Consider the following 55,829-nt stretch of genomic DNA (forward strand, 5'->3'; position numbering starts at 1 on the left):
GGTGGTGCAGGGCGCGGTGAACCCGGACGAATTTTACGTCCATAAACCGACCCTGGCGGCTAATCGTCCGGCTATCGTGCGCCGTACCATGGGGTCGAAAAAAATCCGTATGGTTTACGCGCCGACTCAGGAACACGGCAAGCAGGTGCGCATCGAAGATGTGCCGCAGGCGCAGCGCGATGTTTTCTCGTTAACCAACGAGGAAGTGGAAGAGCTGGCGAAGCAGGCGGTGCAGATCGAGAAGCACTACGGTCGCCCGATGGATATCGAGTGGGCGAAAGATGGCCATACCGGTAAGCTGTTTATCGTCCAGGCGCGCCCGGAAACGGTCCGTTCGCGCGGTCAGGTGATGGAGCGTTATACGCTGCATGCCCAGGGGCAGATCATCGCCGAAGGTCGAGCTATCGGCCACCGTATCGGCGCCGGCCCGGTCAAGGTTATCCACGATATCAGTGAGATGAACCGCATCGAGCCTGGCGACGTGCTGGTCACCGACATGACTGACCCGGATTGGGAACCGATCATGAAGAAAGCCTCGGCAATCGTCACCAACCGCGGCGGGCGTACCTGCCACGCGGCGATTATCGCCCGTGAGCTGGGCATCCCGGCGGTGGTCGGCTGCGGCGATGCGACCGATCGCATCCAGGAAAACCAGAACGTCACCGTTTCCTGCGCTGAAGGCGACACCGGCTATGTCTACGCGGAGCTACTGGACTTCAGCGTGAAGAGCTCCAGTGTCGGCGAGATGCCGAATCTGCCGCTGAAAGTGATGATGAACGTCGGCAACCCGGATCGCGCCTTTGACTTCGCCTGCCTGCCGAATGAAGGCGTGGGCCTGGCGCGTCTGGAATTCATCATCAACCGCATGATTGGCGTTCACCCGCGCGCGCTGCTGGAGTTTGACGACCAGGAGCCGGGCCTGCAGAACGAAATCCGCGAGCTGATGAAAGGCTACGACTCACCGAGAGAGTTTTACGTTGGCCGCCTGACCGAAGGGATCGCTACCCTTGGTGCCGCCTTCTACCCGAAACGGGTGATCGTGCGTTTGTCCGACTTCAAATCTAACGAGTACGCCAACCTGGTGGGCGGCGAGCGTTACGAGCCGGAAGAAGAGAACCCGATGCTCGGATTCCGCGGCGCCGGACGCTACGTTTCAGAAAGCTTCCGCGATTGCTTCGCGCTGGAGTGTGAAGCCATGAAACGCGTGCGTAACGACATGGGCCTGACCAACGTGGAAGTGATGGTGCCATTCGTACGTACCGTGGCGCAGGCGAAAGCAGTGGTCGAAGAGCTGGAACGTCAGGGACTGAAGCGCGGCGAGAACGGGTTGAAGATCATCATGATGTGTGAAATCCCGTCGAACGCGCTGCTGGCGGAGCAGTTCCTCGAGTACTTCGATGGCTTCTCGATTGGCTCGAACGACATGACGCAGCTGGCGCTGGGCCTCGATCGCGACTCCGGCGTCGTGTCTGAGCTGTTTGATGAACGCAACGACGCGGTGAAAGCGCTGCTGTCGATGGCCATCCGCGCGGCGAAAAAACAGGGCAAATACGTGGGCATCTGCGGCCAGGGTCCGTCCGACCACGAAGACTTTGCCGCCTGGCTGATGGAAGAGGGGATCGATAGCCTGTCCCTGAACCCGGATACCGTGGTGCAAACCTGGTTAGGTCTGGCTGAACTGAATAAATAAGTTCAACGCGGATAGCCCAATCCCTGGCAGAGATGCCGGGGATTTTTTTGCCTTCAGCAACGTTTCGCGATGGTTGGTTTTGACGTAAAAAAAAAGCCCATCGTGGGAGATGGGCAAAGACTACACACAGCAATTCGTTGTTTCACTCAGGGGATTTCCATGCTTATAAATCAATATCTTGATCTATAACCGTGGGCTAATAGTAGGCATCAGGGCTGTTGGCGTCGATCGGATTCTTCTCAATAGTTAAATCAGTGTGAAGAATATGAGAGGTAAATATCGAGCTGGAACATGAATATGCCGGAAGTGGCGGGGGATTGATAAATTTAGCTTAAGTTTAAGGCGGGTTTCCCCGCCTTTCGGTTACTTTTCGCTTTTGTTATGGCTGGCATTAAGCTCGGCGAGCTCCGCCAGAACCAGATCCGGGTCTAGCGGCGGTGGCGGCACTTCCTGTACCCAGGCGTCGTAAAGACGCCAGGAGACGGCCAGCAGCACCGGACCGATAAACAGGCCAATCATCCCGAAGGCGATCAGGCCGCCGATAACGCCGGAGAGGATCAGAATCATCGGCAGGTCGGCGCCCATGCGAATCAATACCGGGCGAATCACGTTATCCATCGTACCCACCACGCAGCTCCAAACCAGCAGCACCGTGCCCCAGGTCGTATCGCCGGTCCAGTATAGCCAGATAATTGAAGGGACCAGCACGATAAGCGGCCCCAGCTGTACCAGACAGGTGAAAATCATCACCACGGTCAACAGCGCGGCGTAAGGCACGCCGCTTATCGCCAGCCCGATACCGCCGAGCACCGCCTGAGCCAGCGCGGTGACAACCACGCCCAGCGCTACGGCGCGTACCGCCTGTCCGGCGAGGACCACCGCAGCATCGCCACGCTTTGAGGCCAGACGGGTCGCGAAGTAGCGGAAACCATAGGCGACGCGCTCGCCGCGCCAGTAAAGCAGGGCGCTGAACAACAGCATCAGTCCGCAGTAAACCAGAAGTTTACCAATGTGCGCCGCCTGGCCGACAAACCAGGTGGTGGTGGCGCCAATATAAGGGCGAACCTTAGCCATAATCGCCGCGCCGCCCATCTCCAGCAGGCTATGCCAGGCGGAATAGAGTTTATCGCCGATCAGCGGAATCGAGTTCAGCCAGGCGAAATCCGGCAGCGTTACCTGGCCGGTGCTGACGATTTTGATCAGCGGGGCGCTATTATCGACCAGGCTATTCACCAATAAGGCGATAGGAATAACGAACAGCAAAAACAGCAGCAGCGTCATCACCAGCACCGCCAGCGAGCGCTTGCCAAACAGCAGCTTTTGCAGACGCAGCAGCACCGGCCAGGTGGCGATGACCACGGTACCGGCCCAGGCAAAAGAGAGAATAAATGGTTGCACAACCCACAGGCAGGAAATAATTATCAGGGACAAAAACAGCACCGACAGCAGAATTTGCGGTATGTCCCGGGGCTGATGTTGGTTAATCATAGAGAAAATTTACCTTTCCAGTCGCGTCTCAATGCTGACGCAGCGTAATTCCATGTACAGATAATAATATCAATAATTTCGCGCGCCTGATTTTGCCCGTAAATCTCGTGGGCGGATATGAAAAAAATGTGATAAAAAGTTGAGTGCGCCACGCAAACGTTTAATTGCGCATTATTACATCTTCTAAACACAACATATTCAGGCAGGGTCAAGCGTCATGATCCCACAGATTTCTCAAGCGCCGGGCGTCGTTCAGCTGGTGCTGAATTTTTTGCAGGTACTGGAGCAACAAGGTTTCACCGGCGATACCGCCACCAGCTATGCCGACCGGCTCACCATGGCGACCGATAACAGCGTCTATCAGCTGTTGCCGGACGCCATTCTGTTTCCCCGTTCCACCGCAGACGTCGCTTTACTGGCGCGACTGGCGGCGGAGCCACGCTTTAAATCGCTGATTTTTACCCCACGCGGCGGTGGTACCGGCACCAATGGTCAAGCGCTGAACGCGGGGATTATCGTCGATATGTCGCGCTATATGAACCGTATTATCGAAATCAACCCCGAAGAGGGATGGGTGCGGGTAGAAGCCGGGGTAATCAAAGACCAGCTTAACCAGTTTCTTAAGCCCTACGGCTATTTCTTTGCCCCTGAACTGTCGACCAGTAACCGCGCGACGCTCGGCGGTATGATCAATACCGATGCCTCCGGACAGGGGTCATTGGTCTACGGTAAAACCTCCGATCATGTGCTTGGGGTGCGATCGGTTCTCATGGGCGGCGATATCCTTGATACCTTACCCATTCCCGCCGCGCTGGCGGAAACGCTGGGGCGCGAGCAGTCAGCGATTGGCCGCATCTACCGTACCGTCTATCAGCGCTGCAAAGCGCAGCGTCAGCTGATCATCGATAAATTCCCAAAACTGAACCGCTTCCTGACCGGCTACGATCTGCGTCACGTGTTCAATGATGAGATGAGCGAGTTCGACCTGACGCGCATTCTGACCGGCTCCGAAGGCACGCTGGCATTTATCACCGAAGCGCGGCTCGATATTACGCGTCTGCCGAAGGTACGCCGGTTGGTCAACGTCAAGTATGACTCTTTTGATTCGGCGCTGCGTAACGCCCCCTTCATGGTTGAAGCAAAGGCGCTGTCGGTGGAGACCGTCGATTCGAAGGTCCTTAATCTGGCGCGCGAAGATATCGTCTGGCACTCGGTGAGCGAACTGATCGCCGATGTGCCGGAAAAAGAGATGCTGGGGCTCAATATTGTTGAGTTTGCCGGTGATGATGCTGAATTAATAGACGGCCAGGTAACCACCCTGTGTCAGCGTCTTGATGAGCTGATGGCGCAGGGCGCCGCCGGGGTGATTGGCTGGCAGGTCTGTCATGAACTCGATGGCGTCGAGCGCATCTATGCCATGCGTAAAAAGGCGGTAGGTCTATTGGGCAATGCTAAAGGCGCTGCGAAACCGATTCCTTTTGCAGAAGATACTTGCGTACCGCCGGAGCATCTGGCGGATTACATCACCGAGTTTCGTGCTTTACTCGACGGACATGGTCTGAGCTACGGCATGTTTGGACACGTCGACGCCGGCGTGCTGCACGTTCGTCCGGCGTTGGACATGTGCGATCCGCAACAGGAGGTGCTGATGAAGCAGATCTCCGACGAGGTGGTGGCGTTGACGGCAAAATATGGCGGTCTGCTGTGGGGCGAACACGGTAAAGGTTTCCGCGCCGAGTACAGTCCGGCCTTCTTTGGCGAGGAGTTATATAGCGAACTGCGTAAAGTGAAAGCCGCTTTTGATCCGGATAACCGATTGAATCCGGGGAAAATTTGCCCGCCTGAAGGCGTTGACGCTCCGATGATGAAAGTCGATGCGGTGAAACGCGGCACCTACGATCGCCAAATTCCCATCGCCGTGCGTAGCGCCTGGCGCGGCGCGATGGAGTGTAACGGCAACGGTCTGTGCTTTAACTTCGATGTAAAAAGCCCGATGTGTCCGTCAATGAAGGTCAGCAATCAGCGCATCCATTCGCCGAAAGGCCGCGCGACGCTGGTGCGCGAATGGTTACGCCTGCTGGCCGACCGCGGGATAGACCCGAACAAACTGGAGCAAGAACTCCCGGAGAAAGGTGTAAGCCTGCGCGCCCTGATCGAGCGTACCCGCAACAGCTGGCATGCGCGTAAAGGCGAATATGATTTCTCACATGAAGTGAAAGAGGCCATGTCCGGCTGTCTGGCCTGTAAGGCCTGTTCAACCCAGTGTCCGATTAAGATTGACGTGCCGGAATTCCGCTCCCGCTTCCTGCAGCTTTATCACAGCCGCTACCTGCGTCCGGTACGCGACCATCTGGTCGCGACGGTCGAGTCCTACGCGCCGCTGATGGCCCAGGCGCCGAAAACATTCAACTTCTTTATCAATCAGCCGTGGATGCGCAAGCTGTCGGAAAAACATATCGGCATGGTCGATCTACCGTTGCTCTCCGTGCCGTCGCTCAAGCAGCAGCTGGCAGGCCATCGTTCCGCCAATACCACGCTTGAGGATCTGGAAGCGATGAGCGTCGAACAGCGTGCGAAGAAGGTGCTGGTGGTACAGGATCCGTTTACCAGCTATTACGAAGCGCAGGTGGTGGCTGACTTTGTCCGCCTGATTGAAAAAGTTGGCTATCAGCCGGTGCTGTTGCCGTTCTCGCCGAACGGTAAAGCGCAGCATATCAAGGGGTTCCTGACGCGCTTTGCGCGTACCGCGCAGAAAACCGCTGATTTTCTCAACCGCGTAGCGCGGCTGGATATACCGATGGTTGGCGTCGACCCCGCGCTGGTGCTCTGCTATCGCGATGAATATAACCAGACGCTGGGCGAGAAACGCGGCGATTTTCGCGTGATGCTGGCGCATGAGTGGCTGACCCAGGCGATAGCGCCATCGGCCGGCCAGGACAATAGCGGCGAACCCTGGTATCTGTTTGGCCACTGTACGGAAGTGACGGCGCTACCGGCCGCGCCCAAACAGTGGGCGGAAATATTTGCCCGTTTTGGGGCGAAAATGGAGTACATCAGTACGGGTTGCTGCGGTATGGCCGGTACCTATGGTCATGAAGTGAAAAACCATGCCAACTCGCTGGCGATTTACGCGCTTTCCTGGCAGCAGGCGATGGCGCGTTTACCGCGCAGCCGCTGTCTGGCTACCGGTTATTCCTGCCGCAGTCAGGTGAAGCGTATCGAAGGCAGCGGAGTGCGTCACCCGCTGCAGGCTCTGCTGGAGATTATCGGATGATTTGGAAACGTCAGGCTTCGCTAGCGCAGCTTAACGCGATGGGCGAGGGGAACATGGTTGGCCTGCTGGATATTCACTTTGTGGCCATCAGCGATAACGCCATTGAAGCGACGATGCCGGTGGATCACCGTACACATCAGCCATTTGGCCTGCTCCACGGCGGCGCATCGGTGGTTCTTGCTGAAACGCTGGGTTCGGTCGCGGGCTATCTGTGTACCGAAGGGGAACAGAAAGTGGTTGGCCTGGAAGTGAATGCCAACCATATTCGTTCGGTACGCAGCGGGCGGGTGCGTGGGGTTTGTACCGCGCTACATGTGGGGTCGCGCCATCAGGTGTGGCAAATCGATATCTCCGATGAGCAGGGGCGTTTGTGCTGCTCATCACGACTGACCACCGCCGTGGTGTAACGGTCGGCAGAATAATTTAAGGGGATGCACTTGCATCCCCTTCTTGTTTATTGAGTATCGTCCTTAATGACCTCGCTGGCACCGTTTCTCTGCACCGAGGCGATGCCCTTTTTGGCCGCATCTTTCGATGAATACATCTCACTGGTGGCGATGGTCTCATGGTTGTCCGCCTTCAGCAGAAAATACCACGGCTGTGGGACGCTCTTATCAGACTTTTTCAGTACGTAATACCCCATTCTTCACCCCTTTCGTTATTAACGAACACTGAATAATCTGTAGACCAGGGCTAGCGAAACGGCAAGCAATCATCTAATAAATATATATTTGTTAAATCATTCGCTGTAATTATGCTACTATTTTAATTACGAAATACTTTCACGGTAACAAAGAGGATGGAGTTAACCATGGGTATCATTTCCTGGATCATTTTTGGTCTGATCGCTGGTATTTTGGCTAAGTGGATTATGCCGGGCAAAGACGGCGGTGGGTTTATTGTCACCGTGATCCTCGGTATTATCGGTGCGGTAGTCGGTGGCTGGATCAGTACGTTATTCGGCTTTGGCAAGGTTGACGGTTTTAACTTCGGCAGCTTTGTTGTGGCGGTGATTGGCGCAATCGTTGTGCTGTTTATCTACCGTAAAGTGAAGAGTTAATACGCCGAGCGCATATTCACTCTGAAACTGTAAACCGCCGTTCACCACGGCGGTTTTTTTATGCCCGCGACAGACGCTCGTAAACAAAAAAAAGCCCGCTGGATACCCGCGGGCGAACCCATTTTGGCAAATTTTTTCGGCTGCCTCCTGACAAAGGGCGTAAACTCCGTTTTGCAGGATGGTAAGGCGCAGCCTGACTGCTTCCCGGCTGGAGAAGCAGCGAGGTAATTTTATGTTTAATTCCGGGGTTACATAAGCTGACAAAAACAGTAGGGGGAGGGTTACTCCAGCAACACGCTCATCACCAGCAGCACTACCATGCACATCGACATAATACTGATATCAATCATCCTGTACGACACTCGCTCCCGTAAACCATAATCCGACTTTGCATCGGTAAACATTTACAAACGACGCGAATTGTACATGAGTAAACGCTGCCTAAACCAACCCTGTTTTTAAGAATTAACCGATCACATCACAAAATTGAATCGTTCTATTAGTCGCCAGCTGCGCCGATTGGCGCTTTGGCGAAAATCTGTAGCCGGGCTTCGGAATTGTAAAATGGAATCAGCAGAAAAGCTAAACCCGCGCCACCGGTTGCATACTGCACTGCCAGATCGGCGCTGTGGGTGATAAATATTTGATGTCCCCCCCAACTACAACCCACGCTCATATCCGGAGTACAGTTTTTCCATTTGCTAAGTAACTCGCCACTTTTCGTCAGATATAAATACTTCGTGTCCGAACCCGATGGCGGCGTCGCGGATTCGGCTAACAAGGCGAACGTTTGAGTACTTACTACTTTCCCTTGCTCGTCTAACGATGAAGCCTGCAGCGTGGCGGTGGGGAAATTGAAACGTAATTCAATGGCTGCGGCATTTTTATCACTGACGTAAAAAACCTGCGTTAAATTATCCGCACCCCAATATTTTCCGCCGCTGGGTTGCAGCGGTTTGATCTTAAATCGATATACGTTCTGCGTGCGTATATCCTGGCGCTGGGAGTACTCGGCATTGTATTGCGCGCTTTGCGGCGCGTTAACCGAGCAGCCGGTAAGTAATCCCATTAATAGTAGTGCTGTAAATTTGCGCATCCTTTTTCTCGGCGATCGTTCATCTACTGGTGCCGGTTGATTATGCCCGTTATGACAAACGATAAAAAACACAGAACGCTACCAAAGCAGGTAGGTTTTTGCGCTCTGCACAATCTGCCACACCGCTAAAATAAGCTGTGCCATGCTTGTTATCGGATGCTGGAATAGAGAGAAAGAGATGACGATTACGCTATGCAAAGCTTGTGGTACCTCATATGAATTTAGCGAAAACCCTCCGCAACATTGCCCGATATGCGAAGACGAGCGGCAATTTATTCCGGTGGGCGGCCAGCAGTGGATTGCATTAAATAAGCTCACCGCATCGCACAGCAATAAGTGGCAACAGCATAACAGCGCGCTTTTTAGCATTCGCACTATTCCTGGCTTTGCCATTAATCAGCGGGCATTTCTGCTGCGTACGCCGCAGGGTAATATTCTATGGGACTGCATCGCCAACCTTGATGAGGCGACAAAAACGCTGGTTTCCGCGCTGGGTGGGCTGAAAGCCATCGCTATCTCACATCCGCATTACTACAGTTGTATGCAGGATTGGGCGGCGGAGTTCAAGGCGCCAATCTATTTGCATGGGGATGACCGCCAGTGGGTCATGCGCGACAGCCCGTGGATTACCTTTTGGGAGGGCGATAGCCTGCAACTGACGGCCGATGCCAGTCTGATTCGCCTGGGTGGGCATTTTGCTGGTGGCTGCGTCCTGCACTGGGCGCAGGGCGACGGCCTGCTATTATCCGGCGATATTGTCCAGGTGGCGCCCGGAGCAAACGCCGTTTCTTTCATGTGGAGCTATCCCAATATGCTACCGCTGCCGTCATCAACGGTTACGGATATCATTCATCGCCTTGCTGGCGTGAAATTCAGCCAAATCTACGGCGCGTTCGAGGGGCGGGAGATTCTGAATAACGCCGGGGAGATCGTCCGTCGCAGCGGGGAAAAGTATGTTGCTTGTTTGACTAAGTGAATATAACTCTCTGTTTGCGCATATCGTCTTCATGGCTGCTTTCTTGCCTTTCTGTACTCATCTTAGGCGTTTTCACCCTGACGAAAAGTGCCATTTCCGGTCTCTATCGCATAAATCGGTATTTTCGATACATCTTTTCCATTGCCGCTTCGCCTGCGCTCTTATTCTAAATAACTTATTATTTATCAATCTATTAAATATAAGAATTGCTTCCTGATAACCCCTTCACCAGGGTCTATGCTTATAGAAAAGCGCAGAAACGGGCGAAATGGCCGAATACCCCTGCTCCGGCAGGGTTGAAGTGATAATCATTATCACTAACATGAGGGTATGGCCCGATGGCGGCACTCGATGAGGTAGAGCGATGGAACTACAAACAAACACCTTTAATCCTGACGATTTCAACTGGCAGGGGCTAACGATGACCCCCGCTGCGGCGGCCCATATTCGGGATCTGATGCGCAAACAGCCGGACAAACAGGGACTGCGCCTGGGGATTAAAACCAGCGGCTGCGCCGGTTTTGGCTACGTGCTGGAAATGATTGCCGAGCCGGCGGACGACGATCTGCTGTTTGAACGCGACGGTGCGAAGCTGTTTGCGCCGCTGCAGGCGATGCCGTTCATTGACGGTACCGAACTGGATTATGTTCGCGAAGGCTTAAATGAAATATTCAAGTTTCATAACCCGAAAGCGCAGCACGAATGCGGCTGCGGCGAAAGCTTCGGGGTTCAGGCGGAGTAACTATGTCTCGAAATACTGAAGCAACTGACGATGTCAAAAGCTGGACCGGCGGCCCGCTCAACTATAAAGAAGGCTTTTTTACCCAGCTACAAACCGATGAGCTGGCCAAAGGCATTAATGAAGAGGTGGTACGCGCGATTTCCGCTCGCCGTAATGAACCGGAGTGGATGCTCGAATTTCGTCTCAACGCCTTTAAGGCCTGGCAGGAGATGGAGGAGCCGCACTGGCTGAAAGCGCATTACGATAAGCTTAATTATCAGGATTACAGCTACTACTCGGCGCCATCCTGCGGCAACTGCGACGAGACCTGCGCCTCGGAGCCCGGCGCGGTGCAACAGACCGGGGCAAACACCTTCCTGACAAATGAAGTCGAGGAAGCTTTTAACCTGCTCGGGGTACCGGTACGCGAAGGCAAAGAAGTCGCGGTGGACGCCATTTTCGACTCGGTATCGGTAGCAACCACCTATCGCGAGAAGCTGGCGGAGCAGGGGATCATCTTCTGCTCCTTTGGCGAAGCGATTCACGATCATCCGGAACTGGTGAAAAAGTATCTCGGTACCGTAGTGCCGGGCAACGACAACTTCTTCGCTGCGCTGAACGCCGCGGTTGCTTCCGATGGCACCTTTATCTACGTGCCGAAAGGCGTGCGCTGTCCGATGGAGCTGTCGACCTATTTCCGCATCAACGCCGAGAAAACCGGCCAGTTTGAACGTACGATTCTGGTCGCCGACGAGGGTAGCTACGTGAGCTATATCGAAGGCTGCTCGGCGCCGGTCCGCGACAGCTATCAGCTGCATGCGGCGGTGGTTGAAGTCATCATTCATAAAGATGCGGAAGTGAAGTACTCCACCGTGCAGAACTGGTTCCCCGGCGACAACAATACCGGCGGCATCCTTAACTTCGTCACCAAGCGCGCGCTGTGCGAAGGCGAAAACAGCAAGATGTCGTGGACCCAGTCGGAAACCGGTTCGGCTATAACATGGAAATACCCGAGCTGCATTCTGCGCGGCGATAACTCGATCGGCGAATTCTTCTCGGTGGCGTTGACCAGCGGCCATCAGCAGGCGGATACCGGGACCAAAATGATCCATATCGGCAAGAACACCCGTTCGACCATCATCTCGAAAGGGATCTCCGCCGGACACAGCCAGAATAGCTATCGCGGACTGGTCAAAATTATGCCGACCGCGACGAACGCCCGGAACTTCACCCAGTGCGATTCGATGCTGATCGGCCCGGACTGCGGGGCGCATACCTTCCCGTATGTCGAATGCCGCAATAACAGCGCCCAGCTGGAACACGAAGCCACCACCTCGCGGATTGGTGAAGACCAGCTGTTTTACTGCCTGCAGCGGGGTATTAGCGAAGATGATGCGATCTCAATGATCGTCAATGGATTCTGTAAAGACGTGTTCTCAGAATTGCCGCTGGAGTTCGCCGTCGAAGCGCAAAAATTGCTGGCTATTAGCCTTGAACATAGCGTCGGCTGATAATTAAGGAAAAAAGATGTTAAGTATTAAAGATTTGCAAGTCGCCGTAGAAGACAAAGAGATCCTGCGCGGGCTGAACCTTGAGGTGCGCCCCGGCGAAGTCCACGCGATCATGGGCCCTAACGGCTCAGGGAAAAGTACGCTCTCGGCTACCCTCGCCGGACGGGAGGATTACGAAGTCACCGGCGGCAGCGTCGAGTTTAAGGGCAAAGACCTGCTCGAACTCGCCCCGGAGGATCGCGCCGGGGAGGGCATTTTTATGGCTTTTCAGTATCCGGTGGAAATCCCAGGCGTCAGTAATCAGTTTTTCCTGCAAACCGCGCTCAACGCCGTACGCGCCTATCGCGGCCTGGAGGCGCTGGATCGTTTCGATTTCCAGGATTTAATGGAAGAGAAGATCAAACTGCTGAAGATGCCGGAAGATCTGCTAACTCGTTCGGTGAACGTCGGTTTCTCCGGCGGCGAGAAAAAACGCAACGATATTCTGCAAATGGCGGTGCTTGAGCCTGAGCTGTGTATCCTCGATGAATCGGATTCCGGGCTGGATATTGATGCCCTGAAGATTGTCTCGGAGGGGGTTAACTCACTGCGTGACGGCAAACGCGCCTTTATTATCGTCACCCACTATCAGCGTATCCTTGATTACATCAAACCGGATTATGTCCACGTGCTGTATCAGGGGCGAATCGTCAAGTCGGGCGATTTCACTCTGGTTAAACAACTGGAGGAGCAGGGCTATGGCTGGCTTACCGAACAGCAGTAACGCGCTGCAGCAGTGGCATCATCTGTTTGAAGCACAGGGCGAAGAACGCACGCCGCAGGCCAATCAGCATTTGCAACAGCTGTTGCGCCTGGGGTTGCCGACGCGCAAACATGAAAACTGGAAATACACACCGCTGGACGCGCTGCTTAGCGGCACGTTTGTTGCGACTCCGGCTACACTCAGCGTGGCGCAGCGCGACGCGCTGGCGCTCAACCTCGACGCCTGGCGGATGGTGTTTATTGATGGCCGCTTCAGCCCGGCGCTCAGCGACGATCTCACCGCTAGCGGTTTTGACGTCAGCGTTGATAACCAGCGCCAGCATCTGCCGGACGCGGTACAGCCGGAAGTGTTTCTTCATCTCACCGAAAGTCTGGCGCAGACGGTGACCCGCATCGATGTGAAGCGCAATCAGCGCCCGGAGAAACCGCTGCTGCTGATGCATATTACCAGCGGACTGGCAGGCGACGAGCTTAATACCGCTCACTATCGCCATCATCTGGCGCTGGAGAGCGGGGCGCAGGCGACCATCATCGAACACTATATTAGCCTTGATGAGCAGCGGCATTTCACCGGCGGACGCCTGACGATGTCTGTCGCCGACAACGCCCATCTGCAGCATATCAAGCTGGCGTTTGAAAATGGGCAAAGCTACCACTTCGCCCATAACGATCTGCTGCTTGGCCGCGATGCTTCGGCATTCAGCAGCAGCTTCCTGCTGGGCGGCGCGGTGTTACGACACCATACCAGTACCCGTCTGGCCGGTGAAAACAACAATCTGCGCATTAACTCGCTGGCGATGCCGGTGAAAAACGAGGTCTGCGACAGCCGTACCTGGCTCGATCACCGCGTTGGCTACTGCAACAGCCGTCAACTACACAAAACCATCGTCAGCGATAAGGGGCGGGCGGTATTTAATGGCCTGATTAACGTCGCGAAACACGCGCTGAAAACCGATGGTCAGATGACCAATAACAATCTGTTGTTGGGAAGGCTGGCGGAAGTCGATACCAAACCGCAGCTGGAAATTTACGCGGACGACGTCAAATGCAGCCACGGCGCCACCGTCGGTCGTATCGATGACGAACAGCTGTTCTATCTGCGCTCGCGCGGCATCGAACAACAGGCGGCGCAGCAGATGATCCTTTACGCCTTCGCCGCCGAACTTACTGAAGCCATTAGCGATGACGCGCTGAAACAACAGGTGTTGGCGCGCATTGGCAAGCGCCTGCCGGGAGGGGATGCATGACATTTTCAGTAGAACGACTGCGCGCCGATTTCCCGGTGTTGAGCCGAGAGGTTAACGGCCAACCATTGGTTTATCTCGATAGCGCCGCCAGCGCGCAGAAACCGGAAGCGGTGATTAACGCCGAAGCCGAGTTTTATCGCCATGGTTACGCTGCCGTCCATCGTGGTATCCATACCCTGAGCGCCGAAGCGACGGCGCGGATGGAGCAGGTACGCCAGCAGGCGGCCGCTTTTCTTAATGCCCGCTCGCCGGAAGAGCTGGTGTTCGTACGAGGTACCACCGAAGGCATCAATCTGGTAGCCAATAGCTGGGGCGGGGCTAACGTCGGGGCCGGCGATAATATTATCGTCAGCGAAATGGAACACCACGCCAATATCGTGCCGTGGCAGATGCTCTGTGCCCGCGTCGGCGCCGAGCTAAGAGTGATCCCGCTCAACCAGGACGGTACTTTACAACTCGATGTTATTCCCGGTCTATTTGACGACCGCACCCGGCTGCTGGCGATAACCCAGGTGTCGAACGTACTAGGGACAGAAAACCCGCTATCGGCGCTGATCCCGCTGGCGCATCAGCATGGCGCGAAGGTGCTGGTGGATGGCGCGCAGGCGGTGATGCATCACCCGGTGGATGTGCAGGCGCTGGATTGCGATTTTTACGTCTTCTCGGCGCATAAGCTGTACGGGCCGACCGGTATCGGCGTGCTGTACGCCAAAGAATCGTTGTTACAGGAGATGCCGCCGTGGGAAGGCGGTGGGTCGATGATTGCCACCGTCAGCCTGAGGGAGGGCACCACCTGGGCGAAAGCGCCGTGGCGCTTTGAAGCTGGCACGCCGAATACCGGTGGAATTATTGGCCTCGGCGCCGCGTTGGACTACGTCAGCGAGATTGGGCTTGAGCAGATCGGCGAATATGAGCAGACGCTGATGCGCTATGCCTTGCAGGAGCTGAAAAAGGTGCCGGATTTGACGCTTTACGGCCCGCAACATCGTTTGGGCGTCATCGCTTTTAACCTCGGGAAACATCATGCCTACGATGTCGGCAGTTTTCTCGATAACTACGGTATCGCGGTGCGTACCGGACACCATTGCGCGATGCCGCTGATGGCGTTCTATCAGGTTCCGGCGATGTGCCGGGCATCGCTGGCGATGTACAATACGATGGAAGAGGTGGATCGGCTGGTGGCCGGGCTGCAGCGGATCCACAAATTACTGGGTTAAAGGACGCGACTATGGCGGCATTACCAGACAAAGACAAATTGCTGCGCAACTTTTCTCGCTGCGCTAACTGGGAAGAGAAGTATCTCTACATCATTGAACTCGGCCAACGCCTGGCGCCGCTCAGCGCGGAAGAACACATCGCGCAGAATATTATTCAGGGCTGCCAAAGCCAGGTGTGGATCGTGATGGAGCAGGAGCCATCCGGCGTGATTACCCTACGCGGCGATAGCGATGCGGCCATCGTCAAAGGGCTGATTGCGGTAGTATTCATCCTTTATGACCGCATGACCGCGCAGGATATTAGCGAATTCGATGTACGCCCGTGGTTTGAAAAAATGGCGTTGACCCAACATCTTACCCCCTCCCGCTCGCAGGGCCTTGAAGCGATGATCCGCGCAATTCGCGCGAAAGCCACAAATCTTAGCTAGAATAAACAGGTAGATTTCATTCTGTTACGTGCGACGAAGGCGAACGCTTTCGTCGCCGCGCAGATCCTGGCGTTTTATCAGCGAAAGAAGGAATCTCAGTATGAAACGCGCGTCTCTCATCGCAATGTCCCTTCTCGCAGCTCTGAGCGCGCAGCACGGCGCCTGGGCTGTCGATTATCCGCTTCCCCCAGCCAACAGCCGTTTGATTGGCCAAAACCAATACTGGACGGTACAGGAAGGGGATCGCAACCTGCAGGCTATCGCCCGCCATTTCGACACGGCGGCGATGCTGATTCTTGAAGCCAACGATACGATTGCGCCGGTGCAGCCGAAGCCGGGCACACGGGTCTTAATCCCATCGCAGATGCTGCTGCCGGATGTCCCGCGTGAAGGCATTGTCGTCAACCTGGCCGAGCTGCGGCTGTACTATTTCCCGCCGGGGCAAAATCAGGTGCAGGTTTATCCGCTCGGCATTGGCCAGTTGGGGCTGGAAACGCCGGAGATGACCACCCGTGTCGGGCAGAAAATCCCTAACCCGACCTGGACGCCGACTGCCGGTATTCGCGCGCGCTCGCTGGAGAAGGGCATTAAGCTGCCGCCGGTGATCCCCGCCGGGCCCAATAACCCATTAGGCCGCTACGCGCTGCGACTGGCCTACGGTAACGGCGAGTATCTGATCCACGGCACTAATGCGCCTGATAGCGTCGGGCTACGGGTGAGTTCCGGCTGTATGCGAATGAACGCTGACGACATCAAGGCGCTGTTCAGCCAGGTGCGCGCCGGCACGCCGGTACGGATTATCAATCAGCCGGTGAAGTTCGCGGTAGAACCCGATGGTAAACGCTATGTAGAGGTCCACAGGCCGCTTTCGCAAACTGAAGGGGAAAATACCCGGACAATCTCTTACACGCTTCCTGCCGCGTTTCACGCCTTTTCTGACGATAAAGCGGTGGATGACCTGCAACTGAAAAAAGCGCTGTCGCGAAGAGCGGGCTATCCGGTGGTGGTTTCTGAAGGGGCGGGCAGCGCGACGACCGAGCTGTCGGCGCAGAATAGCCAGCAGAATGACACTAAACTGACGCAGTAGGGTAAAACAACAGGCAAAAAAAATGGCGCACAATGTGCGCCATTTTTATTACCAGAACTCTTACTTACGGTAAGAGTGAGCCTGGTTGTCCAGACGCTGGTTAGCGCGAGCTGCGTCGTCTTTAGCAGCCTGAACGTCAGAACGCATTGCGTTCACGTCGTTGCTCAGCTGGTCAACTTTAGCGTTCAGAGTCTGAACGTCAGAAGACAGCTGATCGATTTTAGCATTGCTGGAGCAACCAGCCAGCAGAGTAGAACCCAGGATTACCGCGCCCAGTACCAGTTTAGTACGATTCATTATTAATACCCTCTAGATTGAGTTAATCTCCATGTAGCGTTACAAGTATTACACAAACTTTTTTGGGATGAGAATATTTTTTTTACCCGAATGCACTTATTTTTGATCGTTCGCTCAAAGAAGCATCGAATTCGTAGATCTAGTTTAAAAAGCGCTGTGAAAACAGAAGGCTTCCATCGGATTCATCTTAGATAATCTCTTATTAAATAGTAAAATCCGATTTGCATTTTTATTAAGAACAGCTAGTGAATGAATAAAAAAAAGCGCCCCGACTGGAGCGCTTTAAAAAAAGATAAAATAACCTGTAAATTATTACAGCACGTGCACGGAGGCTGTGTTAGTGGTGCCGCTTGGAACCAGCGCGCCGGAAACCATCACAACCACGTCGCCTTTACGCGCCAGGCCGCTCTGCAGCGCCAGCTCTTTACCCAGGTGGTAGAAATCATCAGTAGAGGCGATCTCTTTCACCAGCTGCGGTACTACGCCTTTGCTCAGGACTAACTGACGGGCGGTGGTTTCGTTGGTGGTCAACGCAAGGATAGTGGCGTCCGGGAAGTATTTACGCACGGCGCGTGCGGATTTACCGCCCTGGGTGGCGACGACAATCAGCGGCGCTTCCAGTTTCTCAGCGGTTTCAACTGCGCCGCGGCAAACCGCTTCGGTGATGCGCAGTTTACGGTTGTCGTTGTTGTAATCCAGACGGCTGGTCATCACGCGGTCGGTACGCTCGCAGATGGTCGCCATAATGGTAACGGCTTCCAGCGGGTATTTACCTTTCGCGGATTCGCCGGACAGCATAACGGCATCGGTGCCGTCGAGGATGGCGTTAGCGACGTCGCCTGCTTCAGCGCGGGTCGGACGCGGGTTTTTGATCATGGAATCCAGCATCTGGGTCGCGGTGATAACGACTTTGCGCGCGCGGATACATTTTTCGATGATCATCTTCTGCGCGAAGATAACTTCTTCTACCGGGATTTCAACGCCCATATCACCACGCGCAACCATGATGCCGTCGGATGCTTCGAGGATTTCGTCGAAGTTGTTCAGGCCTTCCTGGTTTTCAATTTTAGAGATGATCTGGATGTTTTCGCCGCCGTGCGCCTTCAGGTGCTCGCGGATTTCAACCACGTCAGAACGCTTACGGATAAAGGAAGCGGCTACGAAATCAACGCCTTGCTCACAACCGAAGATCAGGTCCTGCTTGTCTTTTTCAGCCAGCGCCGGCAGAGCGATAGAAACGCCCGGCAGGTTAACGCCTTTGTTCTCGCCGAGGTCGCCGTTGTTCAGCACTTTACAGATAACTTTGTTACCTTCGATCGCGGTCACTTCCATGCCGATCAGACCATCGTCGACCAGTACGGTGTTGCCGACGCTCAGGTCGGTGGTGAAGCCTTCGTAGGTCACCGCAACGATTTCATTGTTGCCGACCACGGACTTGTCAGTGGTAAAGGTAAAGGTCTGGCCCGCTTTCAGGGAGACGTCGTTACCGCCTTCCAGCTTGATGGTGCGGATTTCCGGCCCTTTGGTGTCCAGCAGGATTGCGGCTTTCTTACCGGTTTTGTTCATCACATTGCGCAGGTTCTGGATGCGCTGACCGTGTTCCGCATAGTCGCCGTGAGAGAAGTTCAGACGCATGACGTTCATGCCCGCGTCCAGCATTTTGGTCAACATCTCTTCGGATTCGGTTTTCGGACCGATGGTGCAAACAATTTTGGTCTTTTTCATGACAGTCTTAGTCTTTAAGTTGTGAAGGATATGGAAATCTCGCTCCGGGGGCGCACTGCCGCGGAGTCAAACCTGTGTTACGAAAGTTGCAATGCCACGCTCTAAGGATAGGTGACAACAAAAGAGCGTGCAGAAGAATGTGTGCTGGCGGTTCAGCCCATGAAAAGTGGCAATGTTTTGTACGTTTTTTTGTGCAGTCCAATGCGCTGAAACCATTCAAGAAAGAATCGAGGCGCATTATACGCTGCCGAAACGAAAAAGGAAAATAAAAACGGCGTTTCATTTTTAGTGTGATTAATGTAACAAAATTCACACGATTCGCTCGCGAAGCTGCAACACACTTTTGCCGCAGCGGATCAGATTAAACGGCGTTTTATGATATTTACAAACCTATTAAAGGCAGTAAAACGCTTCATTGAGTGGAAAAAAATAGCGCAGTTTGCTTTATTATAAAATCGTATCAATAATGAATTGATTGATAATGATAATTTACGAGTCTTAATAATGGGAAATAAAGCGAAAGACGACGAACTCTATCAGGAAATGTGCCGCGTAGTGGGTAAGGTGGTATTGGAAATGCGCGATCTTGGTCAGGAGCCGAAACATATTGTTATTGCCGGTGTCGTACGCACCGCGCTGGCAAATAGCAAAATTGAACGTTCAGCGCTCACCCGCGAGGCGATGGAAAGGGTGATTCACGCGTTGTCGGGGCACTAAACCCCGCGCCCCGACATAAGTAATGCTTAAGAGATAACGAACCGAATCACCGCTTTTACCGCAATCTCGCAGTGGTGTGAAACCATTGCTTCGTCGTCGATTTCAGGCAGCGGATCGTCGAGATACAGGCTGCTAAAAGTATAAAAATTCGATACCTGATAGAAGCTAAAACTACTGATCAGCCGATGCACGTCGCGCGCCTGCAGACCGGCCTGGAAAATCCCCTGTTGCTGGCCGCGTTGCAGAATATCCTCGATAATCGACAGCGCGGTACGGTTCAGCGGTTTCAGCTCCCCGGAACCCTTCAACCACTTGCCGCGCTGCATGTTTTCCATACAGATAACTCGCATGTAGTCGGCGTGAGTGGCGTGATAGCGCACGCTCCATTTCACCAATTGCACCAGCGCCTCGACCGGCGGCAGGTGCTCCAGCCCCAGCTGTTGTTCCGTTTCACGGATCCGCGCATACACATGTTGCAGTACCGCCTGGTACAGCTGCTCTTTGCTCTTGAAGTAGTAGACCACCATGCGCTTGGTGGTTTGCGCCTCGATGGCGATCTGCTCCATACGCGCGCCGGGGAGGCCATATTCGGCAAACACGGTGATGGCGGCGGCAAAGATGCGCTCTTTCAGGGATTGTGCTTCATCATGAGCAACGAGGGACATAACGACTCCTTTTTCTATGGAGACAAAAAATACACATAATGATCACAATTTAGCAACCAAATCTGGCGCCTGTGAACCAAATGATACATAGTCAGTGCTCATGTCGAATGATGACCCGAGGACTCTTATGTTGCGTTCCATCGCTACCGTCTCGATATCCGGAACTTTACCCGAAAAGCTGCACGCTATCGCCGCGGCCGGTTATCAGGGCGTTGAAATCTTTGAAAACGATCTGCTCTATTATACGGGCACGCCGCGCGATATTCGCAACCTTGCCGCTGAATTAGGGCTAAAAATCACCCTTTTTCAACCCTTTCGCGATTTTGAGGGCGCCAGCCGCGCGCAGTTTGCCGCTAACCTGCAGCGGGCGAAGCGGAAATTCGCCCTGATGCATGAACTGGGTTGCGACACCATGCTGCTCTGTAGCAACGTCCAGCCGGACTGTTCGGCCGATATCGAACTGCAGGTCGCCGACCTGCGCGCGCTGGCCGATCTCGCCGAGCAGGAGGGGGTTGTCATTGGCTACGAAGCGCTGGCGTGGGGTACTCACGTTAACCGCTGGCGTCAGGCATGGGAACGGGTGCAGCGGGTTAACAGCCCGGCGATGGGCATCGTTCTTGATAGTTTCCATATTCTGTCGCTCGGTGATGATCTACAAGGCCTTGCCGAGGTGCCGGTTGAGAAAATCACCTTCCTGCAGCTGGCCGACGCGCCGTTGATGAAGATGGATGTCCTCGAATGGAGCCGTCATTTCCGCTGCTTCCCGGGCCAGGGGCAACTGCCGCTGGTGGATTTCGCCTGTGAACTGACGCGCTGCGGCTATCGCGGACCCTGGTCGCTGGAGATTTTCAATGACGGCTTTCGCGCCTCGCCCACGGGTGCCACGGCGAAAGATGGCTATCGTTCGTTGCTGTGGCTCGAAGAGCAGACCCGTCGGCAGCTTGCGGATAGCGATGCGGAGTTATTTTCGCCACCTGCGCTACCGCACTATGACGGCCTGGAGTTTATTGAATTCGCCGCCAGTCCGGCGGAGTCTGTCGCGCTTGGCCAGCGCCTGGCGCAGTTGGGTTTTAAGCTCCAGGGCAAGCATCGTTCCAAGCAGGTTGCGCTCTGGCGTAATGGCGAGGCGCGGGTGATTGTTAACGCGCAGCCGCACAGCTGGGCCGACCATTTTCATCAGCGCCACGGCATCTCGTTGTGCGCAATGGCGCTGCGGGTGAGCCACAGCGCACCGGTTGTGGAGCGCGCCCGCGCCTACGGTTATGCCACCTGGCAGGGGGATGCCGGTCCTAATGAGAGTTCGATCCCGGCGGTTTGCGCCCCGGATGGCAGCCTGATCTACCTGGTTGAAACCGGTGACGACATCTACGCCCGCGATTTTCATTTGCAGGCAGACGCGCCGCGCGACGACTACTGCGGTATTGACCATCTGGCGTTAGGCATGGAGGCCGATAGCCGCGACAACTGGATTATCTTTTTCCGTACGGTTTTCGGCTTCAGTCTCGAACACGAACAGACGTTGCCCGACCCCTACGGCCTGGTGCGCAGCCTGGCGGTTCATAGCCCGCAGGGCGATATCCGTCTGGCGCTGAATATTTCGCAAAGTCGAGCCACGCAGATAGCGCGTTCGGTCGCCTGTTATCAGGGCGCCGGGCTACAGCACGCCGCTTTTGCCTGCCGCGATTTACCCGCAACGCTCGAAAATCTGCCGCAGGCCGCGCTGAACGCGCTACCGATCCCGGCGAATTACTATGAGGATCTGCTGGCGCGCTTCGGTGGAGAGCCGCAGGTAGAGACGCTGCAACGCCTGCAAATTCTCTACGACCGTGATACCCGCGGCGGCGAATTCCTCCACCTTTATACCCGTCCATTCGCGGCGGGGCGTTTCTTCTTCGAATTGACCGAACGGCGCGGCGGTTACGCCCAGTACGGCGCGGTGAATGCCGCCGTCCGCCTTTCGGCGATGCAGTACAGTTAAACGTAGCAAATGGTTCACAACACAACATCGCAAACACAATAACAACATTCATCTGTACTCAAGACAGGAAACGACTATGAACTCTTATAGCCATAACCAGGCGACGGCGGCGGATACCGCGACCACCGCGCCTCGCTCCCGGCGGCGTATCGGGATTCTGGCGCTGCTGGCCGTCGGCACGATGATTAACTATCTCGACCGCACGGTGCTCGGTATCGCCGCGCCGAAACTGACCGCCGAGCTCGGCATTGATGCCGCCATCATGGGAATTGTCTTTTCGGCCTTTGCCTGGACTTACGCGCTGGCGCAAATCCCCGGCGGTATTTTCCTCGATCGTTTCGGCAATAAGGTGACCTATTTCCTCTCATTGGCGCTGTGGTCGCTGTTCACCTTATTTCACGGTATGGCGATTGGCTTGAAAACGCTGTTGCTGTGTCGCTTCGGGCTTGGTGTCAGTGAAGCGCCCTGTTTTCCGGTCAACAGCAGGGTAGTGAGTACCTGGTTTCCACAGCAGGAGCGCGCGAAGGCCACGGCGGTCTACACCGTCGGCGAATATCTCGGGCTGGCCTGTTTCTCGCCGCTGCTGTTCTGGATTATGGGCAGCTTCGGCTGGCGTGCGCTGTTTATCAGCGTCGGGGTTGTTGGCATCCTGTTCGCGCTGGTCTGGTGGCGTTGCTACCGCGAACCCCATCAGGACAGCCGCCTGAGCGACAGTGAACGCGAACATATTCTTCGCGGCGGCGGACTGGCTACCGCGCAGCAGCAGCAAAACGCTTTTAGCTGGCCGCTGGTGCGCCAGCTGTTGGCAAAACGACAGGTGATTGGCGCCAGCGTCGGTCAATTCGCCGGTAATACCGTGCTGGTCTTCTTTCTGACCTGGTTTCCAACGTATCTGGCGACCGAGCGCCACATGGCGTGGTTGAAAGTGGGCTTCTTCGCCATCCTGCCGTTTCTCGCCGCGGCGGGAGGCGTGCTGTTTGGCGGCTGGCTCTCCGACAAGCTGCTTAAAGCCACCGGTTCGGCCAATCTGGCGCGTAAGCTGCCTATCGTCGTCGGGCTGATGATGGCCAGTAGCATTATTTCCGCCAACTGGCTGCCGAGCGACCTGGCGGTGATCCTGATGATGTCATTCGCCTTCTTTGGCCAGGGAATGGTCGGCCTCGGCTGGACGTTAATTTCCGATATCGCGCCGCAGGGGATGGGCGGGATAACCGCCGGTATCTTTAATTTCTGCACCAATCTGGCGGGGATCCTCACGCCGCTGATTATCGGTTTTATCGTTGCCGCTTCCGGTAGTTTTTTCTACGCGCTGGTCTATATCGGCGGCGCGGCGCTGCTTGGCGTAGTGGCCTATCTGTTTATTCTTGGCGATGTCAAACGCATCGAACTTTCGCAGTAACAACAGGAGTAGGGCATGATCATTAGTGGTCATACGCGGCTGATAGCGCATCTTGGTTATCCGACCGCCAGTTTTAAAGCGCCGATGATTTATAACCCATGGCTGGCCCATTGCGAGGCGGACGTCAAAGTGGTGCCGATGGGGGTGAAGCCGGAGGATTACGCGGCGCTGGTGCCAGCGCTGTTTTCCATGACTAACATCGTCGGCGCGCTGGTCACCATGCCGCATAAAATGGCGACCTGTGGGTTGGTCGACCAGTTGAGCCCGACGGCGGCAATCGCCGGCGCCTGCAACGCCATCCGCCGCGAAGCCGACGGCAGCCTGCTCGGCGATATGTTCGATGGCGCAGGCTTTGTGCTGGGGATTACGCGCAAAGGCTTTCAACCACAAGGGGCGCGGGCGCAGGTGTTCGGCTGCGGCGGCGTCGGCTCGGCGATTGCCGCATCGCTGGCGGCCGCCGGGATCAGTACCTTGACGCTGTTCGACACCTGTGTAGCCGCCGCCGAGGCGCTGGCGCAGCGGCTGCATCAGCACTATCCGCGTCTGGAGATCGTTCTGATGCAGTGCGATCCCGCCGCGCAGGATCTGGTGGTCAACGCCACGCCGCTGGGCATGAAAGCGGCTGATCCGCTACCGCTGGATGTTTCGCGCCTGTCGCCGCGTACCTGGGTCGGCGAGGTGGTGATGAGCGTTGAATATACTCCGCTACTGCGGGCGGCGCAGGCGCTGGGGTGCCCGATTCAGCGCGGTACCGATATGCTGTTCGAGATGATCCCAGCCTATCTCGAGTTCTTCCAACTGCCGGTGGCGACGCCGGAACAGCTGCGTGAACGGGCGGAAATTCGCTACTGAATCAGCAAAAAAGGCGTTACCCTAGCGCTATATTCTCATCTTTATAGCGATTGTTGTGATGACCACTTCATTGACCCTGCTGGCGGCGGGAAGCCTGAAAAGCGCTTTCCTCCCGCTGCTGGCGCGATTTCAGCAGCTTAGCGGCATTCTGGTCGAGGCGCAGTTCGGCCCGGCCGGTCTGCTGCGCGAACGCATTGAAGGCGGCGAACGCTGCTCGCTGTTCGCCTGTGCGAATACCGAACACCCTCAGGCGCTGCTGCAGGCTGGGCTTGCGATAAAATGCTGTTCGTTTGCCGCTAACCGACTGATGCTGACCGTGCGCCGCACGCCTGATACCGATCGCGCTGACTGGCTGGCGTTACTGCACGATTCTCGGCTGCGGCTGGCGACCTCGACGCCGGGCTGCGATCCTTCCGGCGATTACACCTGGCAGCTTTTTGCCCGTCTTGAGGCCAGCTATCCGGGCCTCGGACGGACGTTGATGGCCCGGGCGCAGCAGCTGGTCGGCGGTCGGGCGTCGCTCACTGTACCGTCGGGCGCTACCGCAGGGGCATGGCTAATTGGCGAAGACTTTGCCGATCTGTTTATCGGCTACGCCCACTATGCGGTTCAGATGACGGAGAGCGCGCAGTTTCGCACATTACTCATTCCCGAGCCGTGGAATATTCGCTGCGAATATCAGCTGGCGGAAATTGAGGAGAGCGCCGCCGCGCGGCAGCTACGGCGCTTTATCACCGCTGAGGAAGGGCAGAATTTTCTGCGCGCGGCAGGATTTTTGACCGTTAGCGATGGATCGTAAACTGCGGCACCAGTAATGGCACTGCGCTACCGGGATGGTCGATTTTGTGAACCGGCAGGCCGTAGGCACGCTGCAGGTTCGCTTCGCTGAGTACCGCGAACGACTCTCCCGCCAGCCATTCGCCGCCGGGCAACAGCAGCAGGGTGTGGCTGGCTATCTGCAGAGCATGAGTCGGGTCATGGGTGGTGAATACCACGGTGCGCCTCTGCCGATGAGCAAGATTGCTAATCAGCTGTAATACAACCTGTTGATTAGCCAGATCCAGCGCCGAACAGGGTTCGTCTAACAGAATATTTTGACTGGCGCCGACCAGCGCGCGGGCAATGAGCACCAACTGCTGCTGGCCGCCGGACAGGGCGCGAAAAAGCCGATTGGCCAGCGCGGCGATCCCCAGCAGCGCCAGCGCCTGTTGAACCTCCCGCTCATCTTCCGGCCCCGGCTGCGCGAACAGATCGACGAGTCGCGCGCGGCCCATCAGCACCACATCCCGTACCCGCCAGCCAAACGCCGGGCGGAACGATTGCGGCACGATGGCGATGCCGCCTTCTACGTTAAACTGCCCGCCGAGCGGCGGCAGGACGCCGGTCAGGGTATCCAGTAGCGTACTTTTGCCGCGACCGTTGGCGCCCAGTATCGCCCAGATTTGCCCGTGACGGCACTGCATTGACAGCGGGGAGAAGAGCGGCTGACGATGACCATAGCGCAGGGCGTCCAGTGATAATGAAATGTTCATTGGGCCACTCCGCGGCGTTGGGACCGAATGAGTAAAAGGGTAAACAGCGGCGCGCCGAGCAGGGCGGTAATAATGCCAATCGGAATCTCCACCTGGGTTAAGGTGCGCGCCAGGTCGTCCACCACCACCATAAACGCGCCGCCGAGCCAGAATGCCGTTGGCAGCAGGCGGCGGTGATCGGCGCCGACCAGCAGTCGCGCCAGATGCGGAATCACCAGCCCAACCCAGGCGATGCTGCCGCTGACCGCGACCTGGGCGGCGACCAGCACCGCGCAGCAAACCAACACTCCGCGGCGCAATGTGGTCACCGAAACGCCAAGACCGCGCGCATCTTTATCATCCAGCGCCAGCAGGTTGATACGCCAGCGCAGCTTTAGCAGGATAACGGCGGCGACGGCGACCGGCAGCGCCATGGACAGTACTTTATGCCAGTTAGCAGTGGCAAAGCTGCCGAGCAGCCAGAAAACGATATTCGGCAGGGTTTCTTCCGTGTCGGCAAGGTACTGCATCAGGCTGACCAGCGCGGCAAAGAAACCGCTGAGAATAATGCCGGAAAGGATCAGCGCTAGCGTGTTTTCACGCCCTTGCAGCCTGGCAATCAGATAAACCAACGCCAGCGCGGCGAGGCCGAAGAAGAAGGTACACCCCATCATCGATATGATGTCAAAACCCAGCAGGATCGCCAGTGTGCCGCCGAAGGCGGAGCCGGAGGTCACGCCGATGATATGCGGGTCGACCAGCGGGTTGTGGAATACGCCTTGTAAAGTCGCGCCGCATAGCCCCAGCGAGCCGCCGGCCAGCAGCGCCATCGCTACCCTGGGAAGCCTGACTGACCAGACTATCTGCCCGGCGATGCCGCTATCGGGCGCGCCATGCGTAAGCTCATGAAAGACCTCATTCAGGCTGAGGTGGTACTGCCCCAGGCATAGCGAAGCGATAGCGATAAACAACGTCGCCGCCGCCAGTCCGCCGTGCAGCAGGGCCCAGTGAAGGTTACTGCGCATTCGGCGTCCATTTCACGCGGTAGAAGCGTTGATAGTAATCCTGCGCTTTCGCATCGACATCGACGTTCCGGTAGCGGGAAGGATAGAGCTTTTTCGCCATCCACAGTTCGCCTATCGCCAGCGCTTCCGGCATTGGGTAGCCCCAGGCCTTGGCGTATTCCGGCATCAGCCATACCCGGTGGTTTTTCACCGCGTCTATCGCTTGCCATTGCGGGTCGTTTTCAATCTGTTTGACCACCTGCGGATAGCGGTCCTGGACGAAGATCACCTCAGGGTTCCACTGCAGAACCTGTTCCAGCGAGACCTGACGGGCACCCTTAACCGTCGCGGCCGCAACGTTCAGCGCCCCGGCATGTTTCATCATCAGCCCGGTATATTTGTCGGAGCCGTAAGTGTTGAGATCTGGATTGGCCATATACACGCGCACCCGCTGGCTGTCAGGGATACCGGCGACCGGGGCGTTAGCTTCTGCCCGTGCCGCGAAGGTGTAATCAATCAGCGCTTCGGCCTGGCTTTGGCGTTCGACGACTTCGCCAATCAGGCGGATCCCCTGTTTAAGCCCGTCGTTATAGGCCTGCTCTTCATTGGCCATTGTCGGGTTCATTTTGTTTTTCTCGCCCGCCGCGTCCTGACGCAGGGATATCGCGACGACCGGAACCCCGGCGTTTTGGATCTGCTGGATCATCGCCTGCGGCGCGTAATTGGCGACGAACACCACCTGCGGATGCAGCGCCAGCAGGCTTTCGATATTGACCTGAGTTAAATCGCCCGGCGTCGGCAGATTTTCAATAGCGGGCATAAAGCGGACAAACTGCGGCCCGAGCTGTTTTTTCCAGCTGCTTAACACGCCGACGATATCGTCGCCGGCATTCAACTGGACCAGGAGATTTAGCGTCTGGTGCTGCAGGACGACCGCGCGGGTGATGTGGTCCGGCAGCGTAACCTGGCGGCCTAGTTGGTCGGTGACGGTGCGGTCGGCAAAGGCCTGGCTGGTGAACAGGCTGGCGCTGAACAACGTTAGCGCCAAAAGTAAACGGTGTGGTGACATGGATTAACCCGGTTGGATAAGAATAAGCGATATATATTAAATTATATAGCGATGCCGGGAACAAAGCATCCACATCTTGCGTATCGAGCGGCTTTGACCTACGGTAAATCCACCACCAATCCATTCATGCGCCGTTATGTCTTATCCATCCCGCTTATTAAGTGATATCCCCGGTATTCGTTACGCTTTTCTCGATGTGCACGAAACCGCCGCTTTTCCGTACAGCGAAATGGCGCCGGTTAAGCTGGTGCACGGCAATGTTGTTCATCATTATCAGGGGCCGCAGGCAGAGCGGCCGCATGCCGATGCTGTATTTACGGCTCTGCGTGGGCAAAAGGTCGGCGTCGTCACCGCCGACTGTTTACCGCTGTTAATGGCCTCGCGGGATGGGCGCTATGTTTGCAGCGTGCATGCCGGCTGGCGAGGAGCGGCCAGCGGCATTATCGAAAACAGCCTGGCGCTATTTCGCCAGCATCATGTGGCAATAGAAGACGTTGTGGTGGTCTGCGGGCCGCATATTCACGCCTGCTGCTATGAGGTTTCGGCCGAGTTTTATCAGTTGCTGTTGACCATGCCGGCGGGCAAGCTGGCAAAACGGTACAATGACGAGCTGTTTCATCAGCGCCTCGCCCCGCCAGAAACCAGGCAAGCGCAGGCGACCGGGAACGATAATCTGTGGTTCGATCTCCGCGCGCTGGCGCAGCGGGTGCTGCAACAGGCCGGGGTGGCGGCGGAAAATACCGAATGGCTGGGAAGCTGTACCTACTGCACGCCGCAGGCGCTCGGCTCGTACCGTCGGCGCACCCATTTTCCGGCGGCGAAAACCTTCCAGTATTCATGGATTATGCGCGAATGAGATAAAATGATGTTTGCTGATGTGTAACATTGGCGCACGCTTGCTATCTCTACGGTCCTTCAAACAAGGAGGATCGTAAAATGAAAGCTAACTCAGTTGTACTGGCCCTGACCCCGCTGCTGGCCGCCAGCGCTTTTTCCGCCCATGCAGGACCGCAAGCCCAGGCGGTATGCGGTTACAGCCACACTCTTGGCGACGACGCGATTATGATGTTCGGTATGCCAAACCAGGCGATGTGGCATGATTTCTTCGGCAATACCCACACCGACGCGGTCTCAACTTATCAAACCCTGCGCGCGCAGCCGGAAACCACCTGTGATAACAAGGCCGATAGTTCTGCCTATTGGGCGCCGTCAATGAAGTTGCCGGATGGACAAATTGTCACTCCGGCTTATCAGAAAACCTATTACCAGGCGACCAAAGTCGAACAGTATCCGCTGCATCCTTTCCCGTCGGGGTTAGAGCTGCTGGCTGGCGACCACCACGGCACTGCGCCGAGCTCACGGATAACCTTCCTGTGCGCTAACGGTAAAGGCTATAGCAACAAGGCAGGTGAGGTTTGCGGCCTACGTAAAGCGGGCGACGCGGTGCAGTTTAATATCGGTATTCAGTTCCCCAACTGCTGGGATGGCGTCAACCTGAAGCCGAGCCACGGTCACAGCAACGCCGCCTATGATGTCAACGGTGCCTGCCCGGCCGACTATCCGGTAAAAATCCCGACGGTTAATATGAATATCGCCTACGTGCTGCCGCAGATTAAATCACTGGACACGGCGAAAATTGAGCTGTCGATGGACCCGGTTATGAAGGGCGATAAACGTGAAGAGAAGTGGGGCAGCATCTATACTGCCCATGCTGATTTCATGAACGGCTGGACGGTCGAGGGCGCGCACTTCATGACCGAACACTGTATGAATGAAGGCATGGATTGCGGGACCAACGTGCCTTATAGCTTCTCGCTGGCGGAAGAAAACGCGGTGGTCGAGAGCGCGCAGCCGAATGTTAACTTCGGGGCGCCTGGAGCGCTGCAGATTTCCGATAACTGGAAGAACGGTGGCCGTACCAGCAACCCGGAAACCCTGACCCTGGTGAAGTTTAAAATCCCGGCGCTGCCGAAAGATCAGGATGCGTCGCTGTTTAAATATCGCCTGCGTCTGTACGGCGGCAAAGTGGAAACTAACGGCGCGGACCAGATCTTCTTCTACCCGGCCAGTAATGACTGGAGCGCGGCGAGCGTGACCTGGAAGCATCGCCCGACCTGCAGCTACAACTCTGATGCTCAACTGTATCTCAATTCATCTCGTGAGTATCGGATGGTGGATATCGATAAAGCGGTGCGTAAGGCGCTGGCGGAAGGGAAAACCGAGATCTCCTGGTACATCGGCGGCGACCGTCAGGGCAACCACTATCAGTTTGACGCCGCAGCGGCGCAGAAGCAGCCGATCCTGATGCTGGTTGGCTTTAAAACCACCCCGGAAATTTAATTTCCAATAAAGGTAAGCTATTCCCGGTGGCCGTGTCGCCACCGGGTTTGTGACTTACAACACTTTAAAGCCGTGGGTACCATCGCGCGCTAATTGTTCCACCAGGCCATACTCCCAGTCGAGATAAGCCTGCATTGCCTCAGCGGAGTTATCGGTTCCTTCATAAGGCCGTCGATAGCGATCGCCGCGCGGCGTTGCCAGATGCGTCTCGCCCTGTTCCAGCGCCAGCCCGGCATCAATCCACGCCAGCGTCCCGCCGCTTAATAGTTGTACCGGCTTACCGGTCAATGCCGCGACTTCAGGTACGGCATAGCGGGCCAGCAGACTGCTGCCGCAGGTGACAACGTAACGTTTTGCGGAAGGGATGAGCTCAAGCGCCTGACGCAGCTGTGAACGCGCCAGCCACCAGGCACCGGGGATATGCCGTGCGACATAGTTAGCGCTGGTGGTGAAATCCAGTACCACGGTGCCGGGTTCGCGCAATTGTTCCGCTAACTGCGCTGGGGTTATCTCCTCAGCCTGCGGCGCCGGCGGTACGCTGGCGGGCGGAACGCCGCGTTCGCTCAATTGCTCCACGCGGACATCGCGTAATACCGCCACTTCCCAGCCCATTTGCGCCAGCCAGGACGCCGCGATTGGCGCGCGTATCTCATCGTCGGAGACCAGCACAATCCGCGCTCCGCGTACGCTGGCATAATGATCGGTTTCCTGCACCAGCTGGCCGCCGGGGGCATTCACGCTGTGCGGCAGATGGCCTGCGGCATACTCCTCGGGGCTGCGAACATCAAACAGATAGGTGGTGCGGCTCGGCTGCTGTTGCCAGCGGGCTAAAGTCGGGGCATCAATGAAGGCCACGCCAGCGCGCTCGGCCAACTGCGTCACCGCAGCTACGCGTTGCGCTGAGGCGCGGAAATCGGTGTCGTAGCGACGCTGTTGGCCGTGCTCGAGTTCCAGTCCGGCTAAGGTCCAGCCGATGGTACCGTTGCGCAGTGCGTATACCGGATTAGCTAAGCCGGCATTGCGCAGCGATTGGGTACCGACAATGCTGCGGGTACGACCGGCGCAGTTAACGATCACTGTCGTTTGCGCCGACGGCAGCAGGCCTTCGATGCGTAACGCCAGCTCCCCGCCGGGCACGCTGATGCTGCCGGGAATATTCATCGTTTGATACTCATCGAAACGCCGCGCGTCGACCACCACGACCGGCTGGGGACCCTCGATCAGCGCCTTCACTTCCTCGGCGTTCAACGAGGGCGTCTGGCGCTCGCTCTCTACCAGCTCGCCGAACGCTTTGCTCGGTGAGTTAACGTCCTGAAAGAGCTCGCCGCCACTGCGCTGCCAGCCCGTCAGGCCGCCTGCCAGTAGCGCGACATCCTGATAGCCCCAGCGTTGCAGCCGTTCAAGGGCCTGCTCCGCGAGACCTTCGCCGTTATCGTAGAGGGTAATCGGCGTCGTCAGGCGCGGCACGCGGCGAAAAATCTCCAGCTCCAGCTTGCTGAGCGGCAAATTAGCGGCAAACAGCGGATGGTGAGTGGCAAATACGGCCTCTTCGCGAACATCGATGAGCGCCACTTCTGCGCCATCGATTAGCGCCTGGCGTACCTCGGCTGGCTGGCGATAATTGTAGTCAGGCATATTCATTATCCTTTGAGAGATCCCAGATATTGGGCAAGTGACGGTTGGAGTAACCGGAGACGAAAGGTTTGGCGATCCCATCCGCGGTATAAACCGCACGCCTGACGCCGCCGATGTTAGCGCCGTAGACGTGAATACTGATTGAGACGTGGTCAGCGAGCGCGTTACTCACCCGATGAATATCGCCATCGCGGGATGAGACTTTTTCTACCTTGCCGGGAGAAAGCCGTTCAGCAGGGCCAGTGGCGATCGGCAAACCGCGTTCGTCGAGTCGGTAGCGCTGGTTCTCCTCCGCGCCGCGCAACATACCGATGGCTCCCCATACCCGATGGTCATGAATCGGCGTCGATTGCCCCGGCCCCCAGACGAAGCTGACAATCGAAAAACGTTGGCCGGAATCGGCATGCAGCAAATACTGCTGATAGTGGTGGGGATGCGGCAGGGTGTACTCTTCCGGCAACCAGTCGTCTTTTTGCACCAGCGAAGCCAGGCGCACGGCGACGGCGTCGAGTAGGGTGGCCTCATCGGTAAACTGGCGATGCAGGGCATCAAGGTCTTGAATGAACTGGCGTAATTTTTCCACTCGCGGTGCGGTCATGGTGATTTCCTGTTGTCGGGACTGGTCATTACGCTAGCAAAGGCGTTAATATAATTAAAATGCAATTTCCGCATATATTAATATGCAAAAATCACATTAAGGATTGTATGCGTATCGATGACATTGATGCTCTGCTGGCTACCGTGCAGTTTTCCTCTCTGAATCAGGCGGCGGAATACCTTGGCATTACCCAATCGGCGATTACCCGTCGGCTCCAGCGTCTGGAGCAAACCCTCAATGTGACGCTGCTGGAGCGCCAGACCCGGCCCCTGACGCTCACCGCCGCCGGACATCGGGTGTATGAGCAGTGCCTGAGCATCAAGCGGGAAACCAAAAAGCTGTACGGGCTGCTCGATCCGGAGGCGGAGCCGCAGGGCGTTCTGCGTCTCGGCGTGCCGCAGAGCGTGGCGGAAATCGCCCTCCAGCCGGCGCTGAGCGCGCTACGCCAGCAGTTCCCGGCCCTGGAGCCGCAGGTGACCTGCGGCTGGAGCGGGCTGCTGCAAAAACGGCTGGAGAGCGTCGAACTGGATGGCGTGCTGGCGATGGGACCACAACAGCAGCGCTTTGCTGACGGCTACAGCGGAAGGCTGCTGTGTCCGCTGGATATCGTGGTCATCGCGGCGAAAAGCTGGCGACTGCACGCCGGGGCGCTGCGCGACTGTGCGCAGCGAGGCTGGGTACTGAATCCCGACGGCTGCGGCCTGCGGGCCGGGCTAATCCGCGAACTGCAATCGCAGGGGCTGCGGCTTGCGCTGAACGTCGAGACCGCCGGCGCCCAGCTGCAAATCAGCCTGGTGGCGCAGGGGCTGGGGCTTGGACTGGTGCCTCGCGCCGCGCTGGCCGCCAGCCCGTGGCGCGATGAAGTGACCACGCTTGCGCTCGCGGATTTTCAGCCGGAAGTGCATCTGTGGCTGGTAAACGCGCAGAATCTGGCTAATCTGAGCCAGCCGCTGACTTTTTTTGCCGGAAAAATTGTGCAGCAACTTAACGCATCTGATTGAAAGATATCTATAAATTTTTAAATGCTTATTCTGCATATTAAGTTATGATAAAAATGCATTTCGATCATTAAGTGCCTGTGTATAGGGTAATGAAAACGCGCCGCCGCCGCGGCCCATTCATTACCTTGCTACCAGGAGTTCTGTATGAGCATTCAGTTTCTCGGCATGATCGGCCACCGCCTGTCGTCAGAAACCATCGCCCCGGTAGGGCCGATTTTTGACCGTGATTATATTGTGCGCTTCGCGCAAACACATGAAGCCGCGGGGTTTGACCGTCTGCTGGTGGGGCATTGGTCCGATCAACCCGACGGCTTTTTGGTGACCGCGCTGGCGGGGTTGTCGACACAAAAGATAGCTTTCCTGCTGGCGCACCGCCCCGGTTTTGTCTCGCCAACTCTCGCCGCGCGTAAATTTGCCACTCTTGAACATCTGCTTGGCGGCCGGCTGGCGGTACATATTATCAGCGGCGGCAATGATGCCGAGCAGCGCCGTGACGGCGATTATCTCGACCACGACCAGCGCTATGCGCGCACCGACGCCTTCCTCGATACCATCCGCAAAGTCTGGACCGCCGAACAGCCGGTGGACATCGACAATGATTTTTATCAGGCGCAACAGGCCTGGTCGGCGATTCGCACGCTGCAGAAACCGCATATTCCCCTCTATTTCGGTGGCTCGTCGGAGGCGGCAATTACGGTTGCCGGTAAACACGCTAACGTCTTCGCGCTATGGGGGGAGTCGCTGGCGCAGACTGCGGAAACTATCCAGCGGGTACGGGCCGAAGCGGCAAAACATCAGCGCGAGATCGGTTTCAGCGTGTCGTTCCGGCCGATTATCGCCGATAGCGAAGCGGAAGCCTGGGAGAAGGCCGAGCATATTCTGCATGTCGCCACCGAGCGGGCGGCGCAGAACGACGGGGGCTTTAAAGCCAAGCCCGATAGCGTTGGCGCGCAGCGTCTGCGGGCTACGGCGGCGCAGGGCAAAGTGGTGGATAAACGCCTGTGGACCGGCATCGCGCAGCTGGTGGGCGGCGGCCACAACTCCACCGCGCTGGTCGGTACGCCGGAGCAGGTTGCCGATGCGCTGCTCGACTACTACGACCTCGGCGTGCGTAACTTCCTGATCCGCGGATTCGATCCGCTGAACGATGCGCAGGAGTATGGCAAAGCGCTGCTGCCGATTACCCGCGAAAAAGCCGCGCTGCGCGCCGTGGCGGAGCGTGCATCGTGAGTCATCGCCCAATCGCAGATTGGCCACGGCAGCTTGCCGAGATCCGCCAACTGATGGCGGAAGAGGCGGCCAGCCTTGATGCCAGCGGCGATTTTCCCCGTCGCAATATTGACGTTCTGCGCCGACGCGGATTTTTAAGCCTTGCCGTACCGCAGCAGTACGGCGGACCTGGTGCCAGTTTAGCCGAGCTGCAACAGGCTATCGCCGCCATCGCCTGGGGCGAACCGGCAACCGCGCTGATTGTCTGCATGCAGTATCTGCATCATCTGCGGCTGGCGGAAAATACGCACTGGGCAGAGCCGCTACGCCAGCGCGTATTTGATGATGCGCTCACAAACGGCGGGTTGATCAATAGCCTGCGCGTCGAACCGGATCTGGGCTCTCCGGCGCGCGGCGGCCTGCCGCAAACGATAGCCAGCCGTAACAGCCGGGGCTGGCTGATTAACGGCCACAAAATTTATACCACCGGTATCGAAGGATTGAGCTGGCTGGCGCTGTGGGCGCGCAGCGACGACAACCCGCCGCTGGTCGGTAGCTGGCTGGTTCCTGCCGACAGCGAGGGCATCAGCGTGGTGAAAAGCTGGGATCACCTCGGCATGCGGGCCACCGGCAGTCACGAGGTGGTGCTGAAAAACGTGCAGGTGTCCGCCGGGCACGCGGTAGACGTTTGGCCCACCGACGAGCCGCCCGCGCCGGACGCCGAACAGTTTCGTCTGTTTGCCAACCGTCATACGGCGCTACTGGCGGCGATTTACGATAGCGTGGCCCGTGCGGCGCGCGACTGGCTTGTCGTGTGGCTCGGCCCGCGGGTCCCCGGCAATCTTGGGCAAGCGCTTTCCAGCCTGCCGCGGGTACAGGAAAAAGTGGGGCAGATCGAAGGGCTGCTGCTGGTTAACCGCGCGCTGCTGGAGAATGCCGCGAAGCTCGGCTTTTCCGTTATTGAGGCCAATCTGGCGAAAGTCACTGTCACCGACAACGCCATTCAGACGGTCAACCTGGCGCTTGAACTCACCGGCAATCATGGTTTAAGCCGGCAACATCCTCTGGAACGCCACTATCGCAACGTCCTGTGCGGGCGGGTACATACGCCGCAGAACGACAGCGCGTGGCAGGCGGCGGGTAAACACGCTTTTCAACAACAAGGATAATTCAGATGCGCATACCCCATTTTACCCGCATAGCCGGGGCGCTAATGCTATTGACGCTGAGCAGCTATGTTGCAGCTCAGGAAAGAATCACACTTAGAATTGCCGATCAAAAAGGCGGCATGCGGTCACAACTGGAGGCCGCTAACGCCTTGCAAAACCTCGCTTACGATATTAAATGGGCCGAGTTTCCTGCCGCCGCGCCGCTGGCTGAAGCGCTCAACGCTGGCGCGGTTGACGTGGGGATTATCGGCGATGCGCCGCTGTTGTTCGCGCTGGCGAACGGCGCGCCGGTAAAAGCGATTGCCGTCGATAAGAGCAACCCGGCGGGGACCGCTGTATTGGTACCTCCCGGCAGCGCTTTAAAAAGCGCTGCGGATTTAAAAGGTAAACGCATTGCCACCGGGAAAGGATCGATTGGCCATTTTGTGGCGCTGAAAGCGCTGGAGCAGGCGGGTGTTTCGCCGAAGGAAGTACAGTGGGTATTCCTTGGCCCGGTGGATGCAAAAGTCGCGCTGCTTAACGGTTCGGTAGATGCCTGGGCGACCTGGGAGCCCTATACCACGCAGCTGGTGAAAACCGCTGAAGGGCAGATTCTGGTGAGCGGCAAAGGGCTGCTGCCGGGTAATACCTTCCTGGCCGCCACCGATAATGCGCTGAAGGATCCGCAAAAGCGCGCGGCGCTTCAGGATTATCTTACCCGACTGGCCGGCGCCGAGCGTTGGGCTTACGCCAATCTCGATAGCTATGGCAAAACGCTGGGGGAGATCATTCGTTTCCCGGCGGATATCGCCCGCGCGCAGTTTGCCAACCGCCAGTCGCAGTGGCAGCGGCTGGACGCGCCGACGGTCGCCCAGCAGCAGTCGACGGCAGACTTTTATCTTGCCAACGGCCTCATTCGCGCAAAGCTCGATGTAACGCCGACATTTGATAACGGCTTCAGCGTGCCCGTCGCGCCGGTTCATGCGGAGGCGGCGCCATGATGACCACACGTTTTACCCGTCGTCGTTTCTTACAGTTTACCGGCGGTCTGGCGCTGGCCGGGGCGTCTGCGCCGCTATGGGCTCACGATATGGCGGAGATGGCGAGCGGCGATGAACATCCGGCGCTGCGTCTGGCGCAGCCTTACAAAATCAAGCTGGCGATCAACAAAAGCGCAGTGTGCCTGGCGCCGGTCGCCGTCGCTGAGCAGCAGAAGATTTTTAGTAAATATAACCTCGACGTTGAGTTTGTTAACTTTGGTAACTCGACGGATGTTCTGCTGGAAGCGATTGCCACCGGCAAGGCCGACGCCGGGGTAGGCATGGCGCTACGCTGGCTGAAGGCGCTGGAGCAGGGCTTTGACGTCAAACTTACCGCCGGAACGCACGGCGGTTGCCTGAATCTGCTGACGGCCAAAAACTCGCCTTTTGGCGCGCTGGAGAGTCTGAAAGGGCAAACCATTGGCGTTACCGATATGGCCGGGCCGGATAAAAACTTCTTCGCCATCTTGCTGAAACGCCACGGCATCGACCCGATAAGCGATGTGCAGTGGAAAGTCTATCCGGCAGACCTGCTCAGCGTGGCGTTGGATAAGCGCGAAATCGCCGCCATTAGCGGCAGCGAGCCCTTTAGCTATCGTCTGCTGGAAACCGGGAAATATCAGCTAATCGCCAGCAATATGACCGGCGATTATGCCAATCTCAGCTGCTGCGTGCTGGGCGTCAGCGGTGCCCTTGCGCGCGATCATAAACCGGCGGCGGCCGCGCTTACCCAGGCGATTCTGGAAGCCCACAGCTATGCCGCCGCGCATCCGGAAAGCGTGGCGCAATCTTTTCTCGCCCATGCGCTAAATACTAACGAAGCGGAGGTGAGCGGCATTCTTCACGGCCAGGGGCACGGTCATCATGCGGTGGGCGAGGCTTTTGTTAAAGAGCTGACGCAGTATGCCGTGGATCTGCAGCGGGTTCAGGTCATCAAACCGGGAACCGATCCTCATCAGTTTGCGGAGAGTATTTATGTCAACGTTTTCGCCTGACCGCGCGCTCGCCCGACCGGGGCTCGGCGCTCTGATCTGGACGGAGGGCGGGCTTGCCGCCGCGCTATGGCTGCTGGGCGGCCTGTTCACGCAGGCCTGGCCCGATGCCGGTCGGCGCTGGCCGTTTAGCGAGGAGTGGGCGCTGGCGCAGTTCACTCTCGGCGGCGGACTGCTGTTACTGACGCTGAGTTACCGTTACTGGCGCCAGCGGGGCGCGCGTTTGCAGCGTGCCGGAAAATGGCTGGCGCTACTGCCGGTGCTCTTCGCGCTATGGGAAGGGCTGACGGCCAAGACGGCGTTTTTGCCGGTGCCGTTTTTCGCTCCGCCGCAGGCGCTGATTGAAGTGCTGCACGATGACTGGCCGCGGCTGCTTGATAGCCTGCTGCATTCGCTGGGGCTACTCGGGCTCGGAGTGCTGCTTGGCACCAGTTGCGGGTTTATCAGCGGGCTGGCGATTGGCTGGTCTCAGCGTATTGGCTATTGGGTGCATCCAATTTTACGCCTGCTGGGGCCGGTGCCTTCCACCGCGCTGCTGCCGCTGTGCCTGTTTATCTTTCCTTCCAGCTTCGGCGCCAGCGTGTTTTTGATTGCGCTCAGCACCTGGTTCCCGGTCACGGTATTGACCTGGTCCGGGGTCATCGGTATCGACAAAGCGTGGTATGACGTGGCGCGAACGCTGGGAGCCAGCCAGCGATTTCTGATCCTGCGCGTGGCGATCCCCGCCGCGCTGCCGAACGTGTTTGTCGGCTTATTTATGGGGCTTGGCGCGTCGTTTTCGGTGCTGATTGTCGCCGAAATGGTCGGCGTCAAATCCGGGATCGGTTTTTATCTGCAGTGGGCGCAGGGCTGGGCGGCCTATCCGAATATGTACGCGGCGCTATTCGTGATGGCGTTGTTATGTTCCGGCCTGATTAGCGGGCTATTTATGATTCGCGATCGGCTGCTGAGCTGGCAGCGAGGAGGGATGCAATGGTAAGTGCCGAGACAATTTCGACCGGTGCGGCGGTGGCGGTACGTCATCTTCATCATGCTTTTACGTTGGGCAAACAGACGGTGCCGGTGCTGGACAATATCAGCCTGCAGCTGCGCCCAGGCGAGAGTGTCGCCCTGCTTGGCCCCTCAGGCTGCGGTAAATCGACGCTGCTGCGCCTGCTGGCGGGGCTGGAGCCACAGCAAAGCGGGCATATTGAGATTGACGATGCAGAGATGGGCGGGCCGGGGCCGGAACGGATCCTGGTTTTCCAGGACCCGACGCTTTATCCGTGGCTGACGGTGCGGCAGAACGTGCTGCTGGGGCCGCAGGCGCAGGGGAAAAAGGGGCTGGAGCCGAAGGCCGACGCGCTGATTTCGCGCATCGGGCTGCAGGCGTTCAGCGAGGCGTGGCCGCGGCAGCTTTCCGGCGGGATGGCGCAGCGTGCGGCGCTGGCGCGCGCGTTGCTGAATGAACCGCGTTTACTGTTGCTTGATGAGCCGCTGGGTAAGCTGGATTCGCTTACCCGCATCAGCATGCAGCGCGAGCTGATTGCGCTGTGGCAGCAGCAGGGTTATACCAGCCTGCTGGTCACTCACGATATTGAAGAAGCGTTGCTGCTTTGCGAGAGAGTACTGGTGATGTCGCCGCGGCCGGGGCGCATTATCGCTGAATTTACGCTTCCTCTGGCGTTTCCCCGCCATCGCGACAATCCACTGTTATTGCAGCATCGGCAGGATATTTTGCGTATCCTCGGCCAGGAAGAGGATTGGTAAGCCAGGTGCGGGGCTAATCGGGGCTACAAATGACACGGACCGTCGATACTGTTATTGGTTTGCAACTGTTTGGTCCGAGAAAAACAGTTGTTTTATGTTCATTCAGAGCACATTGCGCTCCCGAAATGTCTTCTGCGTTATGTCTCCCATGGCGCAGGGAGCGCACAGGGGGCGGCCAATCGCCGCCGCCCCCTGTACCCCCGGGCTATGGCCGCCAAAATCGCCACTTCGTGGTACCTTCGACTTATCCCGGCAGGCTTCGGGTCGGGCCGAGGCAGCGTCCTTGCAAAACACGGCCCTCAGCACGCATCCCTGCGTGCTGCCCCGGCCTGCCGGGAACGTCTCAGCGATTTTGAGGCCAACAACGGCGGCAGTTTCAGTCGCTATTGGCACAGAAGTAGCCCGGATAAGGCGCAGCGCGCCGCTATCCGGGGCAGGGCAAGGCTTAAAAATCCATTTTCACCGTAAACTGCACTTCACGCGGGTCGCCAATCTGGTTGCCGAGATTATTGGTGCCGATTGACGAGGTGTAATAGGTCTTATCGAACAGGTTCTTCACATTCACCTGTAGCGTTACCGGATACTGCAGCTTCATTTTGTAGGCCGCGAAGACGTCGGCCACCGCATAGCCCTGCAGATAATAATCCGCGCCGTTGGTGCCGGAACGTTTGCTGACCGCGTGGCCGCCGCCGCCAACGGTCAGGGTGTTGCTGTTATAGACGTTATGAATGTCATAGGTCAGGAACAGCGAACCGGTATGTTTTGGCACGTTCGGTAGCGGTTTACCGGCATAATCGGGATCTTCCAGCACTTTGGCATCGGTATAGCCGTAGCTGGCGATGACGCTGAGGTTATCGGTGAGCGAGCCCGCCAGATCCACCTCCACACCGCGCGAGCGAACCTTACCCGCGGTCTTCGCCACCGTCTCGTCGCCAATACTTTCGGTATACAGCACGTTACGTTTATGAATATCAAATAACGCGATATTGGCGGTAATACCCTCTAAAAGGTCGAATTTCGCGCCGACTTCGTAAGAGGTGGACTCTTCCGGCGGCAGTTCGCCGATATAGCTGGCAATCGACGACTGCGGCATAAACGACTGGGCGACGTTAGCAAACAGCGACACGTTTGGCGTTACCTTGTAAACCAGCCCAGCCTTCGGCGTCCATTTCTCATCGCGGCTATCGGTATTGACGTTAAACGGACGGCCTTTACCGGCGTACTGGGTGTAATACTGGTAGCGTACGCCGGCCACGGCAATCCAGTTGTCGGTCAGATACAGGGCGTCCTGGAGATAGGTCGCATAGCTCTCCTGCTTGATGCGCTGATCGCTATCGGCAGCGGAAACGGTATTACAGGTATCGAGAGTGCCGTAAACCGGATGATAAATATTAAAGCCTTTCACGTTCTTACAACGCAGCATATCGGTACGCAGCAGATCGTAATTCTCATAGGCGACGCCGGTCAGCAGTTCATTATAAAAGCCGCCGATGACCACATTGCCTTGTAGATCGGCGCGGGTGGAATGCATCTTTTGCGTCGAGCCGTGCGTGCCGTCGACCCGGCGGGTCAGGTTGCCGGTCGCAGAATCATAGGCCATTACCCTGGCCTGGTTATCGTTGTAGTGATCCTGACTGTAACTGTAATCAAAGCGCGCGGTCCAGGCGCTGTTAAGACGGTACTCGGCATTCAGTTGGGCAATATCGGAATAACCATCGGTGATATTAAAGGCTTCATCGAAACGGGTTTTACGATCGACGTTGACCGCGTGGCCGGTATCGAGGTCGAAAATGGTGCCGCGATCAAAGGGGGCGCTGTAATCGCGATGTGAATACGAAGCGGTAATGGTCGCGCTATCGCCAAACCAGCTCAGGGAAGGGGCGATAAAGCTGCTTTTGTTCTTGCCGAAATTGCGCCAGTAATCTTCATTTTGATATTCGCCGATCAGTCGATATGCCAGATTTGTGCCTTCGATAGGCCCGGTCACGTCGAAGCTACCCGTGCCGCCGCCAAAACTGCTGGAGGTGGCGGAAACCGAACCAGAGAACTGGTGCTCGGGGCGTTTGGTGACCACGTTAATCAGCCCGCCGGGGTCGAGAATCCCATACAGCGTTGAGGCCGGGCCTTTCAGGACTTCAACCCGCTCGGTAGCGGCGTTAAAGCTGCGCGGCAAAACGGTACGCAGGCCGTTGGTCATGATAGAACCGTCGCGATTGGCGCCGAAGCCGCGGCGGGTAAAGGCATCCTGGGTACCGCCGAGGGTATTGGTCTGCACCACGTTAGCGACGTTATACAATGCTTCATCCAGCGAGGTAGCATGCTGATCTTCCAGCACCCGGTCGCTGACGGTATTCACCACCTGCGGAATATCCAGCAGCGGCATTGAGGTCAATGTCGCCGTGGACGAACTCAGCGGCTGATAACCGCTGGTGGCGTTCTGCTGGCGGCCGTCAGCCACCACGGTAATAGTGTCCTCAACATCCTTTGTATTCTTTGCCGCGTTATTTTCTGCGGCCATTAATCCCGGTGAGGCTAAAAAAAGAAGCGAAAAAAGCGCGCGCCCTTGCAATGTCCTGCAGGCGACATGGGGTTGAGTCATTATCTGTTTCTCGTGAACGAATCTGCCTTTGCGGTCAGATAAAGCCAATAAAATCATTGCCCTGAAAATAAAACCTATCTGTTAAGCGTCTGAACGCGCCTTCAGATATGTAATTGAGAATCATTCAAACACGAAGAAATGTAGTAGTAAATGTTATGTAAGATAAAAAATCATCGCAGAAGAAAAGCGCGATTTCGCAGCCTGTCGTAGGCGGTAAGATGCTCTTATTTTATTGATTATAAATGCTATTCATAAAATTCATTTTGTCGCTTCGCGAGATGGTCAACGTGAAGGAAGCAACATGAAGCACAGTATTGACTACTACATTCATCCCCTTCATGATCAAAAGAGAATGAGATTTATTTTGATTTGACTGCAGAACGTCGAGGGCTGATGCCGGAACGCTGCGGCGCAGGAGCGAGTTATGCCACAGCGGGTAAACCCTGCAGAAAAGGGGATCGTCCTGGAATCCCTGTCGGCCGGATATGGCCAGACGCTTATCGTCGATGACATTAACCTGACGATCCCCAGCGGTAAAATGACGGTGCTTGCCGGGGCTAACGGCTCAGGCAAATCAACGCTGTTATCGACCATCGCCCGGATGCTAAAGCCGCTCGGCGGCTGCGTGCGTCTGGACGGAAAGGCCATCCACGACATGCCGACCAAAACGGTTTCCCGCCAGCTGGGGATCCTGCCGCAATCGCCGCTGACGCCGGAAGGGCTCACGGTGTTCGAACTGGTATCGCGCGGGCGCTACCCGTGGCAGGGGCTGATGTGCCAGTGGTCTGCAGCCGATGAACAGGCGGTGGAAGAGGCGCTGCTATTAACCGGCACCGCCGAATTCGCCCATCTGGCGGTCGATAGCCTTTCCGGCGGCCAGCGTCAGCGCTGCTGGATAGCGATGGCGCTGGCCCAGCAGACGAAAACCATATTACTGGATGAGCCGACCACCTGGCTCGACCTGCGCTATCAGGTCGAAATTCTTGAACTGCTGCAAAGCCTGACCCGCGAACATGGCCGCACGGTAGTGACGGTGCTTCACGACCTGAACTTTGCGGTGAACTATGCCGACCTGCTGGTATTTCTCAAAAAGGGGCGGATAGCCGGGACCATTTCAGAACAGGAAATCTGCAGCCCCGAACTGATTAAAAACGTCTTTGATGTTGATGTGCAGATGTCAATCAATCCGCAAACCGGCAAACCTTTCTTTATGCCGTTTCGCGCACCCCAGGCCGTTGCACGATGAGCGCCGCCGTGCTGTACGCCACGCGGCGTCGTACTCGTCCGCGGTTGGCCATGCTGCTATTAACCCTGATGCTAATCGTCGGTTCGCTGATTCATCTTGGTTTAGGCGCCCGCTGGATCGCGCCGCAGACGGTCCTGCAGGCGCTGATCGAGTACGACCCGCGGAACTTCGATCACCGTATTATTGTTGATTTACGTCTGGTTCGGCTGGCAGCGGCGCTGTTGATCGGCGCGGCGCTTGGCGTTGCCGGGGTGCTGCTGCAGACGGTGATCCGCAACCCGCTTGGCGAGCCGCATATCCTTGGGCTCAACGCCGGGGCCTCGTTGGCGGTGGTCGCGACCTCGGCGCTGGGCCTCTCTGTCGGCGATTTTCCGGCAGCTCGCCCGCTAACCGCCGCCTGTGGCGCGGCGCTACTTTTCGGCGGGGTAATGGCGCTGGCCTCTGCCGGGCGCGGCGGGGCGACGCCGCTGCGCATTACGCTATGCGGCGTAGCGATCTCGGCGTTTGCCTCGGCGGTGACGGCGGCGATATTAATACTTGACGAACAAACGCTGCTGGCGATGCGCACCTGGCTTGCCGGCGATCTGGCCGGGTTGAACTGGGCTACCCTACAGGCGGCGCTGGTGCCGGCGCTTTCTGGCATGGGACTGGCGCTGCTCCTCGCGCCACGTCTGAACGTGCTGGCGCTGGGCGATAAAGTGGCGATGGGGCTGGGGGTGAATCTGGTGCAGACCCGGCTGCTGGGGCTGGCCGCTATTGCGTTGCTGTGTGGCGCGGCGGTGGCGGTCGCCGGACCAATAGGGTTCGTCGGGCTGGTGGTGCCACACGTGGTGCGCCGTCTGATAACGCAAGATATTCGTCTGGCGTTACCGCTGGCGGCGCCGGTAGGGGCGCTGGTGCTGGTGCTGGCGGATATCGCCGCCCGCACGATCGTCGCCCCGCAGGAACTGGCGACCGGCGCGATGACCGCGCTGGTGGGCGCGCCGCTGTTTATCTTTATTGCCGCGAGGTTTTTTAAATGAAACGCGCCGTTCATCGCGCCGGATTTCGGCCTCTGGCGATGGGTTCAACCCGCCTATTGTTACGTCCGGCGGCATTAAAAATTGCCGCCTTCATCCTGTTCATTTTGCTGACGCTGGGGCTCTACAGCCTCAGCCGCGGCAGCTTCCCGCTGCCGTCTTCGACATGGGCGCGTGCGCTGCTGGCGCCGGAGCAGATTGGCGAGCAGCAACGCTTTATCCTGTTTGACATTCGCCTGCCGCGAATTTTGATGGCGCTGCTGTGCGGCGCCATGCTTGGCCTGGCGGGGGCGGCGATGCAGAGCATTACCCGTAACGGCCTGGCGGACCCCGGCCTTATTGGCGTCAAAGAGGGAGCCTGCATTGTGGTACTGGCGCTAATTCTGTTTTTCCCGGCCATAGGGCTGGCGTGGCGGCCGCTGGCGGGAATGCTCGGCGGCGTATTGGTGGCGCTGTTGGTGCTGGCGCTGGCGCGCGATTGTTCACGTCCGCGCTTTATTCTGATTGGCATCGGCGTGTCATGGACGCTGGCGGCGGCGGTTGGCATTTTTATGACCACCGCCGACGTACGCGATGTACAGACGGCGATGATCTGGCTCTCCGGCAGCCTGCACGCGGCGACCTGGCCGCTGCTGGCGGTGGCGTTTTGCTGGGCGCTGCCTGGCGCATTGATTCTGTTTTGCACCGCCCGCGCGGCGGATGTGGCGCTGCTGGGCGATCGTACCGCCATCGGTCTTGGCGTACGTTTGCCGCAGCTCACGCTGCTACGCTTCTTTGCCCCCGTGCTGCTGACCTCTGCCAGCGTTTCCTGCGTTGGCAGTCTGGGTTTTGTCGGTCTGATGGCGCCGCATATGGCGCGTTTCGTCCTGCGCGGCGGTCAGGTGGCGCTACTCTGCGGCAGCGCGCTGATTGGCGCGTTGCTGGTGCTGGCAACCGATACGCTGGGGCGGCTGGCGTTTGCGCCGCTGCAGATCCCGGCGGGGATTGTTATTGCTCTGGTGGGGTGCCCATTTTTTATTGCTCTGCTTTGGCGTCGCCGTGACGCCCTGTAAATCAAAAAGGATTGTTATGCGTTGGTTCGTTTCTCTGCTGGTGCTGTGCGCGGGCGCTGCCGCGGCTGCCGATTCGCAAACCTTCACCGACGATTTAGGTCGTACGGTGAGCGTACCGCTGCATCCGCAGCGTATCGTTTCGATGCACGATCTCGATATTACCATCCCGCTAATTGAGCTTGGGGTACCGCCGGTGGCCAGCCATGGCCGCACGCGCCCGGACGGTAGCCACTACCTGCGCTCCAGCGCCCAGTTAACCGGCGTCGATTTCGACAATAGCGAGATCCGCTTTATTGGCACCGCCGATATCGACCTTGAAGCCGTGGCCGCGGCGAAGCCGGATCTGATTATTACCGAGCCGAGCCGCCATGTCTCGGTGGAGCAACTGGCGAAAATCGCGCCGACGGTCAGTATCGATCACCTGCAGGGCAGCGCGCCGCGGATTTACCGCAAACTGGCGCAGCTCACCGGCAGCCAGGCGCGGCTCGCGGTGCTTGAACGTCGTTATCAGGAACAAATTAAACAGCTAAAGGTCACGGTCGACCCGCAGCAGTACCGCGTGTCGGTGATACAGGCGAATAACGGCAAGGTGACGGTACACTACTCCTATCACGCGCTGGGGCGAGTTCTGCGTGACGCCGGGTTCCGCTTCCCGCCGTTGATCGACAAGATCCCCGATGGCCAGCGGATCGACGTCAGCGCCGAGCAGCTACCGGAACTGGATGCCGATTTTGTCTTCGCGACCTGGCGTTCGGACACCGGCGGTAAGCCGCAGGATGAGCTAAAGGCCATGGAGGCGGTAATGCCCGGCTGGTGTGACTTTATGCGCGCCTGCCGCACCGGCCGCTATATTTTGCTGCCGCGCGAAGAGGTTATTTCTAATTCGTATGCCGCATTGACGCTGATGGTTGCTCAGGTGCAGTCGCACATCGCCGGGCGGCCGATTCCGGCGGGGGCGAAATGAAAGCGGGAGTGAAAAAAGAGAAGGGCAGAGTCGATCTGTTTGGCGAGCGTTTTCGCGCCCGCGCGCATCAACTTTCGCCCCGTTTACGCGAAGTGGCAAACTACATTAATGATAATCGCGAGGTGGTACTGGAACGCACGGCGATGGAGATCGCCACCGCTACTCACACCTCCGATGCCACCGTGGTGAGGGCAATTCAGGCATTGGGTTTTGCCGGGCTACGCGAATTAAAAGAGACCATGGCGCGCTGGTTCGGGCCGTCAGCGACCTCGTCGGAAAAGATGCGCTCGACGGTGGGGGCACTCTCCTGTGATGTCAATTCCAGCATCGATTTTGTGCTCGATGGGCATCAACGCGCCTGTGAGGTGCTATCGCGTGCGGACAATCGCGCGGCGGTAGCCCAGGCGGTGGCGCTGCTGGGGGATGCGCGTCAGGTGGCGATATTTGGCATCGGGGCGTCGGGGATCCTCGCCGAGTACACCGCGCGTCTGTTTAATCGTATTGGCTTACCTGCCTGTACCCTCAACCGTACCGGCTTCAGTCTTGCTGAGCAGTTGATTAGCCTGCAGCGCGGCGACGTGCTGATTATGATGGGGCAAAAATCGCCGCACCGGGAGGGCATGACCACGTTGCGCGAGGCGCAGCGGCTGGGGATCCCGACGATATTACTCACCCAGGCGCTGGATTCGCGCTTCAGTCAACTGGCACAGGTGGTGATTGATGTTCCGCGCGGCGGCGATAACGGGCGAGTGCCGCTGCACGGTACGGTGCTGATTTGCCTTGAGATGATCGTGCTGTCCGTTGCCTCGACTACGCCGCAAAAGACGGTCAAATCAATGAAGCGAATCAATGAATTGCATCGAGCCATTGGCAAATCAGGTGGTCAACGCGGTTGAACAAAAGATAATTCGCTATCCCGATGCTTTCCGGTTGCATGCCATGCTAAGTATGTGTATTTTTATGCAAAATAAATGCATAAAAAGGATATCTCATGGTCAAGAATTTGCTCAAAGCGTGTTTCATGATGGCCGCGCTGGCGGCAGCCGGACAGGCGGCTGCGGAAACCTATACCGTCGGCTCCGGCGGCACCTACCGTCCCTTTGAATTCGAAAATAGTCAAAAACAGCTGGAAGGCTTTGATATCGATATCATTAAAGCGATCGCCAGGGCCGAAGGTTTTGACGTGAAGCTGGTCAATACCCCCTGGGAGGGCATTTTCGCCACTCTGGGTACCGGCGATCGCGACATTATCATCTCGGGTATTACCATCACCGATAAACGCAAACAGATGGTGGATTTCTCCGCGCCGTACTTCCCGGCCGAGCAGTCGATTGTGGTGCCGCAAGGTTCAAAAGTGAACTCGCTGGCGGCGTTAAAAAATGAAAAAGTCGGCGTGGTGAACTCCAGCACTGGCGATATTGTGGTTTCGCAGGAACTGGGTAAAAACAGCACCTCCATTAAGCGCTTCGACAATACGCCGCTCATGCTGCAGGAGCTGTTTGAAGACGGCGTCAGCGCCGCGGTAGGCGACGTTGGGGTGGTTAAATACTACATCAAGCAGCACCCGGAAAAGCAGTTCAAGCTGGTGCCTGACGCTAAATTTGAGCGCCAGTATTTCGGCATCGCCGTCGCTAAAGGTAATAGTGAACTGCTGGGCAAAATCAACGCCGGTTTGCAGAAAATCGTTGCCGACGGCACCTATGCCAAAATCTATAAAACCTGGTTCGATGACAACGTACCGACGCTGCCTGCGCAATAACACGAATTTTCAGTGACCGCGGCTGTCGCTCAGGCGATGGCCGTATTTTTTAGGGAAGGACTATGACGGGATTCCGTTGGGTAATCAATGAGGCTAAATCAATTCAACAACTTACAGGATGTTGTGTTGTTCCCGTGTAGGAAACGAGAATTGATTGTATGCGCCTATTCCTACACAGACAAGAGGCCATAGCACAGATACACAAAAAGAGAGCTGTAGCTCTCTTAGTGTTTGCATAGTTATGCAATGGGTTATTTGTCGATAGCCATTCCACCAGCGCCTGTAGTTGTCTTGGTTGTTCCGTAGTAATCGGTAACATCAACATACAGATAGAACGTCTTGCCGCCATCGGTAACAGTAGGAGTACCAGACCATGTAACTATTGCTGTATCGGCATTGGTTAAGGTCATTCCCGCTGGTGCCGTTGGGTTCCAATACCAGCGCCAAGCATAAGAACCATCATCTGCCGGGCTAGGAGTTGCCGTAAGCTGGCGCGTGAAGCTGTGACCAACTTTAGGATGACCCGGATTAGTGCCGTAGCCAGTAACAGCGCCCACACTCTGGATCTGTGCATAAGCTGGAGCCGCTGAGATCACTACGTTAGCGTAGCCTGTCTGCTTAGCTCCGTATGAGTCTGTAACCGTCACTTTAAAGCCTGCTGTACCTGCTGCCGTTGGTGTCCCTGTAATGGCTCCTGTGCCGCTTATGGACAGACCATAGTTAGTGCCGTTCAGAGAGTAGGCATAGGTATAGCTTCCATCATCGGATTCATCACATACAACGTTAAGCTGTCCTGTGTAAGCCGTTCCCACAGTAGCAGTAGTGTTATCAATTGAAGCTGTAGCTGTCTTGATGTGTGCCGCTGGTACGGTGATAGTGATAACAGCGTTATCAGAGTATGAGGCGTTATAGCTATCGGTACAGGTGAAGCCTATAACAACGTTCCCGGTTGTAGTGGTAGTGCCACTAACTTTAAACGTACCATCATTATTGTTTGTAATGGTCAGACCGTCATTAGCTCCGCTGAACGATGCGCTGTATTTATATGTTCCATCATCTACCGGATTAGGTGTAAGAGTGAATACCTGATCAACCGGATCACCTTCAACTACTGACAAGGTAGCAGGACTAACACTAACACCTTTAAGGTGTGCGTATTCAGTAGTAACACTAAAGGCGCTGCTAGTTGGTGCCTGATTGCCGTATAGATCGATAACAACACAGGACGCTGTATAGGTGCCATCAGTAGAAGCAACGCCAGTGATTAGCCCTGTATCGCTGATAGTGAATAGATCGGTATCTATCGAATAGTTGTACAGATAAGTTCCATCATCAGCAGGGGAAGGAGTAACAGTAAGCTGATCGCTCACCACTGAGCCAGTAGCATAGCGTGTAACAGCTAACGAGCTTGTAGCGCTCTGTACTTTGGCTGTAGCTGGAGCTCCAATAGCAAAGGATGCATCAGCGTGTTGACTCTTGCCGCTATCGTCCGTAACAGTGCATCTAAATACGCAATGCTCATGCACACTGGTGAAGTCATACGTTAAGCTCATGGTAGCTGTATTAGCTCCTTGATCTCAGCCGTTACCCCCTGATTCAATACGCCATCAATTAAGCAAGTCCATTCATAAGTAGGATTGCTGGCGGTAGTAGTACAGGTGCATGTATCCGTTGATGTGGTGCCAGTGACATAATCAGGTACTGGATTAGGGTTAAGCGTAATAGTGAATACATCGGCCTTTGAGTAATAATCAACACTACCTAACAGCATTGATCCGCCACTCTGTAAATAGCCATTACACACGCTGGGATCATTTAAAATGCCCCTTAGCGCCATTATTTACCCATAGCTGGAAACGTACTGCTAAATCAATGCCTGTGTATTCCGTTAAGAATGTATCCATACCCACACAGAAACCTTCTGTAGTTTCCGGTATTGTCTGAAGCCATACACTTGATCCGTATTCATCCAGAGCATCAAGATCTTCACAATAAAACGGTGCCCCGTATCCATTCCAAAACCAGTTACCCATTCTGCAAGCTACAGGCGTGTAATTAGGCCAAAGCGGTAAGACAACATTAGTTGTATAATTATAGTCGGGGGTGATTCCCCCATTAACTTTTTTCATTTTCCATCCTTAAAAAATTCCTCTTCAAGTCCGTATGTTTTTCTCAGCCAAACTATAGACGCTAATTCAGCTTTTTCTTTTGTATTAAATGTTCCTAAATGCTTTAATTTATTTTCCTCCCGGCGTCTTACTTGAAAATACTGTTTATTGCTTTTGGTATAAGTAGTCAATCCTATAGGGAAATACTCCCCTGTTTCTGGATCAATAGGAGGGTGATATTTTTTAGGAGGCTTAACAGGCTTAGGAGGTTTAGGAGGTGGATTAAGTTTTCTCTCTTCCCGTTCCTGTCTTGCTTTCTCTTTTGCAATTTCACGCGCTATCCTCTCCTGTTCTTTCTTCTCATTCTTTTCTTTTTGGAGATTAATTTTCTGCTGGCGCTCTGGTGTGATCCTATTTTTTATGGCTTCTTTCCATTTATGCTCATAACTGGTAGCGGCGTTTAGCTCTGAGATAAAACTTGCATTCTCTTTAATCTTCTCGTTGTTCCATTCTATTAACCCGGCCTCAATAGCATCTTGATCTACAGGTCTGTTCATAGACTTCACTCGATCTAAAGCGGCTTCATTGTCACGGCGCTGAATTTCTTTATAAAGTTGTCGTGTCTCTTCACTAACAGTTTTCCAACGTTCATCAAAACGTTTCCGCTGTTCCCGGCGTCTTGATCTGGCTAGTTCAATTTGTACTTCTTTAGCAAGGGTTGTAACTGGTGGCGGTGTACGTTTATTAGATCCCATTACATAACCTCCACTTTTAAAGCAATACCAGCAGCATTAGCAAATCTGAATGCTGAATCATAAGATGGTCTACTACGCAATTTATAAATTGATCCTAAAGGCACATTTAGCACTTTATGCGCCTTGTAAAGAGTTCCATATTTTTTAAGCAATTCATTTTCAATTATTTGACAGATCGTTAAAGCATTCATTTCAATTCCTCTAGTTAGTTATTACCCTCTGTAGGTACTATCCTGTAGGGGCAATAGGAGAGGACACAGGAAGCGCTGAGAGAGTTTTAGAGGCTATCTGGTAGGGTAAGGGTAGAGGGATTAAACACGCTGAGAAGGGCGTACAGGAGCTTTAAAGGGCATAAGAAAGGCCGCGCAAGGCGGCCTATGTGGATTAGTGGAAATATGCTGCTAACGTCTGCTTTATCACTGGTTCTATGGTACTCCAGAGCGTGGCGATCACCGTAGCCCCTACGACAACATGAGCCACCATTAAGCCGATCCCGATCATGAAGCCTCTGTAGATGTATTTCATTCTACGCCCTCCATCCGTGGCGCTCTGCGTTTACGTTCACTCACTAGCTCAGTGTGCCTAATGTTCTCTTTACGATCTGCAAAGAATTCAGCCACTAGACCGCACACCACTAAGCCTACGCCAATAAGCATCAAGCAAAAGAGGCCATCAGCAGCAGCGCCTAAAGCATCCATGTAGAATTGAAAAGGGTTCATTTTTTACCACCTAAATATTTAAAGGCATAATCACTTTCAGCGCCTGTGCTGTCCTGATCAGTAAGGGCATAACATGCATAATGTGATTTATTCCCTTTCTTGTCCGTAATGGTAAAGGCCATCACTTTATTTGAATCATCTGCTTTTAATACGCTTCCATCTTGTGCCGGGGCTGGATGATCAAAAGTGTATTTACCGTCTGGTTCAAAGTTATACACTTTACCTTCTACATCATAAGCCCCTTCACCTTGAGCCATAGCAAAAGACATCATCACCCCGAAAGCTGGGGAAGTATATTCTTTGCTTGTCACGTAGCAGGAATACGGCATAACACTTGCAGACGCTGAGCCAGCCACGGCTAATAAAGCCGCTGTTAATAAAATATTCTTCATGATAAACCTAATTAAGTTGATTTGCTGTAAATGTACCACATTGCATTTTATGCTTGCCTAAAACTAACGCCGCTATGTTTTTATGCTCTGAAGTATCCGCCATAAGAATAAAATAGCCGTCGCTATCACTTGTGCCTAAAGGGTAGTTACTCACTGTACCGCCATAGGGTAGATAGGCAATCTGAGCAAGTCCATAATGCAAATCATTATAGGTGATTACAGGCGCTCCATTTTGAAAAACAGTGGTTTCATCACCATCATTATATTTAGTCTGAAAATGCGATACAGCCACTACAGAATAGTCCCCACATTTAGCCGTGTAAGTAGTTGTATGCGCCATTGCTGCAAGGGGGGATAAAAGAGCAAGGGCTAATAAAACCTTCTTCATCATGAAGCCTTTTTAAATTGGTATGCCTGATAACGTTCACGCGCTTTCTTTAAAGCTGGCGTGTCTTTAGTTTTCCATTCGTTTAATTTTGCCGCTAGGGTAATACCTGCATTAAGTTCCATTTGATATTTCATTTCGAACCAGAGCGGGGGATAGAAATTAATACTCTCTGGATCTAATTCTTCAATGCATACGGCGTTATATTCAACGCTCATTAATCCATCCAGTAATCGAAACTATCTACAGAGGTGGCGTAAAGCTGTGCATTGTATTCTTCACCTAATCCACCTTGATCAACGCGATCTAATACACGCTTGATAAACTTGCTGCCCTTTGCTTTAGCGTCGTACTTGTGCCAGAAGTCGCAAGCCTGAGCGGGGCTAATGCGCGCTGTCTTGAGCATTGCCGCTAAGATGCCTTGCGGGTATCGTGCAGCCTCGAAGCTCAATCCCCACGTATCTATAAGGCGGATCTCTTCGATGTAGTCTGTTTTACCCTTCATCAATGCATCTTTGCCCTTGTAGCCTAACTGCTTAACCGCTGTAATGCCTATGCGCTTAGCTTGCTTGCTCTCCAGATCTGTAAGGCTCAGACGCTTATCGATGATAGAGGCTCTCTGAGTGGCGTTAGGAGATCTCTTACCCTCCATGTGTGCATCTTGCCGCGCTCTGATATCGTCCATCGTTTCGGCTTCACGGTGCCACACTGCAAACGTATCAGGGAGGTTAGTTAACCATTCCTGAGCTAAAGCGTGTTGCCTGTGATGCCCGTCTACAAGGATAAATTCATTATTCAATAGGCACACTTCGAACGGATCGCCTAATGAATCATTCCATTCACCATGCAAGTAGTTTCCGCTGAAGTTTAAAGTGCGGTTTTCTAAGTTCGGTTTAACTGCAAGTACATCAGCCAGTGACCAACGTTCAATAGTGCCATCTGATAAAGCCATTATTTTTTCACCCCTTTAACATCACGAATAAGATCACAGATTTTATTAACAGTCCAAATGAATAACGCCACAGGTACAGCGAACAAGAGGAAAACAAATAGAGTATCCATTAGTTAGCCATCCCTATAATTTGTTTGATCTTGCGATTGCTCATAAACATTACAACGGTAGCAACCGGAATCCAGACAAAGTAAATCATTGGGGCTACCTGAGTTACAGCAGCCATAATACCGTTAGAGAGAATAAAGGCCGCTATAGTCCACTTGTTCATAAAGGGATAATAGATTGCCTTGTTTGCCTTGCTACGGAATAACACCGCCCATGAATAGATCCCCGCTGGCGCTGTGAAGCACAGACAGAAAGCAGCCACTGAGCAGATCATATAATAGGCGCTTAGGTTTTGAGTTAACGCCAGCGTGATAAAGCCCAAAAGGAAGAAAGCGATAAAGCCAATGTTACCCCAAATAAAGAATTTACCAGCGCTTAAAACTTTATCCGCTTTAGTTTTCATCCCGCCTTTACCCTGAAGAGCAAAAGCAATAGCGATGATAATTGAAACAGCTTTTACAGCATGAGTAACACTTGAATAATCTGAAGCATTCATTTTAATAGTCTCTTTTTAAAAATCGGAAACAGAACAAGCCAGTACAACTAATAACAACTTTTTATTTTATGCCGCATCACAATTAAAATAATCACCGCTACCTGCAAGTAAGCTAACTTTACCTGATTGGGTAGGCTGGAAAGAATAGCCCTCTGAGCTATCTGTTTTGCTATACAGATACATTTTATCTTTTGGGTTTAATCCTTGAAGAACTTCCCGGATCTGCATTTTAGTCCCGTTCACATACAGAAAAGACGGGTAAGAATCAGGGCGGTGAATCTCAATAATTTTATTACCTTCAACGCTTTTACATTCCAGATTTACAGGAAGGTTAGCAGCAGTAGCCACCACAGGCGCAAATAGTGCCAGTGCAATAATTAATTTTTTCATCTTTACGATCTCTTTTCGTCTCCCCCGTAGCGGGGAAGTCAATAGTAGGTCTATTACAATCTAATAGGTTAAGATAATAGCGCTTATTCTTCTTCCTTATAGCCAAGCTCTACCGCTTTTTCATACCAATAAGCATTGGCTCTTTGTAGGTCTTTAAAGGCCATATCTGAAGCAAGATCCTTGATGAACTTGCTAGTAGTGTGCCTTTCAATTTCTGCTACTTTCTTTTTAGTTTCAGGGATATGATCAGCAATCATATCTAAGGTTTTTCTCTCATAATCTAAAGAGTTACTAAGCCTTACAATGCTATACCGTAGCTCCCGATAGAGAAAAATAATTAAAAGCGTCTGTGCTGCAAAAAGCATATAGATGATGTGCATTATTAACCCCGCCAGCTACTAACTAATGAGTGTTGAACCATAACACTATGCACTACTTGCTTTAGCTTACCTTGCATAGTGCTATAGGCCATCCGTTGGCCTGAGAAGTGGCACCACATAGCGCCGTTAGGCTCCACTTCAACAAATCCGGTAACGCCGTTTACCTGAAAGTGTGCCCACTGCAAAGGCTTCTTACTCATGGTGTTTCCCTAATGCCGCTCTCACCAGCGTATAGACAAAGAAAGCTATCACGTAGATCACCACACCACACAGGCCTGTTAAGCCTATGTCTTGATGAAGCATGTAGCCTGAATCGTCATAGCTCCAGCCTAATAGGAAGCCAATCAATGCACCTGTTATAGCCCCGCCTATGATCGTACCCAAAAGGTGAGACGTCCAAGCGTGAAAATGTGTGCTCTTTACTGTTACGTGTTGCATAGCTCTAAAAGCTCCTGCAATGGCCTGTGCGCTTCTCTTTGCCACAGGCTATACGGTTCTACTACTTTTTATCGCCTTGTGGGGCTTCTGGTGAAGTCTCTGGGGACGTTTCCCAAAGATCCACTAGTTCAGCCGCTACAGCATTGTTCTTACTCTTCAGGGCTAAAAGGCGCTGATAGTCATCATTGTTCAGATCCTTGTTCTCACAGATCAGAGCTTTCACTCGATCCAGAAAATCAGCATCTGATTCTTTCCCCTTCTTAGCCTTTGGCTCAGCAGGTGTAAAAGCTGGCGCTGTCTGTTCAGCCGCTGGAAGTTCAGCAGGGTTATCAGCCTGAACCACTGGCAACGGCTCTAACACGATACCCATCTGAGCATAAAGCTCTTCACGCTTACGCTCTGCCTGTTCCTTGAGCCACTCTTCTAACTTAGCCTCTGCCTTAGCTCTCAGATCTTCAGTGATTAGAACAGCTACCGTATTGTAATACGCTGGATCTGTTGCCTTGATATGCTCAAGGATATTAAAATCAGTCTCATTGATAAGATGCTTCCCATTAACTACGCCATTGTTCACAAGGCTA

At 55.3% G+C, this 55,829-nt stretch carries 55 protein-coding genes, 1 other RNA gene and 4 pseudogenes (2 of these 60 running past the window's edge); 33 read left to right on the top strand and 27 right to left on the bottom strand.

Features of this window, described 5'->3' with window-relative positions; genetic code table 11:
- Nucleotides 1-1,690, top strand: the 3' portion of a protein-coding gene (gene ppsA, locus AC2CGP_RS22240) for a phosphoenolpyruvate synthase (protein ID WP_015367026.1). It extends 689 nt beyond the left edge of the window; the window shows 1,690 of its 2,379 coding nt (coding positions 690-2,379); its start codon lies beyond the left edge, outside the window; it ends in the stop codon at nt 1,688-1,690.
- A gap of 85 nt (nt 1,691-1,775) precedes the next feature.
- On the opposite strand, the gene rprA is transcribed toward ppsA, so the two are convergent.
- Together rprA and ydiK are read right to left on the bottom strand one after the other, a co-directional pair.
- Nucleotides 1,776-1,883, bottom strand: an RNA gene (gene rprA, locus AC2CGP_RS22245) — antisense sRNA RprA.
- Between the two features lie 170 nt (nt 1,884-2,053).
- Complete coding sequence (gene ydiK / locus AC2CGP_RS22250) at nt 2,054-3,178, bottom strand: AI-2E family transporter YdiK (protein ID WP_015367025.1); 1,125 nt, start codon at nt 3,176-3,178, stop codon at nt 2,054-2,056.
- 217 nt (nt 3,179-3,395) lie between these two features.
- On the opposite strand from ydiK, the gene ydiJ reads away from it, so the two are divergent.
- Together ydiJ and menI are read left to right on the top strand one after the other, a co-directional pair.
- Entirely contained in the window at nt 3,396-6,452 is a 3,057-nt protein-coding gene (ydiJ, locus tag AC2CGP_RS22255) for a D-2-hydroxyglutarate dehydrogenase YdiJ (protein ID WP_047056326.1), read from the top strand.
- A complete protein-coding gene (gene menI, locus AC2CGP_RS22260; RefSeq protein ID WP_015367022.1) occupies nt 6,449-6,859 on the top strand; it encodes a 1,4-dihydroxy-2-naphthoyl-CoA hydrolase in 411 nt (136 codons plus the stop codon). Before ydiJ ends, menI begins: the two co-directional genes overlap by 4 nt.
- A gap of 47 nt (nt 6,860-6,906) precedes the next feature.
- Here the strand turns inward: menI and AC2CGP_RS22265 are convergent, their stop codons facing one another.
- Nucleotides 6,907-7,095, bottom strand: a complete 189-nt coding sequence (locus AC2CGP_RS22265) for a YegP family protein (RefSeq protein WP_063443658.1) — start codon at nt 7,093-7,095, stop codon at nt 6,907-6,909.
- 168 nt (nt 7,096-7,263) lie between these two features.
- Here AC2CGP_RS22265 and AC2CGP_RS22270 point away from each other — a divergent pair, with 168 nt between their 5' ends.
- On the top strand, nt 7,264-7,512 hold the full coding sequence (locus tag AC2CGP_RS22270; RefSeq protein ID WP_015367020.1) for a GlsB/YeaQ/YmgE family stress response membrane protein: 249 nt from the start codon (nt 7,264-7,266) through the stop codon (nt 7,510-7,512).
- A gap of 499 nt (nt 7,513-8,011) precedes the next feature.
- Here the strand turns inward: AC2CGP_RS22270 and AC2CGP_RS22275 are convergent, their stop codons facing one another.
- Nucleotides 8,012-8,608 (bottom strand): hypothetical protein, encoded by a 597-nt coding sequence (locus AC2CGP_RS22275; protein WP_026612341.1) that lies wholly within the window; start codon nt 8,606-8,608, stop codon nt 8,012-8,014.
- Between the two features lie 178 nt (nt 8,609-8,786).
- Between AC2CGP_RS22275 and AC2CGP_RS22280 the strand changes: the two genes are divergently transcribed.
- The 8 genes from AC2CGP_RS22280 (at nt 8,787) to ldtE (ending at nt 16,557) form a co-directional block, all read left to right on the top strand.
- Entirely contained in the window at nt 8,787-9,584 is a 798-nt protein-coding gene (locus AC2CGP_RS22280) for an MBL fold metallo-hydrolase (RefSeq protein ID WP_032711441.1), read from the top strand.
- Nucleotides 9,585-9,948: 364 nt separating this feature from the next.
- Nucleotides 9,949-10,326, top strand: a complete 378-nt coding sequence (gene sufA / locus AC2CGP_RS22285) for a Fe-S cluster assembly scaffold SufA (protein ID WP_015705128.1) — start codon at nt 9,949-9,951, stop codon at nt 10,324-10,326.
- A 2-nt stretch (nt 10,327-10,328) separates the two neighbouring features.
- Nucleotides 10,329-11,816 (top strand): Fe-S cluster assembly protein SufB, encoded by a 1,488-nt coding sequence (sufB, locus tag AC2CGP_RS22290; RefSeq protein WP_015705129.1) that lies wholly within the window; start codon nt 10,329-10,331, stop codon nt 11,814-11,816.
- Between the two features lie 16 nt (nt 11,817-11,832).
- Complete coding sequence (sufC, locus tag AC2CGP_RS22295; protein ID WP_015367012.1) at nt 11,833-12,579, top strand: Fe-S cluster assembly ATPase SufC; 747 nt, start codon at nt 11,833-11,835, stop codon at nt 12,577-12,579.
- Nucleotides 12,554-13,825, top strand: coding sequence for a Fe-S cluster assembly protein SufD (gene sufD, locus AC2CGP_RS22300; RefSeq protein WP_047036622.1), 1,272 nt, complete (start codon nt 12,554-12,556; stop codon nt 13,823-13,825). The genes sufC and sufD overlap by 26 nt, the downstream gene beginning before the upstream one ends.
- Nucleotides 13,822-15,042, top strand: coding sequence for a cysteine desulfurase SufS (gene sufS, locus AC2CGP_RS22305; RefSeq protein WP_045366935.1), 1,221 nt, complete (start codon nt 13,822-13,824; stop codon nt 15,040-15,042). Before sufD ends, sufS begins: the two co-directional genes overlap by 4 nt.
- 11 nt (nt 15,043-15,053) lie before the next feature.
- A complete protein-coding gene (gene sufE, locus AC2CGP_RS22310) occupies nt 15,054-15,470 on the top strand; it encodes a cysteine desulfuration protein SufE (RefSeq protein WP_126033760.1) in 417 nt (138 codons plus the stop codon).
- Between the two features lie 100 nt (nt 15,471-15,570).
- A complete protein-coding gene (ldtE, locus tag AC2CGP_RS22315) occupies nt 15,571-16,557 on the top strand; it encodes a L,D-transpeptidase LdtE (RefSeq protein ID WP_213198239.1) in 987 nt (328 codons plus the stop codon).
- Between the two features lie 60 nt (nt 16,558-16,617).
- Here the strand turns inward: ldtE and AC2CGP_RS22320 are convergent, their stop codons facing one another.
- The 3 genes and pseudogenes from AC2CGP_RS22320 to ynhH all read right to left on the bottom strand — a co-directional run.
- Entirely contained in the window at nt 16,618-16,854 is a 237-nt protein-coding gene (locus AC2CGP_RS22320) for a major outer membrane lipoprotein (RefSeq protein WP_002908860.1), read from the bottom strand.
- 312 nt (nt 16,855-17,166) lie between these two features.
- Nucleotides 17,167-18,579 carry a pyruvate kinase PykF gene (pykF, locus tag AC2CGP_RS22325; RefSeq protein WP_015705134.1) on the bottom strand — a complete coding sequence of 471 codons (1,413 nt, stop codon included), beginning with the start codon at nt 18,577-18,579 and terminating at the stop codon, nt 17,167-17,169.
- Nucleotides 18,580-18,586: 7 nt separating this feature from the next.
- A pseudogene (gene ynhH / locus AC2CGP_RS22330) lies at nt 18,587-18,721 on the bottom strand (protein YnhH); the annotation flags it as partial.
- On the opposite strand from ynhH, the gene AC2CGP_RS22335 reads away from it, so the two are divergent.
- Both AC2CGP_RS22335 and fumD read left to right on the top strand, forming a co-directional pair.
- Nucleotides 18,717-18,848 (top strand): hypothetical protein, encoded by a 132-nt coding sequence (locus AC2CGP_RS22335; protein WP_161799851.1) that lies wholly within the window; start codon nt 18,717-18,719, stop codon nt 18,846-18,848. The pseudogene ynhH and the gene AC2CGP_RS22335 overlap by 5 nt on opposite strands.
- 235 nt (nt 18,849-19,083) lie before the next feature.
- Nucleotides 19,084-19,296, top strand: a complete 213-nt coding sequence (gene fumD, locus AC2CGP_RS22340) for a fumarate hydratase FumD (protein ID WP_015367006.1) — start codon at nt 19,084-19,086, stop codon at nt 19,294-19,296.
- Between the two features lie 26 nt (nt 19,297-19,322).
- On the opposite strand, the gene AC2CGP_RS22345 is transcribed toward fumD, so the two are convergent.
- Nucleotides 19,323-19,961, bottom strand: a complete 639-nt coding sequence (locus AC2CGP_RS22345) for a TetR family transcriptional regulator (protein WP_015367005.1) — start codon at nt 19,959-19,961, stop codon at nt 19,323-19,325.
- Between the two features lie 127 nt (nt 19,962-20,088).
- Between AC2CGP_RS22345 and AC2CGP_RS22350 the strand changes: the two genes are divergently transcribed.
- The 4 genes from AC2CGP_RS22350 to AC2CGP_RS22365 all read left to right on the top strand — a co-directional run bounded on the left by AC2CGP_RS22350 (nt 20,089) and on the right by AC2CGP_RS22365 (nt 24,989).
- A complete protein-coding gene (locus AC2CGP_RS22350; RefSeq protein WP_213759709.1) occupies nt 20,089-21,939 on the top strand; it encodes a bifunctional sugar phosphate isomerase/epimerase/4-hydroxyphenylpyruvate dioxygenase family protein in 1,851 nt (616 codons plus the stop codon).
- Nucleotides 21,940-22,015: 76 nt separating this feature from the next.
- Entirely contained in the window at nt 22,016-23,338 is a 1,323-nt protein-coding gene (locus AC2CGP_RS22355; RefSeq protein ID WP_213759708.1) for an MFS transporter, read from the top strand.
- A gap of 15 nt (nt 23,339-23,353) precedes the next feature.
- On the top strand, nt 23,354-24,190 hold the full coding sequence (locus AC2CGP_RS22360) for a shikimate dehydrogenase family protein (protein WP_213759707.1): 837 nt from the start codon (nt 23,354-23,356) through the stop codon (nt 24,188-24,190).
- A 55-nt stretch (nt 24,191-24,245) separates the two neighbouring features.
- Nucleotides 24,246-24,989, top strand: coding sequence for a substrate-binding domain-containing protein (locus tag AC2CGP_RS22365; protein ID WP_227508699.1), 744 nt, complete (start codon nt 24,246-24,248; stop codon nt 24,987-24,989).
- Here the strand turns inward: AC2CGP_RS22365 and AC2CGP_RS22370 are convergent.
- Genes AC2CGP_RS22370 through AC2CGP_RS22380 form a run of 3 tightly spaced genes read right to left on the bottom strand, consistent with a single transcriptional unit; the run spans nt 24,973 to nt 27,774 of the window.
- Nucleotides 24,973-25,722 carry an ABC transporter ATP-binding protein gene (locus tag AC2CGP_RS22370; protein ID WP_213759706.1) on the bottom strand — a complete coding sequence of 250 codons (750 nt, stop codon included), beginning with the start codon at nt 25,720-25,722 and terminating at the stop codon, nt 24,973-24,975. The genes AC2CGP_RS22365 and AC2CGP_RS22370 overlap by 17 nt on opposite strands.
- Nucleotides 25,719-26,726, bottom strand: coding sequence for a FecCD family ABC transporter permease (locus tag AC2CGP_RS22375; RefSeq protein ID WP_100279869.1), 1,008 nt, complete (start codon nt 26,724-26,726; stop codon nt 25,719-25,721). Before AC2CGP_RS22375 ends, AC2CGP_RS22370 begins: the two co-directional genes overlap by 4 nt.
- Nucleotides 26,716-27,774: an ABC transporter substrate-binding protein gene (locus AC2CGP_RS22380; RefSeq protein WP_213759705.1), complete on the bottom strand. Its 1,059-nt coding sequence runs from the start codon at nt 27,772-27,774 to the stop codon at nt 26,716-26,718. Before AC2CGP_RS22380 ends, AC2CGP_RS22375 begins: the two co-directional genes overlap by 11 nt.
- A gap of 136 nt (nt 27,775-27,910) precedes the next feature.
- Here AC2CGP_RS22380 and AC2CGP_RS22385 point away from each other — a divergent pair, with 136 nt between their 5' ends.
- Together AC2CGP_RS22385 and AC2CGP_RS22390 are read left to right on the top strand one after the other, a co-directional pair.
- Nucleotides 27,911-28,630: a purine nucleoside phosphorylase YfiH/LACC1 family protein gene (locus AC2CGP_RS22385; protein WP_047079740.1), complete on the top strand. Its 720-nt coding sequence runs from the start codon at nt 27,911-27,913 to the stop codon at nt 28,628-28,630.
- Nucleotides 28,631-28,710: 80 nt separating this feature from the next.
- Nucleotides 28,711-30,114: a CBM96 family carbohydrate-binding protein gene (locus AC2CGP_RS22390; RefSeq protein WP_180244009.1), complete on the top strand. Its 1,404-nt coding sequence runs from the start codon at nt 28,711-28,713 to the stop codon at nt 30,112-30,114.
- A gap of 54 nt (nt 30,115-30,168) precedes the next feature.
- Here the strand turns inward: AC2CGP_RS22390 and AC2CGP_RS22395 are convergent, their stop codons facing one another.
- Together AC2CGP_RS22395 and AC2CGP_RS22400 are read right to left on the bottom strand one after the other, a co-directional pair.
- Nucleotides 30,169-31,749 (bottom strand): rhodanese homology domain-containing protein, encoded by a 1,581-nt coding sequence (locus AC2CGP_RS22395; protein WP_213759704.1) that lies wholly within the window; start codon nt 31,747-31,749, stop codon nt 30,169-30,171.
- Nucleotides 31,742-32,347, bottom strand: a complete 606-nt coding sequence (locus AC2CGP_RS22400) for a cysteine dioxygenase family protein (RefSeq protein WP_015366994.1) — start codon at nt 32,345-32,347, stop codon at nt 31,742-31,744. Before AC2CGP_RS22400 ends, AC2CGP_RS22395 begins: the two co-directional genes overlap by 8 nt.
- A 107-nt stretch (nt 32,348-32,454) precedes the next feature.
- On the opposite strand from AC2CGP_RS22400, the gene AC2CGP_RS22405 reads away from it, so the two are divergent.
- The 7 genes and pseudogenes from AC2CGP_RS22405 (at nt 32,455) to AC2CGP_RS22435 (ending at nt 39,486) form a co-directional block, all read left to right on the top strand.
- The gene (locus AC2CGP_RS22405; protein WP_126028797.1) at nt 32,455-33,348 is read left to right on the top strand and encodes a LysR family transcriptional regulator; all 894 of its coding nucleotides are present in this window, start codon (nt 32,455-32,457) and stop codon (nt 33,346-33,348) included.
- Nucleotides 33,349-33,492: 144 nt separating this feature from the next.
- Nucleotides 33,493-34,585, top strand: a pseudogene (locus AC2CGP_RS22410) (LLM class flavin-dependent oxidoreductase); the annotation flags it as partial.
- Nucleotides 34,586-34,631: 46 nt separating this feature from the next.
- A complete protein-coding gene (locus AC2CGP_RS22415) occupies nt 34,632-35,726 on the top strand; it encodes an acyl-CoA dehydrogenase family protein (protein WP_164518337.1) in 1,095 nt (364 codons plus the stop codon).
- A 5-nt stretch (nt 35,727-35,731) separates the two neighbouring features.
- A complete protein-coding gene (locus AC2CGP_RS22420) occupies nt 35,732-36,706 on the top strand; it encodes an ABC transporter substrate-binding protein (protein ID WP_110916262.1) in 975 nt (324 codons plus the stop codon).
- Entirely contained in the window at nt 36,703-37,740 is a 1,038-nt protein-coding gene (locus AC2CGP_RS22425) for an ABC transporter substrate-binding protein (protein ID WP_126028800.1), read from the top strand. Before AC2CGP_RS22420 ends, AC2CGP_RS22425 begins: the two co-directional genes overlap by 4 nt.
- Nucleotides 37,721-38,716 (top strand): ABC transporter permease, encoded by a 996-nt coding sequence (locus AC2CGP_RS22430; protein ID WP_045361228.1) that lies wholly within the window; start codon nt 37,721-37,723, stop codon nt 38,714-38,716. The genes AC2CGP_RS22425 and AC2CGP_RS22430 overlap by 20 nt, the downstream gene beginning before the upstream one ends.
- A complete protein-coding gene (locus AC2CGP_RS22435; RefSeq protein ID WP_126028801.1) occupies nt 38,710-39,486 on the top strand; it encodes an ABC transporter ATP-binding protein in 777 nt (258 codons plus the stop codon). The genes AC2CGP_RS22430 and AC2CGP_RS22435 overlap by 7 nt, the downstream gene beginning before the upstream one ends.
- 445 nt (nt 39,487-39,931) lie before the next feature.
- Here AC2CGP_RS22435 and AC2CGP_RS22440 read toward each other — a convergent pair whose 3' ends face one another.
- Nucleotides 39,932-42,004 (bottom strand): TonB-dependent siderophore receptor, encoded by a 2,073-nt coding sequence (locus AC2CGP_RS22440; RefSeq protein ID WP_126028802.1) that lies wholly within the window; start codon nt 42,002-42,004, stop codon nt 39,932-39,934.
- A 505-nt stretch (nt 42,005-42,509) separates the two neighbouring features.
- Here AC2CGP_RS22440 and AC2CGP_RS22445 point away from each other — a divergent pair.
- The 6 genes and pseudogenes from AC2CGP_RS22445 (at nt 42,510) to AC2CGP_RS22470 (ending at nt 48,125) form a co-directional block, all read left to right on the top strand.
- Nucleotides 42,510-43,331, top strand: a complete 822-nt coding sequence (locus AC2CGP_RS22445; RefSeq protein ID WP_032705700.1) for an ABC transporter ATP-binding protein — start codon at nt 42,510-42,512, stop codon at nt 43,329-43,331.
- On the top strand, nt 43,328-44,353 hold the full coding sequence (locus AC2CGP_RS22450; protein ID WP_484502455.1) for a FecCD family ABC transporter permease: 1,026 nt from the start codon (nt 43,328-43,330) through the stop codon (nt 44,351-44,353). The genes AC2CGP_RS22445 and AC2CGP_RS22450 overlap by 4 nt, the downstream gene beginning before the upstream one ends.
- Nucleotides 44,350-45,402: a FecCD family ABC transporter permease gene (locus tag AC2CGP_RS22455; RefSeq protein WP_020079065.1), complete on the top strand. Its 1,053-nt coding sequence runs from the start codon at nt 44,350-44,352 to the stop codon at nt 45,400-45,402. Before AC2CGP_RS22450 ends, AC2CGP_RS22455 begins: the two co-directional genes overlap by 4 nt.
- Nucleotides 45,403-45,413: 11 nt before the next feature.
- Nucleotides 45,414-46,366: pseudogene (locus tag AC2CGP_RS22460) on the top strand (iron-siderophore ABC transporter substrate-binding protein).
- Nucleotides 46,311-47,262: pseudogene (locus AC2CGP_RS22465) on the top strand (MurR/RpiR family transcriptional regulator). Before AC2CGP_RS22460 ends, AC2CGP_RS22465 begins: the two co-directional pseudogenes overlap by 56 nt.
- Nucleotides 47,263-47,357: 95 nt before the next feature.
- A complete protein-coding gene (locus AC2CGP_RS22470) occupies nt 47,358-48,125 on the top strand; it encodes a basic amino acid ABC transporter substrate-binding protein (RefSeq protein ID WP_015366984.1) in 768 nt (255 codons plus the stop codon).
- A 251-nt stretch (nt 48,126-48,376) separates the two neighbouring features.
- Here AC2CGP_RS22470 and AC2CGP_RS22475 read toward each other — a convergent pair whose 3' ends face one another.
- The 13 genes from AC2CGP_RS22475 to AC2CGP_RS22535 all read right to left on the bottom strand — a co-directional run.
- Nucleotides 48,377-49,678 (bottom strand): putative Ig domain-containing protein, encoded by a 1,302-nt coding sequence (locus AC2CGP_RS22475; protein WP_126027488.1) that lies wholly within the window; start codon nt 49,676-49,678, stop codon nt 48,377-48,379.
- Nucleotides 49,679-49,936: 258 nt separating this feature from the next.
- Complete coding sequence (locus AC2CGP_RS22480; protein ID WP_126027487.1) at nt 49,937-50,254, bottom strand: hypothetical protein; 318 nt, start codon at nt 50,252-50,254, stop codon at nt 49,937-49,939.
- The gene (locus AC2CGP_RS22485; RefSeq protein ID WP_126027486.1) at nt 50,251-50,988 is read right to left on the bottom strand and encodes a hypothetical protein; all 738 of its coding nucleotides are present in this window, start codon (nt 50,986-50,988) and stop codon (nt 50,251-50,253) included. Before AC2CGP_RS22485 ends, AC2CGP_RS22480 begins: the two co-directional genes overlap by 4 nt.
- The gene (locus AC2CGP_RS22490; protein ID WP_126027485.1) at nt 50,988-51,179 is read right to left on the bottom strand and encodes a hypothetical protein; all 192 of its coding nucleotides are present in this window, start codon (nt 51,177-51,179) and stop codon (nt 50,988-50,990) included. The genes AC2CGP_RS22485 and AC2CGP_RS22490 overlap by 1 nt, the downstream gene beginning before the upstream one ends.
- Before the next feature lie 524 nt (nt 51,180-51,703).
- The gene (locus AC2CGP_RS22495) at nt 51,704-52,099 is read right to left on the bottom strand and encodes a hypothetical protein (protein ID WP_126027484.1); all 396 of its coding nucleotides are present in this window, start codon (nt 52,097-52,099) and stop codon (nt 51,704-51,706) included.
- 7 nt (nt 52,100-52,106) lie between these two features.
- Nucleotides 52,107-52,490: a hypothetical protein gene (locus AC2CGP_RS22500; protein WP_157194898.1), complete on the bottom strand. Its 384-nt coding sequence runs from the start codon at nt 52,488-52,490 to the stop codon at nt 52,107-52,109.
- On the bottom strand, nt 52,487-52,702 hold the full coding sequence (locus AC2CGP_RS22505) for a hypothetical protein (protein ID WP_126027482.1): 216 nt from the start codon (nt 52,700-52,702) through the stop codon (nt 52,487-52,489). Before AC2CGP_RS22505 ends, AC2CGP_RS22500 begins: the two co-directional genes overlap by 4 nt.
- A complete protein-coding gene (locus AC2CGP_RS22510) occupies nt 52,702-53,436 on the bottom strand; it encodes a hypothetical protein (RefSeq protein WP_126027481.1) in 735 nt (244 codons plus the stop codon). The genes AC2CGP_RS22505 and AC2CGP_RS22510 overlap by 1 nt, the downstream gene beginning before the upstream one ends.
- Before the next feature lie 109 nt (nt 53,437-53,545).
- The gene (locus AC2CGP_RS22515; RefSeq protein ID WP_126027480.1) at nt 53,546-54,040 is read right to left on the bottom strand and encodes a hypothetical protein; all 495 of its coding nucleotides are present in this window, start codon (nt 54,038-54,040) and stop codon (nt 53,546-53,548) included.
- 66 nt (nt 54,041-54,106) lie between these two features.
- A complete protein-coding gene (locus AC2CGP_RS22520; protein ID WP_021466378.1) occupies nt 54,107-54,430 on the bottom strand; it encodes a hypothetical protein in 324 nt (107 codons plus the stop codon).
- Between the two features lie 83 nt (nt 54,431-54,513).
- Entirely contained in the window at nt 54,514-54,810 is a 297-nt protein-coding gene (locus AC2CGP_RS22525) for a hypothetical protein (protein ID WP_126027479.1), read from the bottom strand.
- Between the two features lie 192 nt (nt 54,811-55,002).
- Nucleotides 55,003-55,248 (bottom strand): hypothetical protein, encoded by a 246-nt coding sequence (locus AC2CGP_RS22530; RefSeq protein WP_085846045.1) that lies wholly within the window; start codon nt 55,246-55,248, stop codon nt 55,003-55,005.
- Between the two features lie 61 nt (nt 55,249-55,309).
- On the bottom strand, nt 55,310-55,829 hold the 3' portion of the coding sequence (locus AC2CGP_RS22535) for a hypothetical protein (RefSeq protein WP_484502456.1). 407 nt of this gene lie beyond the right edge of the window; 520 of the gene's 927 nt are visible here — the last part of the coding sequence; its start codon lies off the right edge, out of view; its stop codon occupies nt 55,310-55,312.

The sequence above is a fragment of the Klebsiella sp. SYXHC3 genome, assembly GCF_057196925.1.

Excerpts from the sequence above, each read along its gene's own strand:
- ydiK (WP_015367025.1), bottom strand. The coding sequence starts at position 3,178 with ATGATTAACCAACATCAGCCCCGGGACATACCGCAAATTCTGCTGTCG.
- ydiJ (WP_047056326.1), top strand. The coding sequence starts at position 3,396 with ATGATCCCACAGATTTCTCAAGCGCCGGGCGTCGTTCAGCTGGTGCTG.
- menI (WP_015367022.1), top strand. The coding sequence starts at position 6,449 with ATGATTTGGAAACGTCAGGCTTCGCTAGCGCAGCTTAACGCGATGGGC.
- AC2CGP_RS22265 (WP_063443658.1), bottom strand. The coding sequence starts at position 7,095 with ATGGGGTATTACGTACTGAAAAAGTCTGATAAGAGCGTCCCACAGCCG.
- AC2CGP_RS22270 (WP_015367020.1), top strand. The coding sequence starts at position 7,264 with ATGGGTATCATTTCCTGGATCATTTTTGGTCTGATCGCTGGTATTTTG.
- AC2CGP_RS22275 (WP_026612341.1), bottom strand. The coding sequence starts at position 8,608 with ATGCGCAAATTTACAGCACTACTATTAATGGGATTACTTACCGGCTGC.
- AC2CGP_RS22280 (WP_032711441.1), top strand. The coding sequence starts at position 8,787 with ATGACGATTACGCTATGCAAAGCTTGTGGTACCTCATATGAATTTAGC.
- sufA (WP_015705128.1), top strand. The coding sequence starts at position 9,949 with ATGGAACTACAAACAAACACCTTTAATCCTGACGATTTCAACTGGCAG.
- sufB (WP_015705129.1), top strand. The coding sequence starts at position 10,329 with ATGTCTCGAAATACTGAAGCAACTGACGATGTCAAAAGCTGGACCGGC.
- sufC (WP_015367012.1), top strand. The coding sequence starts at position 11,833 with ATGTTAAGTATTAAAGATTTGCAAGTCGCCGTAGAAGACAAAGAGATC.
- sufD (WP_047036622.1), top strand. The coding sequence starts at position 12,554 with ATGGCTGGCTTACCGAACAGCAGTAACGCGCTGCAGCAGTGGCATCAT.
- sufS (WP_045366935.1), top strand. The coding sequence starts at position 13,822 with ATGACATTTTCAGTAGAACGACTGCGCGCCGATTTCCCGGTGTTGAGC.
- sufE (WP_126033760.1), top strand. The coding sequence starts at position 15,054 with ATGGCGGCATTACCAGACAAAGACAAATTGCTGCGCAACTTTTCTCGC.
- ldtE (WP_213198239.1), top strand. The coding sequence starts at position 15,571 with ATGAAACGCGCGTCTCTCATCGCAATGTCCCTTCTCGCAGCTCTGAGC.
- AC2CGP_RS22320 (WP_002908860.1), bottom strand. The coding sequence starts at position 16,854 with ATGAATCGTACTAAACTGGTACTGGGCGCGGTAATCCTGGGTTCTACT.
- pykF (WP_015705134.1), bottom strand. The coding sequence starts at position 18,579 with ATGAAAAAGACCAAAATTGTTTGCACCATCGGTCCGAAAACCGAATCC.
- AC2CGP_RS22335 (WP_161799851.1), top strand. The coding sequence starts at position 18,717 with ATGTGTGCTGGCGGTTCAGCCCATGAAAAGTGGCAATGTTTTGTACGT.
- fumD (WP_015367006.1), top strand. The coding sequence starts at position 19,084 with ATGGGAAATAAAGCGAAAGACGACGAACTCTATCAGGAAATGTGCCGC.
- AC2CGP_RS22345 (WP_015367005.1), bottom strand. The coding sequence starts at position 19,961 with ATGTCCCTCGTTGCTCATGATGAAGCACAATCCCTGAAAGAGCGCATC.
- AC2CGP_RS22350 (WP_213759709.1), top strand. The coding sequence starts at position 20,089 with ATGTTGCGTTCCATCGCTACCGTCTCGATATCCGGAACTTTACCCGAA.
- AC2CGP_RS22355 (WP_213759708.1), top strand. The coding sequence starts at position 22,016 with ATGAACTCTTATAGCCATAACCAGGCGACGGCGGCGGATACCGCGACC.
- AC2CGP_RS22360 (WP_213759707.1), top strand. The coding sequence starts at position 23,354 with ATGATCATTAGTGGTCATACGCGGCTGATAGCGCATCTTGGTTATCCG.
- AC2CGP_RS22370 (WP_213759706.1), bottom strand. The coding sequence starts at position 25,722 with ATGAACATTTCATTATCACTGGACGCCCTGCGCTATGGTCATCGTCAG.
- AC2CGP_RS22375 (WP_100279869.1), bottom strand. The coding sequence starts at position 26,726 with ATGCGCAGTAACCTTCACTGGGCCCTGCTGCACGGCGGACTGGCGGCG.
- AC2CGP_RS22380 (WP_213759705.1), bottom strand. The coding sequence starts at position 27,774 with ATGTCACCACACCGTTTACTTTTGGCGCTAACGTTGTTCAGCGCCAGC.
- AC2CGP_RS22385 (WP_047079740.1), top strand. The coding sequence starts at position 27,911 with ATGTCTTATCCATCCCGCTTATTAAGTGATATCCCCGGTATTCGTTAC.
- AC2CGP_RS22390 (WP_180244009.1), top strand. The coding sequence starts at position 28,711 with ATGAAAGCTAACTCAGTTGTACTGGCCCTGACCCCGCTGCTGGCCGCC.
- AC2CGP_RS22395 (WP_213759704.1), bottom strand. The coding sequence starts at position 31,749 with ATGCCTGACTACAATTATCGCCAGCCAGCCGAGGTACGCCAGGCGCTA.
- AC2CGP_RS22400 (WP_015366994.1), bottom strand. The coding sequence starts at position 32,347 with ATGACCGCACCGCGAGTGGAAAAATTACGCCAGTTCATTCAAGACCTT.
- AC2CGP_RS22405 (WP_126028797.1), top strand. The coding sequence starts at position 32,455 with ATGCGTATCGATGACATTGATGCTCTGCTGGCTACCGTGCAGTTTTCC.
- AC2CGP_RS22415 (WP_164518337.1), top strand. The coding sequence starts at position 34,632 with ATGGCGGAAGAGGCGGCCAGCCTTGATGCCAGCGGCGATTTTCCCCGT.
- AC2CGP_RS22420 (WP_110916262.1), top strand. The coding sequence starts at position 35,732 with ATGCGCATACCCCATTTTACCCGCATAGCCGGGGCGCTAATGCTATTG.
- AC2CGP_RS22425 (WP_126028800.1), top strand. The coding sequence starts at position 36,703 with ATGATGACCACACGTTTTACCCGTCGTCGTTTCTTACAGTTTACCGGC.
- AC2CGP_RS22430 (WP_045361228.1), top strand. The coding sequence starts at position 37,721 with ATGTCAACGTTTTCGCCTGACCGCGCGCTCGCCCGACCGGGGCTCGGC.
- AC2CGP_RS22435 (WP_126028801.1), top strand. The coding sequence starts at position 38,710 with ATGGTAAGTGCCGAGACAATTTCGACCGGTGCGGCGGTGGCGGTACGT.
- AC2CGP_RS22440 (WP_126028802.1), bottom strand. The coding sequence starts at position 42,004 with ATGGCCGCAGAAAATAACGCGGCAAAGAATACAAAGGATGTTGAGGAC.
- AC2CGP_RS22445 (WP_032705700.1), top strand. The coding sequence starts at position 42,510 with ATGCCACAGCGGGTAAACCCTGCAGAAAAGGGGATCGTCCTGGAATCC.
- AC2CGP_RS22450 (WP_484502455.1), top strand. The coding sequence starts at position 43,328 with ATGAGCGCCGCCGTGCTGTACGCCACGCGGCGTCGTACTCGTCCGCGG.
- AC2CGP_RS22455 (WP_020079065.1), top strand. The coding sequence starts at position 44,350 with ATGAAACGCGCCGTTCATCGCGCCGGATTTCGGCCTCTGGCGATGGGT.
- AC2CGP_RS22470 (WP_015366984.1), top strand. The coding sequence starts at position 47,358 with ATGGTCAAGAATTTGCTCAAAGCGTGTTTCATGATGGCCGCGCTGGCG.
- AC2CGP_RS22475 (WP_126027488.1), bottom strand. The coding sequence starts at position 49,678 with ATGAGCTTAACGTATGACTTCACCAGTGTGCATGAGCATTGCGTATTT.
- AC2CGP_RS22480 (WP_126027487.1), bottom strand. The coding sequence starts at position 50,254 with ATGAAAAAAGTTAATGGGGGAATCACCCCCGACTATAATTATACAACT.
- AC2CGP_RS22485 (WP_126027486.1), bottom strand. The coding sequence starts at position 50,988 with ATGGGATCTAATAAACGTACACCGCCACCAGTTACAACCCTTGCTAAA.
- AC2CGP_RS22490 (WP_126027485.1), bottom strand. The coding sequence starts at position 51,179 with ATGAATGCTTTAACGATCTGTCAAATAATTGAAAATGAATTGCTTAAA.
- AC2CGP_RS22495 (WP_126027484.1), bottom strand. The coding sequence starts at position 52,099 with ATGAAGAATATTTTATTAACAGCGGCTTTATTAGCCGTGGCTGGCTCA.
- AC2CGP_RS22500 (WP_157194898.1), bottom strand. The coding sequence starts at position 52,490 with ATGATGAAGAAGGTTTTATTAGCCCTTGCTCTTTTATCCCCCCTTGCA.
- AC2CGP_RS22505 (WP_126027482.1), bottom strand. The coding sequence starts at position 52,702 with ATGAGCGTTGAATATAACGCCGTATGCATTGAAGAATTAGATCCAGAG.
- AC2CGP_RS22510 (WP_126027481.1), bottom strand. The coding sequence starts at position 53,436 with ATGGCTTTATCAGATGGCACTATTGAACGTTGGTCACTGGCTGATGTA.
- AC2CGP_RS22515 (WP_126027480.1), bottom strand. The coding sequence starts at position 54,040 with ATGAATGCTTCAGATTATTCAAGTGTTACTCATGCTGTAAAAGCTGTT.
- AC2CGP_RS22520 (WP_021466378.1), bottom strand. The coding sequence starts at position 54,430 with ATGAAAAAATTAATTATTGCACTGGCACTATTTGCGCCTGTGGTGGCT.
- AC2CGP_RS22525 (WP_126027479.1), bottom strand. The coding sequence starts at position 54,810 with ATGCACATCATCTATATGCTTTTTGCAGCACAGACGCTTTTAATTATT.
- AC2CGP_RS22530 (WP_085846045.1), bottom strand. The coding sequence starts at position 55,248 with ATGCAACACGTAACAGTAAAGAGCACACATTTTCACGCTTGGACGTCT.